General features: G+C 57.7%; 52 protein-coding genes, 2 tRNA genes and 1 other RNA gene (2 of these 55 running past the window's edge). 22 read left to right on the forward strand and 33 right to left on the reverse strand.

The window, feature by feature from the left end:
• From infB to rlmE, 11 genes are all read right to left on the reverse strand, one after another.
• Positions 1–20 carry the 5' portion of a translation initiation factor IF-2 gene (gene infB, locus ACM6I0_RS30990; protein ID WP_285430768.1) on the reverse strand. The gene continues 2509 nt to the left of window position 1, outside the view, so 20 of the gene's 2529 nt are visible here — the first part of the coding sequence; it begins with the start codon at positions 18–20; the stop codon falls past the left edge of the window.
• Between the two features lie 27 nt (positions 21–47).
• Entirely contained in the window at positions 48–1529 is a 1482-nt protein-coding gene (nusA, locus tag ACM6I0_RS30995; protein ID WP_007900474.1) for a transcription termination factor NusA, read from the reverse strand.
• A gap of 47 nt (positions 1530–1576) precedes the next feature.
• Positions 1577–2035, reverse strand: coding sequence for a ribosome maturation factor RimP (rimP, locus tag ACM6I0_RS31000; RefSeq protein ID WP_010463487.1), 459 nt, complete (start codon positions 2033–2035; stop codon positions 1577–1579).
• A gap of 138 nt (positions 2036–2173) precedes the next feature.
• Positions 2174–2250: transfer RNA gene (locus ACM6I0_RS31005), tRNA-Met, on the reverse strand.
• A gap of 96 nt (positions 2251–2346) precedes the next feature.
• Positions 2347–2432 (reverse strand) — tRNA-Leu (locus tag ACM6I0_RS31010).
• A 22-nt stretch (positions 2433–2454) separates the two neighbouring features.
• Positions 2455–2841, reverse strand: a complete 387-nt coding sequence (secG, locus tag ACM6I0_RS31015) for a preprotein translocase subunit SecG (protein ID WP_090175639.1) — start codon at positions 2839–2841, stop codon at positions 2455–2457.
• A 4-nt stretch (positions 2842–2845) separates the two neighbouring features.
• A complete protein-coding gene (gene tpiA, locus ACM6I0_RS31020; protein ID WP_285430767.1) occupies positions 2846–3601 on the reverse strand; it encodes a triose-phosphate isomerase in 756 nt (251 codons plus the stop codon).
• A 66-nt stretch (positions 3602–3667) separates the two neighbouring features.
• Positions 3668–5005 carry a phosphoglucosamine mutase gene (glmM, locus tag ACM6I0_RS31025; RefSeq protein WP_285430765.1) on the reverse strand — a complete coding sequence of 446 codons (1338 nt, stop codon included), beginning with the start codon at positions 5003–5005 and terminating at the stop codon, positions 3668–3670.
• A 16-nt stretch (positions 5006–5021) separates the two neighbouring features.
• Positions 5022–5873, reverse strand: coding sequence for a dihydropteroate synthase (gene folP / locus ACM6I0_RS31030; RefSeq protein WP_414924059.1), 852 nt, complete (start codon positions 5871–5873; stop codon positions 5022–5024).
• Positions 5874–5881: 8 nt separating this feature from the next.
• Positions 5882–7792: an ATP-dependent zinc metalloprotease FtsH gene (gene ftsH, locus ACM6I0_RS31035; RefSeq protein WP_017336469.1), complete on the reverse strand. Its 1911-nt coding sequence runs from the start codon at positions 7790–7792 to the stop codon at positions 5882–5884.
• Positions 7793–8010: 218 nt separating this feature from the next.
• A complete protein-coding gene (gene rlmE, locus ACM6I0_RS31040) occupies positions 8011–8640 on the reverse strand; it encodes a 23S rRNA (uridine(2552)-2'-O)-methyltransferase RlmE (protein WP_208670033.1) in 630 nt (209 codons plus the stop codon).
• 105 nt (positions 8641–8745) lie between these two features.
• On the opposite strand from rlmE, the gene ACM6I0_RS31045 reads away from it, so the two are divergent.
• Positions 8746–9054 (forward strand): YhbY family RNA-binding protein, encoded by a 309-nt coding sequence (locus ACM6I0_RS31045; RefSeq protein ID WP_007942889.1) that lies wholly within the window; start codon positions 8746–8748, stop codon positions 9052–9054.
• A gap of 9 nt (positions 9055–9063) precedes the next feature.
• Here the strand turns inward: ACM6I0_RS31045 and ACM6I0_RS31050 are convergent, their stop codons facing one another.
• The 8 genes from ACM6I0_RS31050 to grpE form a co-directional block, all read right to left on the reverse strand.
• A complete protein-coding gene (locus ACM6I0_RS31050) occupies positions 9064–9468 on the reverse strand; it encodes an MFS transporter (RefSeq protein WP_285430762.1) in 405 nt (134 codons plus the stop codon).
• 28 nt (positions 9469–9496) lie between these two features.
• The gene (gene greA, locus ACM6I0_RS31055) at positions 9497–9973 is read right to left on the reverse strand and encodes a transcription elongation factor GreA (protein ID WP_033058235.1); all 477 of its coding nucleotides are present in this window, start codon (positions 9971–9973) and stop codon (positions 9497–9499) included.
• Between the two features lie 2 nt (positions 9974–9975).
• Complete coding sequence (carB, locus tag ACM6I0_RS31060) at positions 9976–13197, reverse strand: carbamoyl-phosphate synthase large subunit (protein ID WP_090175657.1); 3222 nt, start codon at positions 13195–13197, stop codon at positions 9976–9978.
• 120 nt (positions 13198–13317) lie between these two features.
• Positions 13318–14454 (reverse strand): glutamine-hydrolyzing carbamoyl-phosphate synthase small subunit, encoded by a 1137-nt coding sequence (carA, locus tag ACM6I0_RS31065; RefSeq protein ID WP_090175660.1) that lies wholly within the window; start codon positions 14452–14454, stop codon positions 13318–13320.
• Between the two features lie 259 nt (positions 14455–14713).
• Entirely contained in the window at positions 14714–15520 is an 807-nt protein-coding gene (dapB, locus tag ACM6I0_RS31070) for a 4-hydroxy-tetrahydrodipicolinate reductase (RefSeq protein ID WP_090175663.1), read from the reverse strand.
• A gap of 9 nt (positions 15521–15529) precedes the next feature.
• Positions 15530–16654, reverse strand: coding sequence for a molecular chaperone DnaJ (gene dnaJ, locus ACM6I0_RS31075; protein ID WP_090175666.1), 1125 nt, complete (start codon positions 16652–16654; stop codon positions 15530–15532).
• A gap of 297 nt (positions 16655–16951) precedes the next feature.
• Positions 16952–18868: a molecular chaperone DnaK gene (dnaK, locus tag ACM6I0_RS31080; RefSeq protein ID WP_285430760.1), complete on the reverse strand. Its 1917-nt coding sequence runs from the start codon at positions 18866–18868 to the stop codon at positions 16952–16954.
• A 102-nt stretch (positions 18869–18970) separates the two neighbouring features.
• Positions 18971–19537, reverse strand: coding sequence for a nucleotide exchange factor GrpE (gene grpE / locus ACM6I0_RS31085; protein WP_285430759.1), 567 nt, complete (start codon positions 19535–19537; stop codon positions 18971–18973).
• Between the two features lie 240 nt (positions 19538–19777).
• Between grpE and recN the strand changes: the two genes are divergently transcribed.
• Positions 19778–21451: a DNA repair protein RecN gene (gene recN, locus ACM6I0_RS31090; RefSeq protein WP_150658734.1), complete on the forward strand. Its 1674-nt coding sequence runs from the start codon at positions 19778–19780 to the stop codon at positions 21449–21451.
• 75 nt (positions 21452–21526) lie between these two features.
• Here the strand turns inward: recN and fur are convergent, their stop codons facing one another.
• Positions 21527–21931 (reverse strand): ferric iron uptake transcriptional regulator, encoded by a 405-nt coding sequence (gene fur, locus ACM6I0_RS31095; RefSeq protein ID WP_003197684.1) that lies wholly within the window; start codon positions 21929–21931, stop codon positions 21527–21529.
• Between the two features lie 97 nt (positions 21932–22028).
• Between fur and ACM6I0_RS31100 the strand changes: the two genes are divergently transcribed.
• On the forward strand, positions 22029–22556 hold the full coding sequence (locus ACM6I0_RS31100; protein WP_285430756.1) for an outer membrane protein assembly factor BamE: 528 nt from the start codon (positions 22029–22031) through the stop codon (positions 22554–22556).
• A gap of 60 nt (positions 22557–22616) precedes the next feature.
• Here ACM6I0_RS31100 and ACM6I0_RS31105 read toward each other — a convergent pair whose 3' ends face one another.
• The 3 genes from ACM6I0_RS31105 to ACM6I0_RS31115 are packed head-to-tail and all read right to left on the reverse strand — an operon-like array spanning position 22617 to position 24769.
• Positions 22617–22931: an RnfH family protein gene (locus ACM6I0_RS31105; RefSeq protein WP_414924060.1), complete on the reverse strand. Its 315-nt coding sequence runs from the start codon at positions 22929–22931 to the stop codon at positions 22617–22619.
• Positions 22924–23358, reverse strand: a complete 435-nt coding sequence (locus tag ACM6I0_RS31110; RefSeq protein ID WP_285430752.1) for a type II toxin-antitoxin system RatA family toxin — start codon at positions 23356–23358, stop codon at positions 22924–22926. The genes ACM6I0_RS31105 and ACM6I0_RS31110 overlap by 8 nt, the downstream gene beginning before the upstream one ends.
• 7 nt (positions 23359–23365) lie before the next feature.
• The gene (locus tag ACM6I0_RS31115) at positions 23366–24769 is read right to left on the reverse strand and encodes a sodium-dependent transporter (RefSeq protein WP_285430751.1); all 1404 of its coding nucleotides are present in this window, start codon (positions 24767–24769) and stop codon (positions 23366–23368) included.
• A gap of 118 nt (positions 24770–24887) precedes the next feature.
• Here ACM6I0_RS31115 and smpB point away from each other — a divergent pair, with 118 nt between their 5' ends.
• Positions 24888–25370 carry an SsrA-binding protein SmpB gene (gene smpB / locus ACM6I0_RS31120; RefSeq protein ID WP_007900551.1) on the forward strand — a complete coding sequence of 161 codons (483 nt, stop codon included), beginning with the start codon at positions 24888–24890 and terminating at the stop codon, positions 25368–25370.
• Between the two features lie 151 nt (positions 25371–25521).
• Here smpB and ACM6I0_RS31125 read toward each other — a convergent pair whose 3' ends face one another.
• Complete coding sequence (locus tag ACM6I0_RS31125) at positions 25522–26289, reverse strand: GntR family transcriptional regulator (RefSeq protein WP_010463546.1); 768 nt, start codon at positions 26287–26289, stop codon at positions 25522–25524.
• A gap of 262 nt (positions 26290–26551) precedes the next feature.
• Between ACM6I0_RS31125 and ACM6I0_RS31130 the strand changes: the two genes are divergently transcribed.
• The 8 genes from ACM6I0_RS31130 (at position 26552) to ssrA (ending at position 35658) form a co-directional block, all read left to right on the forward strand.
• Positions 26552–28246: a lactate permease LctP family transporter gene (locus tag ACM6I0_RS31130; protein ID WP_414924061.1), complete on the forward strand. Its 1695-nt coding sequence runs from the start codon at positions 26552–26554 to the stop codon at positions 28244–28246.
• A 151-nt stretch (positions 28247–28397) separates the two neighbouring features.
• Positions 28398–29222: a (Fe-S)-binding protein gene (locus ACM6I0_RS31135; protein WP_090175688.1), complete on the forward strand. Its 825-nt coding sequence runs from the start codon at positions 28398–28400 to the stop codon at positions 29220–29222.
• Complete coding sequence (locus ACM6I0_RS31140) at positions 29219–30673, forward strand: LutB/LldF family L-lactate oxidation iron-sulfur protein (RefSeq protein ID WP_285430745.1); 1455 nt, start codon at positions 29219–29221, stop codon at positions 30671–30673. The genes ACM6I0_RS31135 and ACM6I0_RS31140 overlap by 4 nt, the downstream gene beginning before the upstream one ends.
• Positions 30673–31344, forward strand: a complete 672-nt coding sequence (locus ACM6I0_RS31145; protein WP_285430743.1) for a LutC/YkgG family protein — start codon at positions 30673–30675, stop codon at positions 31342–31344. The genes ACM6I0_RS31140 and ACM6I0_RS31145 overlap by 1 nt, the downstream gene beginning before the upstream one ends.
• Entirely contained in the window at positions 31341–34160 is a 2820-nt protein-coding gene (locus ACM6I0_RS31150; RefSeq protein WP_414924062.1) for an FAD-binding and (Fe-S)-binding domain-containing protein, read from the forward strand. The genes ACM6I0_RS31145 and ACM6I0_RS31150 overlap by 4 nt, the downstream gene beginning before the upstream one ends.
• A 117-nt stretch (positions 34161–34277) precedes the next feature.
• On the forward strand, positions 34278–34550 hold the full coding sequence (locus tag ACM6I0_RS31155) for a hypothetical protein (RefSeq protein WP_285430740.1): 273 nt from the start codon (positions 34278–34280) through the stop codon (positions 34548–34550).
• 348 nt (positions 34551–34898) lie between these two features.
• On the forward strand, positions 34899–35165 hold the full coding sequence (locus tag ACM6I0_RS31160) for a hypothetical protein (RefSeq protein WP_414924063.1): 267 nt from the start codon (positions 34899–34901) through the stop codon (positions 35163–35165).
• 95 nt (positions 35166–35260) lie between these two features.
• Positions 35261–35658, forward strand: a transfer-messenger RNA (tmRNA) gene (gene ssrA, locus ACM6I0_RS31165).
• 284 nt (positions 35659–35942) lie between these two features.
• Here ssrA and ACM6I0_RS31170 read toward each other — a convergent pair.
• Complete coding sequence (locus ACM6I0_RS31170) at positions 35943–37499, reverse strand: methyl-accepting chemotaxis protein (protein ID WP_414924064.1); 1557 nt, start codon at positions 37497–37499, stop codon at positions 35943–35945.
• A gap of 796 nt (positions 37500–38295) precedes the next feature.
• On the opposite strand from ACM6I0_RS31170, the gene ACM6I0_RS31175 reads away from it, so the two are divergent.
• The 7 genes from ACM6I0_RS31175 to ACM6I0_RS31205 all read left to right on the forward strand — a co-directional run bounded on the left by ACM6I0_RS31175 (position 38296) and on the right by ACM6I0_RS31205 (position 45079).
• On the forward strand, positions 38296–39321 hold the full coding sequence (locus tag ACM6I0_RS31175) for a hypothetical protein (protein ID WP_414924065.1): 1026 nt from the start codon (positions 38296–38298) through the stop codon (positions 39319–39321).
• 523 nt (positions 39322–39844) lie between these two features.
• Positions 39845–40876: a phosphate ABC transporter substrate-binding protein PstS gene (pstS, locus tag ACM6I0_RS31180; RefSeq protein ID WP_285430738.1), complete on the forward strand. Its 1032-nt coding sequence runs from the start codon at positions 39845–39847 to the stop codon at positions 40874–40876.
• A gap of 73 nt (positions 40877–40949) precedes the next feature.
• Positions 40950–41915: a phosphate ABC transporter permease subunit PstC gene (gene pstC / locus ACM6I0_RS31185; RefSeq protein WP_285430737.1), complete on the forward strand. Its 966-nt coding sequence runs from the start codon at positions 40950–40952 to the stop codon at positions 41913–41915.
• Positions 41915–42808, forward strand: coding sequence for a phosphate ABC transporter permease PstA (gene pstA / locus ACM6I0_RS31190; RefSeq protein ID WP_285430736.1), 894 nt, complete (start codon positions 41915–41917; stop codon positions 42806–42808). The genes pstC and pstA overlap by 1 nt, the downstream gene beginning before the upstream one ends.
• 2 nt (positions 42809–42810) lie before the next feature.
• Positions 42811–43644 (forward strand): phosphate ABC transporter ATP-binding protein PstB, encoded by an 834-nt coding sequence (gene pstB, locus ACM6I0_RS31195; RefSeq protein ID WP_405046064.1) that lies wholly within the window; start codon positions 42811–42813, stop codon positions 43642–43644.
• A gap of 101 nt (positions 43645–43745) precedes the next feature.
• The gene (locus tag ACM6I0_RS31200) at positions 43746–44444 is read left to right on the forward strand and encodes a hypothetical protein (protein ID WP_414924066.1); all 699 of its coding nucleotides are present in this window, start codon (positions 43746–43748) and stop codon (positions 44442–44444) included.
• Positions 44444–45079: a hypothetical protein gene (locus ACM6I0_RS31205; protein ID WP_285430733.1), complete on the forward strand. Its 636-nt coding sequence runs from the start codon at positions 44444–44446 to the stop codon at positions 45077–45079. The genes ACM6I0_RS31200 and ACM6I0_RS31205 overlap by 1 nt, the downstream gene beginning before the upstream one ends.
• 96 nt (positions 45080–45175) lie before the next feature.
• Here ACM6I0_RS31205 and ACM6I0_RS31210 read toward each other — a convergent pair whose 3' ends face one another.
• A complete protein-coding gene (locus ACM6I0_RS31210; RefSeq protein WP_414924067.1) occupies positions 45176–46420 on the reverse strand; it encodes a saccharopine dehydrogenase family protein in 1245 nt (414 codons plus the stop codon).
• A gap of 29 nt (positions 46421–46449) precedes the next feature.
• Entirely contained in the window at positions 46450–47547 is a 1098-nt protein-coding gene (nspC, locus tag ACM6I0_RS31215) for a carboxynorspermidine decarboxylase (protein WP_414924068.1), read from the reverse strand.
• Between the two features lie 355 nt (positions 47548–47902).
• Between nspC and ppk2 the strand changes: the two genes are divergently transcribed.
• The 3 genes from ppk2 (at position 47903) to ACM6I0_RS31230 (ending at position 50554) form a co-directional block, all read left to right on the forward strand.
• The gene (gene ppk2 / locus ACM6I0_RS31220) at positions 47903–48820 is read left to right on the forward strand and encodes a polyphosphate kinase 2 (protein ID WP_414924069.1); all 918 of its coding nucleotides are present in this window, start codon (positions 47903–47905) and stop codon (positions 48818–48820) included.
• Positions 48821–49072: 252 nt separating this feature from the next.
• Entirely contained in the window at positions 49073–49783 is a 711-nt protein-coding gene (locus ACM6I0_RS31225; protein ID WP_414924070.1) for a PIG-L family deacetylase, read from the forward strand.
• 393 nt (positions 49784–50176) lie between these two features.
• Positions 50177–50554 carry a DUF6124 family protein gene (locus ACM6I0_RS31230; protein WP_414924071.1) on the forward strand — a complete coding sequence of 126 codons (378 nt, stop codon included), beginning with the start codon at positions 50177–50179 and terminating at the stop codon, positions 50552–50554.
• A gap of 1098 nt (positions 50555–51652) precedes the next feature.
• On the opposite strand, the gene pelG is transcribed toward ACM6I0_RS31230, so the two are convergent.
• The 6 genes in view from pelG to ACM6I0_RS31260 are tightly spaced (at most 28 nt apart) and all read right to left on the reverse strand, a layout consistent with a single transcriptional unit that may run on beyond the window.
• The gene (pelG, locus tag ACM6I0_RS31235) at positions 51653–53023 is read right to left on the reverse strand and encodes an exopolysaccharide Pel transporter PelG (protein ID WP_285430725.1); all 1371 of its coding nucleotides are present in this window, start codon (positions 53021–53023) and stop codon (positions 51653–51655) included.
• A complete protein-coding gene (gene pelF, locus ACM6I0_RS31240) occupies positions 53024–54538 on the reverse strand; it encodes a GT4 family glycosyltransferase PelF (RefSeq protein WP_414924072.1) in 1515 nt (504 codons plus the stop codon). It abuts the gene before it with no gap.
• Positions 54535–55524, reverse strand: coding sequence for a HEAT repeat domain-containing protein (locus ACM6I0_RS31245; RefSeq protein WP_414924073.1), 990 nt, complete (start codon positions 55522–55524; stop codon positions 54535–54537). The genes pelF and ACM6I0_RS31245 overlap by 4 nt, the downstream gene beginning before the upstream one ends.
• Positions 55502–56869 (reverse strand): PelD GGDEF domain-containing protein, encoded by a 1368-nt coding sequence (locus ACM6I0_RS31250; protein ID WP_414924074.1) that lies wholly within the window; start codon positions 56867–56869, stop codon positions 55502–55504. Before ACM6I0_RS31250 ends, ACM6I0_RS31245 begins: the two co-directional genes overlap by 23 nt.
• A 5-nt stretch (positions 56870–56874) precedes the next feature.
• Positions 56875–57393: a penicillin-binding protein activator LpoB gene (locus tag ACM6I0_RS31255; RefSeq protein ID WP_090175763.1), complete on the reverse strand. Its 519-nt coding sequence runs from the start codon at positions 57391–57393 to the stop codon at positions 56875–56877.
• Positions 57394–57421: 28 nt separating this feature from the next.
• Positions 57422–57671, reverse strand: partial view of a tetratricopeptide repeat protein gene (locus ACM6I0_RS31260; protein ID WP_414924075.1) — the 3' portion only. It continues 3344 nt past the right edge of the window; only the last 250 of its 3594 coding nucleotides appear in the window; the start codon falls outside the window, past its right edge; the stop codon is at positions 57422–57424.

Here is a 57671-nt window from a genome sequence, read left to right on the forward strand (position 1 = left end):
TTCACCGTGACTTGCGTCATGCACTTCTCTCCTCAGGCCGCGCCTAATTACTCGAACCAGTGGGCTCGGGCGGCCATGATCAACTTGCCGGCACGATCATCGTCAATGCCGTCGATGTCGAGCAGATCGTCAATAGACTGCTCGGCCAGGTCTTCGCGGGTAATTACGCCGCGCACCGCCAGTTCCATCGCCAAATCCTTGTCCATACCCTCAAGCGAGAGCAGGTCTTCGGCCGGATGGGCGTCTGCCAGCTTTTCCTCAGTAGCGATGGCTTTGGTCAACAAACGATCCTTGGCGCGAGCGCGAAGCTCGTTGACGGTTTCTTCGTCAAAGCCGTCGATGTTGAGCATTTCTTCCAACGGTACGTAGGCAATCTCTTCCAGGCTGGTGAAGCCTTCATCTACCAGCACCTGTGCCAGGTCTTCATCGACTTCCAGCTCGTCAATGAAATTGCGCAGGATGTCGCCGGTTTCTGCTTGCTGCTTAGCCTGGATGTCCGATTCGGTCATCACGTTCAGGGTCCAGCCAGTCAACTGGCTAGCCAGACGCACGTTCTGACCACCACGACCGATGGCCTGAGCCAGATTGTCTGCGCCAACGGCGATGTCCATTGCATGGGCATCTTCGTCAACGATAATTGCCGCCACTTCAGCCGGCGACATTGCATTGATCACGAACTGAGCCGGGTTGTCGTCCCACAGAACGATGTCCACACGCTCACCGCCCAACTCACCCGACACTGCCTGGACGCGCGAACCGCGCATACCGATGCAAGCGCCTTGCGGGTCAATGCGTTTGTCCTTGGAGCGGACCGCGATCTTGGCGCGCGAACCCGGATCACGGGACGCAGCCATTACTTCGATCAGGCCTTCAGCAATTTCCGGCACTTCGATGCGGAACAACTCGATCAGCATTTCCGGCGCGGTACGCGACAGGATCAGCTGCGGGCCGCGGTTCTCGGTGCGGATTTCCTTGAGCAGCGCACGCAAACGCACGCCAACCCGGAAAGTTTCGCGAGAGATGATGTCTTCACGGGCCAGCAACGCTTCAGCGTTATTGCCCAAGTCGACGATCACGTTGTCGCGGGTGACTTTTTTCACGGTGCCGGAGATGATTTCCCCCAGGCGCTCGCGATAGGCATCAACGACTTGAGCGCGCTCGGCTTCGCGCACTTTCTGCACGATGACTTGCTTGGCTGTCTGTGCAGCGATGCGGCCGAACTCGATGGATTCGATCTTTTCTTCGACTACATCACCAACTTTGGCGCCAGGATGCGTTTCGGCAACCTTGCTCGGCCAGGTTTCGATGGCCGGATCGTCCAGGTCTGCTTCTTCGACGACCGTCCAGCGACGGAAAGTCTCGTAAGCGCCGGTGTGGCGATTGATTTCCACACGCAGATCGACTTCGTCCTCAAAACGCTTTTTGGTAGCAGTGGCCAGAGCCAGCTCCAGCGCTTCAAAAATTACGTTTGCCGGTACGCCCTTTTCATTGGATACCGACTCAACAACCAGCAGTACTTCTTTGCTCATCGTACGCCTCGCCTTTCGCAAGCCATTGGATCCGCGGGATCCGCGTCTCAGTCAAAACTGGGAATAATGTTGGCCTTGTCGATCATATCGATCGGCAACAGGAACTCATGGTCTTCTACCTGCACCACGACGTCCTGCTCTTCTACACCGCGCAGAAGGCCCTGAAAGTTGCGTCGTCCTTCAAAGGGCGAGCGCAGCTTGATCTTCACTTGTTCACCGGCAAATTTTGCAAACTGCTCAATAGTGAACAGCGGGCGTTCCATGCCAGGCGAGGAAACTTCAAGGGTGTATTCAACGGCGATTGGATCTTCAACATCCAGGACACCGCTGATCTGACGGCTGACGATGGCACAATCGTCCACCAGCACGCCGCCTTCCTTATCAATATAAACGCGCAACATTGAGTGGCGACCTTGAGCCGAAAACTCAATACCCCAGCATTCATAGCCTAGGGCCACGACCACCGGGGCCAACAAGGCCTGCAACTCTTCTAGCTTGCTCGACACCTGAACCCCCTCGTGCATGTATGTGCATGCTATGCAAAATAAAAAAATGGGCGAAACGCCCATCCTTGAAACGCCGTCGAACAGCGGCGTAGAAAGTATCCAGCTAACAAAAAGCCCCTTAAAAGGGGCTCCTTAAACTGGTTGCGGGGGCCGGATTTGAACCGACGACCTTCGGGTTATGAGCCCGACGAGCTACCAGACTGCTCCACCCCGCGACAAAGCTGGGGCGGAAGTATACGACCGATCCCTGACAGGGTCAATGTAACCTTCCACCTACAAGAAAGCCCGCAACAGCGGGCTCTCCTGATAATTGGTACCGAGAAGGGGACTCGAACCCCTACACCCTATGGGCACAACCACCTCAAGGTTGCGTGTCTACCAATTCCACCACCTCGGCAATACTACGTTTGAAACTCTTCTTACTTCTGCTCTTGAGCTGGAGGCACGTCAGTCGCTGGAGTAGCCGACTTTTGCTCTTGAAGCACCGGGACATCATCAGAAGCCGGTTGTTGTTGCTTTGGAACTTCCAACACTGCTGGGTTTGGCAAACCTACTTGAGTCAGCTGGTGAGCCTTCTCTTTAGCAAAGTAACCTAACCCCAAGCTGGTTATGAAGAAACCGGCGGCAAGTATAGCAGTAAACTTACTAAGAAAGGTAGAGGAACCTTGGCTTCCGAACACAGTATTTGAAGCACCTGCACCGAAAGACGCGCCAGCGTCCGCACCTTTACCCTGCTGAAGCAATACCAGAGCAACTACGCCCAATGCACCCAGCAGATGAAAAACGACTACGACTGTTTCCAGCATTTTTTCAGTTTCCCGCGGCGCGACAAATCGCACCGAACTCATCTGCATTCAGGGAAGCTCCACCAATGAGCCCCCCATCGATATCCGGCATGCCGAACAGTTCGACCGCATTGGCCGCCTTCACGCTGCCGCCGTATAGAAGTCGCACACCTTGTGCGATTTCAGAATTCTCTGCCGCCAACTGAGCGCGAATGGCTGCGTGCACATCCTGCGCCTGTTGCGGCGAAGCAGTCAGCCCGGTGCCAATGGCCCAGACCGGCTCGTAAGCAATTACTGCATTGGCAAAGGCACCAACACCCAGCTCCTCTATGATACTGCCAAGCTGACGCCCGACAACCTCAAGAGTTTTCCCGGCTTCACGCTGCTCAAGGGTTTCCCCTATGCACAACACCGGAATCAAGCCACATGCCTGTGCCGCTGCGAACTTGCGATTCAGCATGCCGTCCTGCTCGCCCATAATCTGGCGGCGCTCGGAATGCCCGACAAGTACCAGGGAACACCCTGCATCCACCAACTGACTCGGCGCAACTTCACCGGTCAACGCACCTTGCATGGATTCCACCGCAGAGTTCTGCGCGCCAACCAAAATCGACTGACCTTTCAAACCATCAATCACTTGATTGATATGCAAGCAAGGCGGGAATACCGCTACATCAACACCGCTCGGCAAGGCCAGATGACGAAGGCCATTGATCAGCTCAGCGACGCTGGCGCGGGTACCGTGCATCTTCCAGTTACCAGCTACCATAGGGCGACGCATGCTGTACCTCGTCGGTCAAAGTGGGCGCAGATGTTACCCAACACAATCATGGCTGGCAAGCCGAATTCAGGCAGAAACTTCAGTAACCAGTTTTGCCAGCTCTTCGGCGTAACCACGAACCTGTGTTTCGTCCTCGCCTTCGACCATCACCCGCACCAATGGCTCTGTCCCGGACTTGCGCAACAGTACGCGTCCGCGACCGGCCATCGCCTGGGTAACACGATCGCTGGCTTCCTTGACCGCCGGATGGTCGAGCGGGCTCGCACCCCCACCGAACCGGACATTGATCAGCACTTGAGGGCACTTGCGCAACGCCTGACGAGACTGCGCGAGACCTTCAGCACGAGACTTCAGCGCCATCAGCACCTGCAATGCAGCGATGATCGCATCACCCGTCGTGGTGTGATTGAAGCAGACGATATGACCCGAGTTCTCACCGCCGACCAGCCAGTTACGCTCCAGCAACTCAGCGATCACATAACGGTCGCCAACGTTGGCGCGCACAAAAGGAATCGACAGGTCAGCCAGCGCAAGCTCCAGCCCCAGGTTACTCATCAACGTGCCGACGACGCCACCTTGCAGCTTGTTACGCTCATGCAGATCGCGGGCAATGATGTACAGCAACTCATCACCATCAACAACGGCACCCGTGTGATCGACCATCAAGACGCGATCACCATCGCCGTCGAAGGCGATACCCAGATCGGCATGCTCGGCCAATACGGCAGCCTGCAATTGGCCCATATGGGTCGAACCGCAATTGTCATTGATGTTCAGGCCGTTAGGCTGAGCGGACAGCACAATGACTTCTGCACCCAATTCACGGAACACGCTCGGCGCAACCTTGTAGGTCGCACCGTGGGCGCAGTCGACCACGATTTTCAGGCCAGCGAAGCTGGTGCCGGTCGGGACGCTGCTTTTGCAGAATTCGATGTAGCGGCCAGAGGCATCGTTGATGCGCGACACTTTACCGATCTTGCTCGACTCAACCACGGTCATCGGGGTATCGAGCAACTCTTCAATCATCAACTCGAGTTCATCCGGCAGCTTGGTGCCTTTGCCCGAGAAGAACTTGATACCGTTGTCATCATGAGGATTGTGCGAGGCACTGATCACGATACCGGCTTCAGCATGGAAGGTACGCGTCAGGTACGCGATCGCCGGAGTCGGCATCGGGCCCAGCAACATGACATCTGCACCTGCCGACGTCAGGCCGGCCTCGAGCGCGGACTCAAACATGTAACCGGAAATCCGGGTGTCCTTGCCGACCAGCACCTTGCAGGCGCCCATCTTGCGGAACGCCATGCCCGCAGCCCAGCCGAGCTTGAGCATGAAGTCAGGAGTAATCGGGTACTCGCCGACCCGACCACGGATACCGTCGGTGCCAAAATATTTTTTGCTCATAAGTGCTCCATCATTCTTATTCGGCTGATTCCACTGCGGCGATCATCCGGACCACGTCCACTGTTTCGGCTACATCATGGACGCGCAATATACGCGCACCCTTGGCCGAAGCCAGCGCCGCGAGCGCCAGACCACCAAACAGGCGTTCTCCAACCGGGCGATTCAAGGCCAGGCCTATCATGCTCTTTCGCGAAACCCCGACCAACAGGGGCCGCCCCAAGGCATGCAAGGCTTCCATATGTTTGAACAAGCTTAGATTGTGCTGCAACGTTTTCGCGAACCCGAAGCCTGGATCAAGAATAATCCGCTCGGCCGGAATGCCCACCGCCGCGCATTGGGCCATGCGCCCAGCGAGAAATTCGCCGACCTCACGTGTGACATCCTGGTAGTACGGATCGTTCTGCATATCGCCAGGCTCACCAAGCATATGCATCAGGCAGACAGGCAGCCCGGTGGCGGCGGCGGCATCCAGGGCACCGTCTCGACGCAGCGACCGCACGTCATTGATCAAGCCCGCGCCCAACCGCGCCGTTTCGCGCATGACCGCTGGCGTGGACGTATCGACCGAAATAATCACGTCCAGCTCACGACTGATGAGCTCAACGACAGGCGCTACGCGCTCCAGCTCCTCAAGCGGCGAAACGGCCCTTGCACCAGGCCTTGTCGATTCTCCACCCACGTCAATCAACGTCGCGCCGGCCGCCACCATTGCTTCGGCATGGCGCAAGGCCGTATCGAGCTGACTGTATCGGCCGCCATCGGAAAAGGAATCGGGGGTGACATTGAGAATGCCCATGACATGCGTCTGGGACAAATCAAGAACCCGGTTGCCGCAAGGCAACCGGGTCGAGGACTGAACAGAAGTCATTTCAAACCTTATACGTCAGCAGCCGGGCCGCCAATCGGTGTTTCCGGACGCGGGTCCTGCACTGCCGGAGGTGTGCCGGAAGTACCGGTTCCACCCGACCAGTCACGAGGTTCGCGCGGCGTACGACCAGCCATGATGTCGTCGATTTGATCGGCATCGATCGTTTCGTACTTCATCAGGGCATCGGCCATCGCGTCGAGCTTGTCGCGGTTGTCCGTAAGGATTTGCTTGGCCGTGCCGTAGCACTGGTCAATGATGCTGCGCACTTCGGAGTCGATCAGCTTGGCCGTTTCACCGGAGAAGCTTGCACTCTGACCACCGCCGCCACGACCGAGGAACACTTCACCCTCTTCTTCGGCGTACATCAATGGACCGAGTTTTTCCGACAGGCCCCACTTGGTGACCATGTTCCGCGCAATCTGGCTGGCTCGCATGATGTCGTTGGACGCGCCAGTGGTCACACCGTCGAAGCCCAAGGTCATTTCTTCAGCGATACGGCCACCGTACAGCGAGCAGATCTGGCTGATCAGCGCACGCTTGGACAGGCTGTAACGATCCTCTTCCGGCAGGAACATCGTTACACCCAGCGCACGACCGCGCGGGATGATCGAGACTTTGTAAACCGGATCGTGCTCAGGCACGACACGACCCACAATGGCATGGCCTGCTTCGTGATAGGCGGTGTTCTGTTTTTCTTTCTCGGACATGACCATGGATTTGCGCTCGGCGCCCATCATGATCTTGTCCTTGGCCAGCTCGAATTCTTTCATTTCAACGATGCGCTTGCCGGTACGGGCAGCGAACAACGATGCCTCGTTTACCAGGTTAGCCAGGTCAGCACCGGAGAAGCCAGGCGTACCACGTGCGATCACAGCCGGAGCGACGTCGTCACCCATTGGCACTTTGCGCATGTGAACCTTGAGAATCTGCTCACGACCACGAATATCCGGCAGACCGACCACGACCTGACGGTCGAAACGGCCAGGACGCAGCAACGCAGGGTCCAGTACGTCCGGACGGTTGGTTGCGGCGATGACGATGATGCCGTCATTCATTTCAAAGCCGTCCATCTCTACCAGCAACTGGTTGAGAGTCTGCTCGCGCTCGTCGTGACCACCACCCATGCCAGCACCACGATGGCGACCAACGGCATCGATTTCATCGATGAAGATGATGCACGGCGCGTGTTTCTTGGCTTGTTCGAACATGTCGCGAACACGGCTGGCACCCACACCGACGAACATTTCGACGAAATCGGAACCGGAAATGGTGAAGAAAGGCACTTTGGCTTCGCCGGCAATCGCCTTGGCGAGCAGGGTTTTACCCGTACCTGGAGGGCCAACCATCAGAACGCCGCGCGGAATGCGACCGCCCAGACGCTGGAACTTGCCCGGATCACGCAGGAACTCAACCAGCTCGCCGACTTCTTCCTTGGCTTCGTCGCAACCAGCAACGTCAGCCAGGGTGGTCTTCACCTGATCTTCGGAGAGCAGGCGCGCCTTGCTCTTGCCGAAGCTCATCGGCCCGCCCTTGCCACCGGCACCGCCCTGCATCTGCCTCATGAAGAACATGAAGACGGCGATGATCACCAGGATCGGGAAGCTCGCGACCAGGAGTTGAGTCCAGATGCTTTGCTGTTCAGGCTGCTTGCCTTCGACCACGACATGGTTATCCACGAGGTCGCCGATCAAGCCGTTATCCTGGATAGCAGGGCGAATGGTCTTGAAGCTGTCGCCGTCGTTGCGTTTACCGGTAATCACATAGCCATCAACGGCTACGCGCTCGACCTTGCCATCCTTGACCTGCTGGATGAAGTCGGAATAGTTGAGGGTCTGCGGCTCGTTAGGGCTGGAGAAGTTGTTCATCACCGTCACCAGGACAGCCGCGATGATCAACCACAGGATCAGATTCTTTGCCATATCGTTCAATTAACTACCCTCTGAAGCAAGCTCCGCTAATGGCGCGTGCTTCGCATGATATTCACCGGCCTAACTTACTACATTACCTACGGCTCTGGCAGGCGCCGTCTGTAACCCTTTGTGAAACACTTTCTACACAATATTCGTTAAAGCTCACGGGGCGAAATACGAAAAACCTATCGCCCCGCCAAAAAACCTCGTTTTACTCACTACGCCCGTTACTCACTACGCCCGCGGTAACCCCAGGCCAGCATGTATTGCTCGCGGGAACTGCCACGAGAAGAGTCTGGCTTGATCATCTGGATCTTGTCGAATTTCCGACGAGCATCCTTCAGGTACACATCAAACCCTTCGCCCTGAAAAATCTTGATCACGAAATTACCACCCGGCTTGAGTATCCGTTCCGCCAAATCAAGCGCCAGCTCGCAAAGAAACATGGCTTTTGGCATATCCACTTCAGGCGTACCACTCATATTGGGGGCCATATCGGAAATCACAAGGTCCACCTGCGAATTACCGACGGCTTCAAGGATCTGCGCGAGCACTTTGTCCTCGGTGAAGTCACCCTGGATGAAAGTCACGTCTGGAATGCTGTCCATTTCCAGAATGTCCGAGGCGATCAAACGCCCCTCACCACCGATCAGACGGCTAGTCACCTGCGACCACCCCCCAGGCGCCGCACCCAGGTCGACAACGGTCATGCCGGGACGGATCAGTTTGTATTTCTCCTGGACCTCCAGAAGCTTGTAACTCGCACGCGAGCGGTAGCCATCCTTCTGCGCCTGCTTTACATAGGGATCATTGACATGTCTTTGCAACCACTTAAGGCTTGTCTTGGAACGGGCCACGGGCCACCTCGAAAATAAAACGGGTCGTGATTAACTGGGCGGTCCCGGACTCGCTCGGGTAAACTGGCCGCCGCTTTTTACAAGATCAGACGCAGGGGTCAGATTATGCCGCTCACTCAAGAGCAGAAGAAACAGTACAAATCCATTGGCCACCATCTGAAACCAGTTTTGATTGTGGCTGACAACGGTTTGACTGAAGGTGTGTTAGCCGAACTTGAACGCGCGCTGGCGGATCACGAGCTGATCAAAATCAAGCTCAACATCCTCGATCGCGAATCGCGCCTGGCGTCCATTGCAGAACTCTGCAAGGTCGGCAAAGCGGATCTGGTTCAGGTCATCGGCAAGATGGCACTGATTTACCGCAAGAACTTCAGCGTCAACAAGCAGCTGTCGAACGTCCATCGCTTCAAATGATGGCAAGGGTCAAGGGTGTGCTTCGCGCACCCTGCCACTCCATCCAGGCACCGGTTGCAACACCAGCACGAGCCCGGAAAAACCCAGAGCAAGATAGCTGAACACCTGCCAACGCATGGCGTCCGGCCAGCCAATATGCACTGCGACGAACATCGCACACGCAAACAGCGCCATCAGCAGCAGTTGCCCGCGAATATCGCACCATAGACTGACAAGGCCCTCGGCCTGAACCAGCACCAAAGCCTGAAAAACCAAGCACGCTGCGGCGAACTCCACCACCAGCGCATTCAGCATGCCTGCAATTTCGTCGATCAGCAGCGGTGCCAGGCCAATCTGGCCCAGCACCGGCAGCAGACCGATGTGTAACAGCCACAGGCCGCCGACCCACAACATCTGAGCCAGTTGCCAAAGCATGGCGCCTGCACGGAGCGGGCGCCTGCGTTCAGATGTGGCGGACTTCGACAATCTCGTACTCGATAACGCCACCAGGCGTTTTCACGGCAACGACATCACCCTCTTCCTTGGCAATCAAGGCGCGGGCCAATGGCGAACCTACCGAAATCTTGCCCAGTTTGAAGTCAGCCTCATCCTCACCCACGATGTGGTAAGTGACGCTTTCATCAGTCTCGACATTGGCGATTTCTACGGTGGTGCCGAAAATCACTTTGCCAGTGTGAGGAATGGTCGTGACATCAATGATCACTGCATTCTGCATGCGACCTTCGATGTCACGGATCCGCGCCTCGACCATACCCTGCTGCTCGCGGGCAGCATGGTATTCGGCGTTTTCCTTCAAATCACCCAGCTCGCGGGCCGTACCGATGTCCTGGCTAAGCTTCGGACGGACGACCTTGGTCAGGTGAGCGTGCTCTTCTTCCAGGGCTTTGGCGCCCTGAACGGTCATTGGGTACTTGGTTATGCTCATGCCTTCAATCCTGCGTGTAGATCCTGCAAGCGGCGCACAGTCTTCTCGGGACCGAACTTCAGCGCTTCACAGATAGCTTCGCCAGCAGCAATGGTAGTGGTGCAGTAAATCTTGTGCTGCAAGGCATTACGACGAATGGAGTACGAATCAGCGATCGACTGACGGCCTTCGGTGGTGTTGATGATCAAGGTGACTTCGTCATTCTTGATCATGTCCACCACGTGTGGACGACCTTCGGTCACCTTGTTCACACGACGCACTTTCAGGCCTGCGGCTTCGATCAGCTTGGCAGTCCCGGCAGTGGCAACCACTTCGAAGCCCAAGTTGATCAGATCACGGGCCACGCCTGCAACCAGTGGCTTATCGTCGTCACGCACGCTGATGAACGCGGTACCGCCGGTCGGCAGCACTTCGCTGGCGCCCATTTGAGCTTTGGCAAACGCCTCACCGAAGGTATCGCCCACGCCCATCACTTCACCGGTGGATTTCATCTCTGGGCCCAGGATCGGGTCCACACCAGGGAATTTGGCGAATGGGAACACCGCCTCTTTCACGCTGTAGAAGTTCGGGATGATTTCTTTGGTGAAACCGATTTCCTTCAGGGTTTTACCGGCCATGACGCGTGCCGCGATCATCGCCAGGGAAACACCGATGCACTTGGAGACGAACGGCACGGTACGGGAAGCGCGCGGGTTGACTTCGATGACGTAGATGTCTTCGCCTTGCAGCGCCAACTGTACGTTCATCAGGCCGACCACGCCCAGTTCCAGGGCCATTTTCTTGACCTGTTCGCGCATCTCGTCCTGGATGTGGGCAGGCAGCGAATACGGCGGCAGGGAGCACGCGGAGTCACCGGAGTGAACGCCGGCTTGCTCGATGTGCTGCATGATCGCGCCGATCACCACGTCGGTGCCGTCGCAGACCGCATCCACGTCCATTTCGATGGCGCAGTTGAGGAAGTGATCGAGCAGCACCGGGCTGTCGTTGGACACTTTCACCGCGTCACGCAGGTAGCGCTTGAGCTCTTCTTCTTCGTAGACGATTTCCATTGCGCGGCCGCCCAGAACATAGGACGGACGAACCACCAGCGGGTAACCGATCTTGGCGGCGGCACGAATCGCTTCGTCTTCGCTGCGCACGGTGGCGTTTGGCGGCTGACGCAGGTTCAGACGCTCAACCATCTGCTGGAAGCGCTCACGGTCTTCGGCACGGTCGATGGCGTCAGGGCTGGTACCGATGATCGGTACGCCGGCTTCTTCCAGGGCACGCGCCAGTTTCAGCGGGGTTTGGCCGCCGTACTGGACGATCACGCCTTTAGGCTTCTCGACCCGGCAGATTTCCAGCACGTCTTCCAGGGTTACTGGTTCGAAGTACAGGCGATCGGAGGTGTCGTAGTCGGTGGAAACGGTTTCCGGGTTGCAGTTGACCATGATGGTCTCGTAACCGTCTTCGCGCAGCGCCAATGCCGCGTGTACGCAGCAATAGTCGAACTCGATACCCTGGCCGATACGGTTAGGACCGCCGCCGAGGATCATGATCTTGTCGCGGCCCGACGGCGCTGCTTCGCACTCTTCCTCGTAAGTCGAGTACATGTAGGCGGTGTCGGTAGCGAACTCGGCCGCGCAGGTGTCAACGCGCTTGTAGACCGGGAAGATTTCCAGCTTGTGACGATGACGGCGCAGAGCCTTCTCGGTCACGCCCAGCAGCTTGGCCAGACGCATGTCGGAGAAGCCTTTGCGCTTGAGGCGGAACATCAAGTCGCGGTCGATGCTGGCCAGACCCAGGGTCTTGACCTTCTCTTCTTCCTTGATCAGATCTTCGATCTGCACCAGGAACCACGGGTCGATCATGTTCATGCCGAAGATGTCTTCGACCGACAGGCCGGCGCGGAAGGCGTCAGCCACGTACCAGATACGCTCGGCGCCCGGCACGGTCAGTTCGCGCTTGAGGATGCTCATGCTTTCCGGGTTGCTCAAGTCGAGCTTCTCGTCCAGACCGCAAACGCCCACTTCCAGACCGCGCAAAGCTTTCTGCAGGGATTCCTGGAAGGTCCGGCCGATGGCCATGACTTCACCAACCGACTTCATTTGAGTGGTCAGGCGTGCATCGGCTTTCGGGAATTTTTCAAAGGCGAAACGTGGCAGCTTGGTCACGACGTAGTCGATGGACGGCTCGAAGGACGCAGGAGTAGCGCCGCCGGTGATTTCGTTCTGCAATTCGTCCAGGGTGTAGCCGATCGCCAACTTGGCAGCGATACGCGCAATCGGGAAACCAGTGGCTTTCGACGCCAGGGCCGAGGAACGGGATACCCGCGGGTTCATCTCGATGACCACCATGCGGCCAGTGTCCGGGCAGATGCCGAACTGGACGTTGGAGCCGCCGGTTTCCACGCCGATTTCACGCAGTACCGCCAGGGAGGCGTTACGCATGATCTGGTATTCCTTGTCCGTCAGGGTCTGCGCAGGAGCAACAGTGATCGAGTCACCGGTGTGCACGCCCATCGGGTCAAAGTTTTCGATGGAGCAGACGATGATGCAGTTGTCCTTTTTATCGCGGACAACCTCCATCTCGTATTCTTTCCAGCCAATCAGGGATTCGTCGATCAGAAGCTCTTTGGTCGGCGACAAGTCGAGACCACGGGCGCAGATTTCTTCGAACTCTTCACGGTTGTAAGCGATACCGCCACCGGTGCCGCCCATGGTGAAGGACGGACGGATGATGCACGGGAAACCGAGCTTCTCGAGGACCGCGTTGGCCTCTTCCATGCTGTGGGCGATACCCGAACGCGGGCAGTCCAGGCCGATGGATTTCATCGCCTTGTCGAAGCGCGAACGGTCTTCAGCCTTGTCGATGGTGTCAGCGTTGGCGCCGATCATCTCTACGCCGAACTTCTCCAGAACGCCTTCGCGCTCCAGGTCCAGTGCGCAGTTCAGGGCGGTCTGGCCGCCCATGGTCGGCAGCAGCGCGTCCGGACGCTCTTTCTCGATGATCTTGGCAACGGTCTGCCATTTGATCGGCTCAATGTACGTGGCGTCAGCCATGTCCGGGTCGGTCATGATGGTCGCCGGGTTGGAGTTCACCAGGATGACGCGGTAGCCCTCCTCGCGCAGGGCTTTACAGGCCTGGGCGCCGGAATAGTCGAATTCGCAAGCCTGGCCGATCACGATCGGGCCAGCGCCGAGAATCAGGATGCTTTTAATGTCTGTACGTTTTGGCATGGGTTTGTCACTCAAATCCGCAGGTCAGTCGGCAAGCCGTCTTGTTCAATCTTTGAAGCCTTGAGGGGGGCCGCCGGTTTTCGGGACCGCCCCTCAAGCTTTGCTCATCAAGGCCAGCGATTAGCGTCGCTTGGCCATTTCGTTGATGAAGCGATCAAACAGTGGCGCTACGTCGTTCGGGCCAGGGCTGGCTTCAGGGTGACCCTGGAAGCTGAAGGCGCTCTTGTCGGTACGCTCGATCCCTTGCAGGGTGCCGTCGAACAGCGATTTGTGGATCGCGCGAACGTTGGCTGGCAGGGTCGTTTCGTCTACCGCAAAACCGTGGTTCTGGCTGGTGATCATCACGACGCCGGTGTCCAGGTCCTGGACCGGGTGGTTGGCACCGTGGTGGCCGTGACCCATTTTCAGGGTCTTGGCGCCGGAGGCCAGAGCCAGCAGTTGGTGACCGAGGCAGATGCCGAACACCGGAATCTCGGTTTCCAGCACATCCTTGATCGCCTGGATTGCGTAGTCGCAAGGCTCCGGATCACCAGGACCGTTGGACAAGAACACGCCGTCCGGCTTCATCGCCAGAACGTCGGCGGCTGGCGTCTGAGCCGGCACCACGGTCACGCGGCAACCGCGCTCGACCAGCATGCGCAGAATGTTCAGCTTGACGCCGTAGTCGTACGCAACCACGTGGTATGGCAGCTCGGAAGCTTCGATGGTCGCGTGGCTGTCGGTCTTCAGATCCCAGACAGTCGAGCGCCACTCGTATTTTTCTTTGGTGCTGACGACTTTCGCCAGGTCCATGCCCTTCAGGCCAGGGAAGCCCTGAGCTGCGGCGATGGCTGCTTCTTCGGAGATGTTGTCACCGGCCATGATGCAGCCGTTCTGTGCGCCTTTCTCACGCAGGATGCGCGTCAGGCGGCGGGTGTCGATACCGGCGATAGCCACAACATTGTTGGCTTTCAGGTAGTCGGACAGGGACATCGTGTTACGCCAGTTGCTCGCAACCAGTGGCAGGTCACGGATGACCAGGCCAGCAGACCAGACACGATCGGACTCGGCATCTTCCGGCGTGGTGCCGGTGTTGCCGATGTGCGGGTAAGTCAGGGTAACGATTTGTTGGGCGTAGGAAGGATCGGTAAGGATTTCCTGATAGCCGGTCATGGCGGTGTTGAACACCACCTCACCAACGGTTTGACCGTCGGCTCCAATGGCTTCGCCGCGAAAAATGCTGCCATCAGCAAGGGCGAGTATGGCTGGCTTAGTCAAGAAGACCTCCCGTAAATAAAGCCTGAAAGGGCGATCGCAGGTTGTAAAAAAGCGGAGTGACGTATGGACACGTCACCCCGCTTCTTCACCGAATAATTCTGCGCGCTTTTAGTGGACACACTAAAGCTGTAGCTTACAGAAAAAGGCTTTTTTGGTCTACCGCCAATGAGCCCTAAAGGCCGGAGAATGCGACAGGACGTCGCTTGGCGGGATAAAACCGGGCTCAAACGCTGGGTTTGAACCCGATTTCGGGCGCATCTTAACGCAGGTCGAGCACGTCTTGCATGTCATAAAGACCCGGCTCACGACCGTCCAGCCACAACGCAGCACGCACCGCGCCCTTGGCAAAGGTCATGCGACTGGATGCCTTGTGGGTGATCTCGAGACGCTCGCCTTCACAGGCAAACAGCACCGTATGATCGCCAACAACATCACCGCCGCGCACCGTGGCAAAACCGATGGTCTCGCGCTCACGCGCACCGGTGTGGCCTTCACGCCCGTAGACCGCGACCTTCTGCAGATCACGATCCAGGGCGCTAGCAATCACTTCCCCCATGCGCAAGGCCGTGCCTGACGGCGCATCGATCTTGTGCCGGTGATGAGCCTCGATGATTTCGATATCCGCATCATCGCCCAACACACGAGCAGCCATGTCGAGCAGCTTCAGCGACAGGTTTACACCGACGCTGAAATTGGCCGCGAACACGATCGGAATATCCTTGCCAGCATCGACCAGCAACTGCTTTTGTGCAGCGTCCAGACCGGTCGTGCCGATCACCATGGCCTTGCCCGCCTTGCGGCAGAACGCCAGGTTTTTCAGCATGACTTCCGGGAGCGTGAAGTCGATCAACACATCGAACTCTTCAGCCACGGATTCCACATGACCGGACAGCGGCACGCCGATCCGCCCCAACGAGGCCAGCTCACCGGCATCCACACCAATCAGCGTGCTGCCAGGGCGCACGATGGCTGCCGTCAGACCGGTCAGCGGCGCCCGCTGCTGCACCGCCTCGACCAGAATCTTGCCCATGCGGCCCGCCGCACCCATCACAGCAATACGTCGCATGCTCACCCCTTACAAATCGCCGAAGAAGCGCTTCACGCCTTCAAACCAACCGGTGGTTTTCGGCGAATGGCTGTTGTCGTCCGCCAGCGAACTGCGGAACTCTTCCAGCAACTCGCGCTGACGACGACCCAGGTTGACCGGGGTTTCGACCGCCACACGGCACATCAAGTCGCCAGCACCGCCGCCACGCACAGGCGCAACGCCTTTGCCGCGAACACGGAACTGCTTGCCGGTCTGAGTCCCCTCAGGGATTTTCAGTTTGACGCGACCATCAAGGGTCGGAATCTCCAGCTCGCCGCCCAACGCCGCATCAACAAAGCTGATCGGCACTTCGCAGAACAGGTGCTTGCCATCACGCTGGAAGATCGCGTGCTCGCGCACATTGATCACCACGTACAGGTCGCCAGTCGGGCCACCCTGCGCACCCGCCTCGCCTTCGCCCGACAGACGAATGCGATCACCGGTATCGACACCCGCCGGCACTTTAACCGAGAGGGTTTTGTATTCTTCGACACGGCCTTCGCCGTTGCACGAGTTGCACGGATCGGAAATGATCTTGCCTTGGCCGTGGCAACGCGGACAGGTTTGCTGCACCGAGAAGAAGCCTTGCTGCATGCGCACCTGACCAATGCCGCCGCAGGTCGGGCAAGTGACAGGCGAGGAGCCTTTCTTGGCGCCCGAGCCGTCGCACGGCTTGCAGTTGACCAGTGTCGGAACGCGGATATTCACGGTCGTGCCGCGCACCGCCTCTTCCAGATTCAGCTCCAGGGTGTAACGCAAGTCGCTGCCGCGCTGGGCGCCGCCACGGGCACCGCCGCGACCACCACCGAAGAAGTCACTGAAGACATCGCCAAAGATGTCGGAGAAGTTCTGACCGCCAAACCCGGCACCGCCGCCACCCATGCTTGGGTCGACACCGGCATGACCGTATTGGTCGTATGCCGCGCGCTTGCTCGAATCGGACAGCACTTCATAGGCCTCGTTGGCCTCTTTGAACATATCTTCCGACGCTTTGTCATCGGGATTACGGTCCGGGTGGTGCTTCATTGCCAGGCGACGGTAGGCCTTTTTCAGGTCTGCTTCGCTTGAGCCACGCTCAACACCCAATACTTCGTAATAGTCACGCTTTGCCATAAGTCTTTGCACTCTTAAGGACGTTCGGCAAACCCCTCCTGAGCCTCGCCAAACTCGTTGAGCCCCAATACAGGCCCGGACCCAACTCACGTCAATTCAACGATCCTGGTCTTTGATTCAATGCGGCACTTTCGGTTCGAGAAGCAGGAGCATTCCCGACCCTACCGCCAGCATCCGAACGTTGTCGCACGCTGTAAAAATTCGCTAACTCCAGACACGCCAACGCGGGAGCAAGCTCCCGCGCGGCGACATCCTACCAGTCACCGCCAGAAGGCAGTCAACCGGGCGACCAACAACTTACTTGTGGTCTTTTACTTCTTCGAACTCGGCATCAACGACGTCGTCGGCTTTTTGAGCTTTTTCGTCGTGCGGTGCAGCGCCTTCAGCAGGCTGGGCCTGTTCGGCATACATCTTCTGCGCCACTGGAGCGGAGACTTTCGACAGCTCTTCAACCTTGGCGTCGATGGCAGCCTTGTCGTCGCCTTTAATAGCGGCTTCCAGGGCAACCACTGCCGCCTCGATTGCAGTCTTCTCTTCAGCGCTCACTTTATCGCCAGCGTCAGCGACCATTTTGCGTGTCGAGTGAACCAGCGCATCACCCTGGTTGCGAGCGCTTGCCAGCTCTTCGAACTGACGATCCGCATCGACGTTGGCTTCAGCATCGCGAATCATTTGCTGAATTTCTTCCTCGGACAGACCGGAGTTGGCCTTGATCACGATCGACTGGGTCTTGCCGGTAGCCTTGTCTTTGGCGCCTACGTGCAGGATGCCGTTGGCATCGATGTCGAAGGTCACTTCAATTTGTGGCACACCGCGTGGCGCTGGTGGAATCTCGGCCAGGTCGAACTTGCCCAGGGACTTGTTCTGAGCAGCTTGCTTACGCTCGCCTTGCAGCACGTGAATGGTCACAGCGCCCTGGTTGTCGTCGGCAGTCGAGAACACTTGCGATTTCTTGGTAGGAATCGTGGTGTTTTTCTCGATCAGCGCGGTCATCACGCCACCCATGGTTTCGATACCCAGGGTCAGCGGGCTGACGTCGAGCAACAGAACGTCTTTCACGTCGCCGGCCAATACCGCGCCCTGGATAGCAGCACCCATGGCAACCGCTTCGTCCGGGTTCACGTCTTTACGTGCGTCTTTACCGAAGAATTCGGTCACCAGCTTCTGAACCAGTGGCATACGGGTCTGACCGCCTACCAGGATCACGTCGTTGATGGCGCCAACGTCGATACCGGAGTCTTTCAGAGCGATACGGCAAGGTTCGATGGTGCGTTGAACCAGGTCTTCTACCAGCGCTTCGAGCTTGGCGCGGGAGATTTTCACGTTCAAGTGCTTAGGACCGGTGGCGTCTGCAGTGATGTACGGCAGGTTCACGTCGGTCGACATGCTCGAGGACAGTTCGATCTTGGCTTTTTCAGCGGCTTCTTTCAGGCGCTGCATGGCCAGCGGGTCACCTTTGAGGTTCATGCCGCTTTCTTTCTTGAATTCGTCAACGAGGTAGTCGATCAGACGAATGTCAAAGTCTTCACCGCCCAGGAACGTATCGCCGTTGGTGGCCAATACTTCGAACTGGTGCTCGCCATCGACTTCAGCGATCTCGATTACGGAAACGTCGAAAGTACCGCCGCCCAAGTCGTAAACGATCACGGTGTGATCGCCTTTCGCCTTGTCCATACCGTAAGCCAGGGCAGCTGCGGTTGGTTCGTTGATGATACGTTTTACGTCCAGGCCCGCGATGCGGCCGGCGTCTTTGGTGGCTTGACGCTGGCTGTCGTTGAAGTAGGCCGGAACGGTGATCACCGCTTCGGTCACTGGCTCGCCGAGGTAGTCTTCGGCGGTCTTCTTCATTTTCTTCAGAATTTCAGCCGAGATTTGCGGCGGCGACATTTTCTGGCCGTTTACTTCAACCCAGGCGTCACCGTTGTCGGCCTTGGCGATTTTGTACGGGACCATCTTGATGTCTTTCTGTACGACTTCTTCGTCGAACTTACGACCGATCAGACGCTTCACCGCATACAGGGTGTTGTGCGGATTGGTCACAGCCTGACGCTTGGCCGACTGGCCCACGAGGATTTCGCCATCGTTGGCGTACGCAATGATCGACGGCGTGGTGCGCGCGCCTTCAGCGTTTTCAATAACTTTGGCTACGCCGTTTTCCAGCACGGAGACGCAGGAGTTGGTAGTCCCCAGGTCGATACCGATAATTTTGCCCATGTTCACTCTCCCGAAACTTTGGATTTGGTTGCCGCAGCAGTGGTGGCTAACTGCGGTAGCACTTAAACGCTTGACTTCTAAATGGGGGCCTTGCGGCTAATTTCAAGCCTGCTCGTCAATAGAAGGCGAAACTGGCGCAGGCGCCTTGCTCACCACGACCATGGCCGGGCGCAGCAGACGACCGTTGAGCTGGTAGCCTTTCTGGAAGACCTTGAGCACGCTGTTCGGCTCGACGTCGGCGCTTTCCTGCATGGCCATTGCCTGATGCTGAACGGCATTGAACGGTTCGCCATGCGGATCGATCGCTTCCAGGTGATAACGTTTCAGGGTGTCCTGGAACATTTTCAGCGTCAGCTCGATCCCTTCACGCATTGGACGGATGCTTTCGTCGTCCGGGCTGGACAACTCCAGGCCACGCTCCAGGCTGTCAACGATCGGCAACAGGTCACCGGCGAATTTTTCCAGGGCGAATTTGTGAGCCTTTTCTACATCTTGCTCGGCGCGACGGCGGACGTTCTGCAGATCAGCCGCTACACGCAAAGCCTGATCATGAGCACCCGCCAATTGCTCTTCGAGCACTTGTACACGAGCCGCCAGTTCATCACCCGAATCCTGGGCAGCCTGATCGGCGTCTAGATTTTGCGTATCCACTGTCTGTTCGTCAGCCATAGAATTCTCCTTTCAATATCGTCCGTGAGCTCAACTCACGCTTCTGTCCCGGTATATGGGGCCGCAAAAATGAGCTTCAAGGGGTGACTTGTGATTAACCCTACAAAAAACGCTGCATTGTGATTACCCGACGCGCTAAGCATTTCGTCAGACCGAGCAAATCGAGCTAAGAGGGGGCATTGTCAGCCACAAATAAAACACTGTATAAATAACCAGACCTAAAGCCTGGGAGCGGCCTTTATGCTGGTGCACCTGTCCGTACATAACTACGCCATCGTTGAACATCTCGATCTCGAACTCGATCGCGGGATGAGCGTGATCACCGGTGAAACCGGCGCCGGCAAGTCGATCATGCTCGACGCTCTGGGCCTGACGCTGGGCGACCGTGCCGACAGCGGCGTGGTTCGTCCCGGTGCCGACAAGGCCGACATCCTGGCAACCTTTGACCTGGTCGACATCCCCGAAGCCAGCGCCTGGCTGGCCGAACGCGACCTCGAAAGCGACGGCCCGTGCATCCTGCGCCGGGTGATCACCGCCGAAGGACGCTCGCGTGGCTACATCAACGGCACGCCCTGCCCACTCGGCGATTTAAAAGCCCTGGGCGAATTGCTGATAGACATCCACAGCCAGCACGAACACCAATCACTACTCAAGACCGACACTCACCGCCGCCTGCTGGACGAGTACGCCGGCGCCACCGACCTTGCCCGCCAGGTTCATCTGGCTGCTCAACGCTGGCGCCAGACCCGCCAGGAACTGGAGCGCCTCTCCAATTCCGGCGACGAACAACGCGCTCGCCATCAATTGCTCAGCTATCAACTCGAAGAGCTGGAGAATCTTGGCCTCGGTGAAAACGAGCTGGAGCAGCTGGAACAGGAACACAAGAACCTCACCAACGCGGAAACCCTGCTGGGCATCTGCCGGCAAGTGGTCGAACAATGCAGCGAAAGTGATTCCGGGAACGTCCTGAACGCGCTGACCGCCAGCCTCAATCGCCTGTCGAGCGTCAACAACTCGATCGGCGCACTGGGTGAAGCCAGCAGCCTGCTGACCAGCGCACAGATTCAGGTAGAAGAAGCCGTGGGCGAGCTGAACCGCTTTCTTGATAACTTCGACGCCGATCCTGCCCGCCTTCAATACCTCGAAGAACGTCTCGACGCGATCTACACCATGGCGCGCAAGCATCGCATCCAGCCGACCGAGGTCGCGGAGATGCAGCAGCGCTTGCTGGATGAAATCGAAACCCTGAACGCCAATGACGAGTCCATCGAACGCCTGAGCGATGAGCTGGCGTCCTATGCCCGCCATTATCAGGAGAAGGCCCGGGAACTGAGCGACTTGCGTCACCAGGCGTCGAACAGCCTGGCCAGCGCCGTCGAGCAGGAAATCCAGCGACTGGGTATGCCCGGCGGACGTTTCACCATCGAGCTTCGCCCCAATGGCAGTGATGAACTGTTGCCCAACGGGCTTGAGCAAGTGGAACTGCTCGTCAGCGCGAACCCCGGCCAACCATTAAAAGCCTTGGCCAAAGTAGCTTCGGGCGGCGAGCTGTCGAGGATCAGCCTCGCGATTCAAGTCATCACCGCTCAGACCTCGCGCGTACCCACGCTGGTGTTCGACGAAGTGGACGTCGGCATCGGCGGCCCGACTGCTGAAATCGTTGGCCAGTTGCTGCGCCGACTCGGGGAGCGCGGACAAGTGTTGACCGTGACTCACTTGCCGCAAGTGGCTGCTCAGGGCCATCAACATCTATTCGTGCACAAGGTGCGCGGCGAAGATGCCACCCACACGGCGGTTTCCAAGTTGAGCAAAAATGATCGCGTTGAAGAAGTAGCGCGAATGCTGGGGGGCATCGACCTGACCAAGGAATCCCTGGCCCACGCGAAAAAAATGGTCGTTACCGCAAAAATTTAAGAACGGCAGAAAGCACGAAGGCGACCCTGGGGTCGCCTTCGCTCGTTTCGCGAACGTGAAATTCGCGCGACTTGCTTACTTTTTCTTACGTACGTACAGCACCAGATTGTGATCAACCATCTCGAAGCCATACTTGTCGACGATTGCTTTCTGCAGGCGCTCGATTTCTTCGTCGAAGAATTCAATCACTTCGCTGGTTTCGACGTTGACCATATGGTCGTGATGCTTGCCGTCATCCAGCTCGAAGACCGCATGGCCTCCGTCGAAGTTGTGCCGCACCACAAGGCCAGCTGCCTCGAACTGAGTCAATACACGGTAAACCGTGGCCAGACCGACGTCCTCACCAGCCTCCATCAGCGCCTTGTAAACATCCTCGGCACTCATGTGGCGTTGCTCGGCGGAATCGAGCATTTGCAGAATCTTGACCCTTGGCAGGGTCACTTTGAGACCGGCTTTGCGTAGTTCGCTATTTTCAACCATGGTCAGCTTTCTCGCGATGCTGCTTCGCAGCTTCTCTTAATGCGGGTATGATCGGCGTTTACGTTGTCCCAGCCAAGATAGTGGAAGTCGCCCACCGATGCAAAACACCAAGCTCTTGCTAACCAGTTTCACCTTTGTGGGACTGCTCGCACTCGCCGGTTGTTCATTCCCCGGGGTTTACAAAATCGACATCCAGCAGGGCAATGTCGTCACGCAGGACATGATAAACCAGTTACGCCCGGGAATGACCCGCAAGCAAGTACGGTTTATCATGGGCAACCCTCTGCTGACTGACACGTTCCATGCCGATCGCTGGGATTACCTGTACAGCCTGCAGCCCGGTGGCGGTGAACGCCAACAGGAACGCATTAGCGTTATCTTCAACCCAAATGACCAACTTGTCAGCCTCTCAGGCGATTTCATGCCGGGCGTGAGCCGCGACGAGGCCATTCTCGGCAAGGACAGCACCACTAACGTGGCCGCTCCTGTAGAAAACGTCGAGAAGCCGAAACCGGAAAAACCGGTCAAGCCAGGTTCGTTGCTGGATCAGATTCAGAAGGACGTCGACGGTGTAGAAACCGTTCCAGTCCCGACGCCAGAACCCCTGGACACCGCGCCACAATAATTTGCGACGCAATAAAAAACCCGGAAATTCCGGGTTTTTTATTGTCCAGCGTTCAGTGATTTACTGATTCCGGGCTTTAGCTTCAGCTGCCTTGGCGGCGCGCAACCGGCGAACTTCCTTCGGATCAGCCAACAAGGGCCGGTAGATCTCGATGCGATCCCCGGCCTGAACTGGCCGAGCCTGCGGATCAGCGATCACTTTGCCGAAGATTCCCAACGGGCAATCGGCCAGGTTCAACTCTGGAAACGCCTCCCCGATACCTGATTTCAGCAAGGCCGCGCGCACTGTCGTTCCGACAGGCACCGCCACCGAGAGAAGCGCCTGTCGATCAACGGCGGCATAGACCACCTCGACATCAACCATCGAATCAACCATGCATTTGTTTGGCGCGCTGGCAGAACGCGTCCACCAGCGTATTCGCGGCTTGATTGAACAGCGGCCCCAACGTCGCGCGCACGATCGGTCCGGCGTAATCGAACGACAGGTCCAGGCTGATCTTGCAGGCCTTTTCGCCCAAGGGCTTGAACACCCAGATACCGTGCAACTGGGTGAAAGGACCTTCTTCGAGGTTCATCTCGATGGAATGGCCGGGCACCAACGTGTTTCGGGTAACGAAATGCTGACTCAAGCCCCCCTTGGCCACGCCTACGCTGGCGCGCATGTGTTCGGGGCTGCTTTCCAGCACTTCGGCGGCCGAGCACCACGGCAGAAATTCCGGGTAACGCGCTACGTCGTTAACCAGGTCATAAAGCGCTTGCGCCGGATAGGGCAGCAGCGCCGAGCGTTGAATGTGTGTCGTCATGTCAGCGTCACTTCCACAGCTGTGCGGCAAACACTACGAGAATGCCGATGGGCGCCACATAGCGCATCAAGAACAAGGACAGGGCGAACAACGCCGGGCTGCGGATCGACAATTCGTCGCGTACCGCTTCACGCCCCATCACCCAGCCTGCAAACACCACGAAACACAAACCACCGAGTGGCAACATGATCCGCGAGGTGAAGAAATCGATCACGCCAAAGAAGTCCAGGCCGCCGGCCGCTCCCCATTGATAGAGGTGGAACATTCCCCCTTCGTTCACGAAAAACTTGGCTTCCTTCCAGATATTGAAGGAAAACACCGTACCCAGGCCGACAAACCAGCAGGTAAATGCCAGCCAAAAGGTTACCCAGGCTCGACTCACCTTCGTGCGTTCAACCAGGTAGGCCACCATCGGTTCAAGCAGGGAAATCGCCGAACTCCAGGCCGCCACTGCGACCAGCACGAAGAACACTACGCCCATTAACTGGCCGAACGCTACGTTACCGAACGCAAATGGCAGGCTGACGAACATCAGGCCAGGGCCTTCACTAGGGTTCAGGCCGGCGGCAAACACAATCGGAAACAATGCCAGGCCAGCCACCAGAGAAACAAAAGTGTCGAGCAGCGCCACGCCGACCACGGTACCGGAGATCGACGAATGCTTGGGCATATAGGCCCCGTAGATCATGATCGAACCGACGCCCACGCTCAGCGAGAAGAAGGCGTGCCCCATGGCGGGCAACAAGCCGTCGAGCACTTTTTCCGGGTGAAAGTCGAACATGAAATGCACGCCTTCCATGAAATGACCCGTGGTCATGCTGTAGCCCAGCAACACCAGGATCATGACAAAGAGCAGCGGCATCATGATCCGCAGACTGCGCTCAAGCCCCGCAACCACGCCTTTGGCGATGACGACCGCCGACAGCAACATGAACATCGTGTGCCAAAGTGTCAGGCGCCAAGGGTCAGCGATCACCCCGCCAAAGTACGCGCCGACCTGATCAGGCGTAACCCCCTGGAAGTCGCCGCGGCCCATGTCGATGATGTAATCCAGCGACCAGCCGCCCACCACGCTATAGAAAGACAGGATCAGCAACGCCGTGACCATCCCGGCGAACGCGCCCCAGGACCACTTACCCGAATGCCCGGCTTCCTGCGCCAGAACCTTCAAGGCGTTGGCCGGACTCTGCCGCGCGCGACGGCCGATCAGGGTTTCGGCGAGCATGACCGGCACACCGATCAGCGCGATACAGGCCAGGAACATGAGCACGAAGGCACCGCCGCCGTAGACGCCAACCATGTACGGGAATTTCCAGATACTACCCAGGCCCACGGCCGAACCGGTCGCGGCGAGTATGAAGACCCAGCGGCTAGCCCAACTGCCGTGGACAGAAACCTTGTCTGTCGACATCGTTATCACGCCCAAGCGTTCAAAAAAGAGGCCGCATTGTCCGGGATTCAATCAACCTGCTCAAGCACGTAGCGATACCGTAGCCGACTCGCGTGCAACTCCCTATAATGCCGCCCCTATGGCTAAACAGAAGAAACACCCAACAGGGACCATCGCGCAAAACAAAAAGGCGCGACACGATTACTTCATCGAGCATAAGTTCGAGGCTGGTCTGGTCCTGGCCGGCTGGGAAGTAAAGAGTCTGCGGGCAAGCAAGCTGCAACTGGTCGACAGTTACGTGCTGCTCAAGGATGGCGAAGCCTGGTTGCTCGGCAGTCACATCACGCCGTTGATGACCGCCAGCACCCACGTCATCGCCGACCCGACCCGCACCCGAAAATTGCTGCTCAACCGCCGCGAGCTGGAAAAGCTGGCCGCCGCCGTGCAGCAAAAAGGTTATGCCTGCGTGTGCCTGTCCTGGTACTGGAGCAAGCACATGGTCAAGTGCGAGATCGCACTGGGCAAGGGCAAGAAGGAATACGACAAGCGTGATACCGAACGCGAGCGCGACGCCGGTCGTGAATTGCAGCGTGCGGTGCGCAACAAGGGCAAGGAAGATTAATTCTTTCGCCTTGAGACCGCTTTCGTCGGATACCTGATCGTTCCCACGCTCTGCGTGGGCATGCATCCCGTGACGCTCCGCGTCACACAGCGGACGCAGAGCGTCCATTGCTGCATTCCCACGCAGAGCGTGGGAACGATCATTCCACTGACTACATCCCTTTGCGCCGCTCCGCCCGAGCCATGCGCTGTACTTCCTGACGCACCTCTTCCAGCACTTCCTGCACATACAGGATGTGTCGACTGGAGACTTCCCGCGCCTGCTCCGCCCTTCCTTCAATAATCGCCAGGTACAACTCCCGGTGCTGTGTGATCAGCATGTCGCGGGTTTCCGTGCGCTGCTTGTACATGCCACCGATGTTGGTCACCACGTTGCGCTTGAGCAGATCGAACAGCCCGCGAATGGTGTGCAACAGCACCGCGTTATGGCTGGCTTCAGCAATGGCCAGGTGAAATTTTGCGTCTGCCGCGCCCTCCTCCGCCCGGCTCACCTCGTCGTGCCGCGTGTAGCAGTCCTGCAACTCGTTGAAGGCCGCGGTCAGTCGCTCGCGATCCACATCGGTGGCGCGCAGTGCCGCGTAATAGGCGCAAGACGCTTCCAGCGTATGGCGAAACTCCAGAAGATCGCGCTGAGCTTCGGGATTGCTTTCCAGCAGGTGCAACAGCGGATCGCTGAAAGTCGACCCCAGCGATTCCACCACATAATTGCCGCCACCCTGGCGACTGACCAGCAAGCCCTTGGCCGCCAGTTTCTGAATCGCCTCGCGCAACGAAGGACGTGACACGCCGAACTGCTCGGCCAACGCGCGTTCGGCCGGCAAGCGCTCACCGGACTTCAACGTGCCTTCGAGAATCATCCCCTCGAGCTGCTCGACAATATCGTCAGACAAACGGCGCTGACGAATCTGATCAAACCCCATAACTCATTTCTCCACGGTCCCGACGGCTCGCCGGGCTCTCTATTCTGGCCTATCGGCGCTGTGCCAGCACCTACCAGACAGCGTTTGTTAAGACAGATCAAGCACACGTCCATGGGCTTATTCGACAAAAGTTTTAGGGCGGCAAATTGACACACCGCCTACAACGCTTTTACCCTAGCCAACAGCGATTGTAAATTGGTATTACCAATTATCCAAGAACGCTGACCAGTGCCTGACCAACAACAATTAGGGGCCACCCCATATGCAAACCTGGCAACAGCTCTATACCCCGCTCGGCAGCCTCGGCGTCTCTGCGCTCGCGGCCGTTATTCCCATCGTGTTTTTCTTTTTGGCATTGGCCGTGTTCCGGCTCAAAGGGCACGTGGCGGGCAGCATCACGCTGGCCTTGTCCATCGCCGTCGCCATCTTCGCTTTCCAGATGCCGGTCGATATGGCCTTCGCTGCCGCAGGCTATGGCTTTGCCTACGGACTTTGGCCCATTGCGTGGATCATCGTCGCGGCGGTGTTCCTCTACAAACTGACGGTCAAGAGTGGCCAGTTCGAAGTGATCCGCAGCTCCGTGCTGTCGATCACCGATGACCAGCGCTTGCAGGTTCTGTTGATCGGCTTCTGCTTCGGTGCGTTCCTGGAAGGGGCCGCCGGCTTCGGTGCTCCGGTCGCGATTACCGCCGCCCTGCTGGTAGGGCTGGGCTTCAACCCGCTGTACGCCGCCGGCCTGTGCCTGATCGCCAACACCGCGCCAGTGGCTTTCGGTGCCTTGGGCATTCCGATCATCGTCGCCGGGCAAGTGACCGGCATCGACGCGTTCAAGATCGGCGCCATGACCGGCCGCCAACTGCCGCTGTTGTCGTTGTTCGTGCCGTTCTGGCTGGTGTTCATGATGGACGGCATGCGTGGCGTGCGGGAAACCTGGCCGGCCGCGCTGGTGGCGGGCCTGAGCTTTGCCATCACCCAATACTTCACGTCGAACTTCATCGGCCCCGAGTTACCGGACATCACCTCGGCGCTGGTCAGCCTGATTTCCCTGACGCTGTTCCTGAAAATCTGGCAGCCAAAACGCGCCGCAGGCCAACACATCGCCGGTGCCGTCTCGGCTTCCGTGGTAACTGCCAGCGCCGGCGGTTTCGGCCAGCCACGCACCACCGTGGCTTCGCCTTTCAGCCTCGGCGAAATTTTCAAAGCCTGGTCGCCGTTCCTGATCCTCACTGTCCTGGTCACTATCTGGACCCTCAAACCGTTCAAGGCAATGTTTGCCGCCGGCGGCTCGATGTACAGCTGGGTGTTCAACTTCGCCATCCCGCACCTGGACCAAATGGTGATCAAGGTTGCGCCGATCGTGACGGCACCGACCGCTATCCCGGCGGTGTTCAAACTCGATCCGATTTCCGCGACCGGCACGGCGATTTTCTTCTCCGCGCTGATCTCGATGCTGGTGCTGAAGATCAATATCAAAACTGGTCTGACCACTTTGAGAGAGACCTTCTACGAGCTGCGCTGGCCGATTCTGTCGATCGGCATGGTGTTGGCATTTGCCTTCGTCACCAACTACTCAGGCATGTCGTCGACCATGGCCCTGGTACTGGCCGGCACCGGCGCCGCGTTCCCGTTCTTCTCGCCGTTCCTCGGCTGGCTGGGCGTGTTCCTGACCGGTTCCGATACCTCGTCCAACGCGCTGTTCAGTTCGTTGCAAGCGACCACCGCACACCAGATCGGTGTCAACGATGTGCTGCTGGTGGCGGCCAACACCAGTGGTGGCGTGACCGGCAAGATGATCTCGCCGCAATCGATCGCCGTGGCCTGCGCCGCGACCGGTCTGGTGGGCAAGGAATCGGACCTGTTCCGCTTCACCCTCAAGCACAGCCTGTTCTTTGCGACCATCGTCGGCTTGATCACCCTGGCTCAGGCCTACTGGTTCACCGGCATGCTGGTGCACTAAAACCTGCACGGCAAAACGCAAAAACCGACGCCGGACCACGATTCCGGCGTCAGCAATTCACCACCCGGTCTGTAAGGCTGCTGAAAGCTTGCCTCTCTATATTCAGCAGCCTCAGCGGACGGATAACCGGGCCCACCCGGAGACACGCCTGATGAGCGAGCTTTTTTACAACGCCGTGCCGAACGCGACCCGTGTCGCCCCCCCACTGCCCGAGCCTCGGCAATACCCCAGCGAAAAACCGTCCCGGGTCTACTTGTTCGGGACTTGCGTGGTGGATTTGTTCTACCCAGAAGCCGGGATGGACGCGATCCACTTGCTGGAGCGCGAAGGCATTCGTGTCGAGTACCCGCAAGGGCAAAGCTGCTGCGGACAACCGGCCTACACCTCCGGTTACACCGAGCAGGCACGTACCGTGGCGCGCTCGCAACTGGCGTTGTTCGCCGGGGATTATCCGGTGGTGGTGCCTTCAGGTTCTTGTGCCGGGATGTTGCGCGAACACTACGCCGACTTGTTCAAGGACGAGCCGCAGACGTTGAAACAGGTTCAGGCGCTGGCCGCCCGGACTTACGAGTTGGCCGAGTTCCTGTTGTTTGTCTGCAAGGTGCAGCTCAAGGACAGCGGTAAACCGGTAAAAGTGGCGTTGCACACGTCGTGCTCGGCACGCCGTGAAATGAACACCCACCTGCACGGTCGCGAGTTGTTGGCGCAATTGAGCAACGTGGAGCGGGTCAATCACGATCACGAAAGCGAATGTTGTGGCTTCGGCGGGACGTTCAGCGTCCGTATGCCAGACATTTCCGGCGCGATGGTGGCTGACAAGACCCGGTCGTTGAAGGAGTCCGGCGCGCACAAGGTACTGAGTGCCGATTGTGGTTGCCTGATGAACATCAACGGCTCGCTGGAGAAACAGCAGGAAGCGTTGCGCGGCCAACACTTGGCCAGTTTCCTCTGGCAGCGAACCGGAGGTGCTCAATGAACGCCTCTGCGATTATTCCTACGGTTGCCGTGGAAGAAGATTTTCGCGTCCGGGCTCACAAGGCTTTGGACGACAAGCAATTGCGAAACAACTTTCGCACTGCGATGGATTCTCTGATGACCAAACGGGCAGCGTCCTTCAGCGATGCCCACGAAAGAGAACATTTACGCGCGCTGGGCAATGCTGTCCGAGCCCGCGCGCTATCCAAGTTGCCCGACCTGCTCGAGCAGCTTGAACAGAACCTGACCCGCAACGGTGTGACAGTGCACTGGGCGGAAACGGTGGACGAAGCCAATGGCATCGTCCTCTCGATCATCCGCGCTCACGAGGGGCGGCAAGTGATCAAGGGCAAATCGATGGTCAGCGAAGAGATGGAAATGAATCACTTCCTCGCTGAACAGGGCATTGAATGCCTGGAATCGGACATGGGCGAGTACATCGTCCAGCTCGACCACGAGAAGCCTTCACACATTATTATGCCGGCGATCCACAAGAACGCCGGTCAGGTCGCGTCCTTGTTCCACGACAAACTTGGCGTGGAATACACCAAGGACGTTGACCAACTCATTCAGATCGGTCGCAAAGTCTTGCGACAGAAATTCTTCGAAGCGGACATCGGCGTCTCCGGCGTCAACTTCGCCGTGGCCGAAACCGGCACCCTGCTGCTGGTGGAAAACGAAGGCAACGGCCGCATGACCACCACGGTGCCACCGGTGCACATCGCCGTCACCGGCATCGAAAAAGTCGTTGAAAACTTGCGCGATGTGGTGCCGCTGTTGTCGTTGCTGACCCGCTCGGCCCTTGGCCAGCCGATCACCACCTACGTCAACATGATCTCCGGCCCGCGCAAGGAACATGAACTCGACGGCCCGCAAGAAGTGCATCTGGTCCTGCTCGACAACGGTCGCAGCCAGGCTTTCGCCGACAGCGAACTGCGCCAGACACTGAACTGCATCCGCTGCGGCGCGTGTATGAATCATTGCCCGGTCTACACTCGAATCGGTGGCCACGCCTACGGTGAGGTTTACCCGGGACCTATCGGAAAAATCATCACCCCGCACATGGTCGGCCTGGCGAAAGTCCCGGACCATCCGAGCGCGTCGTCGCTGTGTGGCGCTTGCGGCGAAGTCTGCCCGGTAAAAATTCCTATCCCTGCATTGCTGCGGCGCCTACGGGAAGAAAACGTCAAATCCCCTGACAGCCCGCATCAAGTCATGCGCGGCCAGGGCAGCAAGTATTCACGCAAGGAACGCTTTATCTGGAACGCCTGGGCCACACTCAACAGCTCACCAACGCTGTATCGTTTGTTCGGCTTCTTTGCCACGCGCCTGCGTGCGCTTGCGCCGAGCAACGTTGGCCCGTGGACGCAAAACCACAGCGCACCGAAACCCGCCGCCCGCTCACTGCATGACATGGCCCGCGAGCATTTGGCCAAACAGGGAGATCGTTGATGAGCGCCAAGCAAAATATCCTCGCCAAGTTGCGCAACAGTCTGACCGGCACCACGCCGGTGCCCGACGATTTCGACGTCGAACTGGTGACAGCGCCTTACACCTACACCGCCGAGCAACGCATCCCGCAACTGCGCAAACTGATGGAAGCGGTGCACACCGAAATCCACCTGACGTCCGCCGAAGATTGGCCTGCGTTGCTTGCTCAGTTGTTGCGGGATCGTCAGTTGCCGAGCCTGTTGATCGCACCGACTACACCTCACGGCCAACGTGTCACTCAGCACTGGGAGAAAAATCCGGGACTGCCGTCACTCAAGTCCTACAACCGCCCGGTTGAAGAATGGAAAGCCGAACTGTTCAACGACACCCCGGCCAGTCTGACCACCACCCTCGGCGCCATCGCCGCCACGGGTAGCCTGATTCTCTGGCCGACACGCGAAGAACCACGCCTGATGAGCCTGGTGCCGCCGGTGCATTTCGCCCTGCTCAAGGCCAGTGAAATCCGCGATAACTTCTATCAGGTGCAGCAGGAATTCGAATGGGCCCAAGGCATGCCGACCAATGCGTTGCTGGTGTCTGGCCCGTCGAAAACCGCGGATATCGAACAAGTCCTGGCCTATGGCGCACATGGTCCCAAAGACCTGGTGGTTTTGATTCTGGAGGACCAATGAGTCTACCGGCGGCTTTCCTGCGAGATGCGCAGCAACTGATCCCTGAGGCGCGGCGTTTCGACGACCCACTGTCGACATTGGCCTTCGGCACCGACGCCAGTTTCTATCGGCTGATTCCGAAACTGGTGATCCGCGTCGAGTCCGAAGACGAAGTCGTGGCGTTGTTGAAACTGGCGCAGCGCGACCGCGTCCCAGTGACCTTCCGCGCCGCCGGCACCAGCCTGTCTGGCCAGGCCATCAGCGATTCGGTGTTGATCGTACTGGGGGATAACTGGAACGGGCGTGAGATTCGCGGCCAAGGCATGCAAATCCGCCTGCAACCGGGCGTGATTGGCGCGCAGGCCAACGCATGGCTGGCGCCGTTTGGCCGCAAGATCGGCCCGGACCCGGCGTCGATCAACGCCTGCAAAATCGGCGGCATCGTCGCCAACAACGCCAGCGGCATGTGCTGCGGCACGGCGCAAAACACTTACCACACGCTGGCCGGTATTCGTCTGGTGCTGGCCGATGGCAGCCGTCTCGATACCGAAGATGCGGCGAGTGTTGCCGCGTTTCGCCAGAGTCACTCCGCCCTGTTGGAACGCTTGGCGACATTGGGCCGCGAGACCCGCGCCAATGCCGAACTGGCTGCGAGAATCCGCCACAAATATCGTCTGAAAAATACCACCGGGCTGTCGCTTAATGCGCTGGTGGATTTCGACGAGCCTGTGGATATCTTGAGCCACTTGCTGGTCGGCTCCGAAGGCACGCTTGGTTTCATCAGCGCAGTGACCTACGACACGGTCATCGACCATCCGAACAAAGCCTCGGCACTGATCGTGTTCCCGGATGTGGAAACCTGCTGCAACGCCGTCACCGTGCTGAAAAGCCAACCCGTGTCCGCTGTGGAGCTGCTCGACCGTCGCAGCCTGCGCTCGGTGCAGGACAAACCCGGCATGCCGGCTTTCGTACAACAGCTATCGAACAATGCCTGCGCGCTGCTGATTGAATCCCGCGCGGCGTCGTCCACTTTGCTGCAGGAACAACTGGCGCAGATCATGGCGTCGTTGGCGGCTTTCCCTGTGGAAAAACAGGTCGACTTCACTGAAGACCCGGTCGAGAACGCCCGGCTCTGGGCGATCCGCAAAGACACCTTCCCCGCCGTCGGCGCGGTGCGTAAAACCGGCACCACGGTGATCATCGAAGACGTGACCTTCCCGGTCGAACAACTGGCGACCGGCGTGAACCGCCTGATCGAGTTATTCGATAAACATCACTACGACGAAGCGATCCTTTTCGGACACGCGCTGGAAGGTAATCTGCACTTCGTCTTCACCCAAGGCTTCAACAACCCGGAAGAAGTCGCACGCTACCAAGCGTTCATGGACGACGTGGCGCAGTTGGTGGCGGTGGAGTTCGGTGGTTCGCTGAAGGCCGAACACGGCACCGGGCGCAACATGGCGCCGTTCGTTGAGCTGGAATGGGGCAGCGACGCCTATCAACTGATGTGGCAGCTCAAACGCCTGCTCGACCCCAACGGCATACTCAACCCGGACGTGGTGCTCAGCGAAGATCCGCAGATCCATCTCAAGCACCTGAAACCGCTGCCGGCCGCCGACGAGATTGTGGATAAGTGCATCGAGTGTGGCTTCTGCGAGCCGGTCTGCCCATCGAAAGGCCTGACCCTGAGCCCGCGCCAGCGCATTGTGATCTGGCGGGATATCCAAGCGAAGAAACGTGCAGGCGTCGACACCTCCGAGCTTGAAGCCGCCTACGAATACCAGGGCATCGACACCTGCGCCGCCACCGGCCTGTGTGCGCAACGCTGCCCTGTAGGCATCAACACCGGCGAGCTGGTGAAAAAGCTCCGCGCCCGTAACGCGACGCATACGAAAACCGCCAACTGGCTTGAGGGAAATTTCGCCACCGCACTGCAAGGTGCACGCTTCACTCTGCACGTGGCCAACGGCGCGCGGATGCTGCTGGGCGCACCACGTCTGGCGAAGCTGTCGGCGACGTTGACCAAGTTGTCCAAGGGCCAGGTACCGCAATGGACCAACGCGATGCCACAACCGGAAAAAGCCATTCGCTTCAGCCCGATCGTGTCGGATGAGCGTCCTCGGGTGGTCTATCTCGCCGCCTGCGTCTCGCGGGTCATGGGCCCGGCGGCGGGTGATAAAGAGCAGATGTCGCTGTACGACAAAACCCGTGGGCTGCTGGAGAAGGCCGGCTATCAAGTCGTCTTCCCGGACAATCAAGACAGCCTCTGCTGCGGTCAGCCGTTTGCCTCAAAGGGTTATGCCGAACAGGCCGAACACAAACGCCAGGAACTGATCGGCGCGTTGCTGCATGCCAGTCGCGGCGGGCTCGATCCGATCTACTGCGACACCAGTCCGTGTACGTTACGGCTGGTTCAGGACCTGGGTGATGTGCGCCTGGACCTGTACGACCCGGTGCGTTTCATCCGTACGCATTTGATGGATCGACTCGATTTCACGCCGCAGGAAGCGCCGATTGCGGTGCACGTCACATGCAGTACCCAGCACCTTGGCGAGAGCCAGGCGTTGATCGATCTGGCACGTAAATGCAGCAAAAACGTGGTCATTCCCGAAGGCATTCATTGCTGCGGTTTTGCAGGGGATAAAGGCTTCACGACGCCGGAACTGAACGCACATTCGTTGCGTACGCTCAAGGATGCGGTGCAGCAGTGTAGCGAGGGGATTTCGACCAGTCGCACCTGTGAGATCGGTCTGACGCAACACGGCGGAATTGACTACCACGGGCTAGTCTATCTGGTGGATCGGGTAACGCAGGCGAGGGTCATGCAAGAAAGATAGAACCCTGATGCGCTGCCGCAGTCCACACAATAAGCCCGGACGACCGGGCTTTACCTAAACTCGGCAGCCCGTCCTGATGGCCAGCGATGCCTGGACCCTCAGTTCAAGGAGATACACATGAAACGTTCTGTACTGTTAGGTCTGTTCGTTACTGTCTCACTGATGGCGTCCACTTCGTTTGCCGCTGAAGACCAATGTGCGGTCAACTTGAAAACCATCGAAAATGCCAGGACACAGATTCCTGAGGAAATCTCTGACCAGGTAGAGGACTCCGTAAAACAAGCCCAAGCGGACCACGCAAAAGGCACCAAGGAAGGTACTGACGATTGCATCGCCGAGACCAACGACACCATCAAGATGATCAAGGACGCGAACAAAGGCGGGAAGTGACGCAGCACTATCCAGTACGAAGCAAAACAAAACCCGCCAATTGCGGGTTTTGTTGCATCTGGGATTTGGTCAGGCGTGCACCGCCCGCATCGTCATGAAAACTTACCCCATGCTTGAGTCCCAGAGCCCATAGGAGCGAAGCTCCGGAAGAGGCTACCAATGAAAAGAGGCGATATCCCCTCTGCTTCTATCAAACAATTTTTTCATAGCCATTCTGCTAAAAACGAATTACTGCGCCCCGCCGTAGTCTTTTATGTAGGCCCCATCAATCGTGATTAATTTTTCCAACCTCGGCCAAGCCGCTCGCTCACACAGCAGCACCGAGACCATCAGGTAAAGGAGATATCCATGAAACGTACCGCACTCGCTGGCCTGTTGATTTCTGCTGCAATGTTGGCCTCTCCCGTATTTGCTGCGGACAACAGCCTTTGCACGAGCAAGGTGCAGGAGCTCGAAAATAAGGTCAGCTCACTGCCGCCGACCTCCACAAACACCACAATGGAGGTCAAAAGGCTGCTGGCCAGTGCCAAAGCGTCACAAGCCTCCAATGACGACAAAAAATGCGTCACCGAGGCCACCCAGGGACTGTCACTCGCCAACCAGGTCACCCCGTAACGTGTGATGGACAACCTTCGGGTTGGCCTTCTGAGCCGCGTTGGCGTACACTGTGCGTGCTTGTTGCTCATTTTGATTCACAGAGCAACAGGCTCGGGGCCGTTTAGGATTCGACGCCGGTTGCGAAACTTTAGGTGCATGCCGAGTTGGTAACAGAACTCGTAAATCCACTGTTGCAACTACTTATAGTTGCCAATGACGAAACCTACGGCCAGGAATTCTCTCTCGCTGCGTAAGCAGCTTTAGATCCTGAGCTTCTGGTACCTTCGGGTCCAGCAATCACCAGGGGATGTCTGTAAACCCAAAGTGATTGTCATATAGAACAGAATCGCCGTGCAGTACGTTGTGGACGAAGCGGCTAAAACTTACACAACTCGCCCAAAGCACCCTGCCCTTCGGGTCGCTGAGGGTTAACTTAATAGAAACGGCTACGCATGTAGTACCGACAGCGGAGTACTGGCGGACGGGGGTTCAAATCCCCCCGGCTCCACCAAATACGAAGCAAAACAAAACCCGCCAAGTGCGGGTTTTGTTGCATCTGGGGGTTGGGAATTTTGGCTCGACCATGCCCTGCGAAATGCGCAATCTCTCGGGACAGCGTAAAGCTGTGGGCGCGAGGCTTGCACGCGAAGAGGCGTGTTTAGCTGACAAAAAATCGACTGACACACCGTGTGCGCTGATACACCGGTTCTATCACGCCTCTTCCTACAGTGCCGGGGAAAAGCCAAACGTAATTTTTAAATAAATGCGTCCCCTTTTCTTCACTTTAGAGCAGCCTTACAGTCGAAAGCGCTTAACCAACCCGTCAAGCTCATGACCTAAGCGTGCCAATTCAATGCTTGAGGCGGCTGTCTCATCACTAGCGCCAGCGGTTTGTTCAGAGATATCACGCACGTTCAGCACGCTACGGTTGATCTCTTCAGCCACGGCACTCTGCTGTTCAGCGGCTGAGGCAATCTGCTGATTCATCAACTGGATTGTAGAAACCGTGCGGGTAATATTTTCGAGAGATGTACCGGCGCGACGAGTTAACTCAACACTACTATCAGTCAGCGTACGACTGCTCTCCATAATGGCGGATACCTCTCGAGTGCCGTTTTGCAAGCTGGAGATTAGCTTTTCAATTTCTTCGGTGGATTGCTGAGTACGCTTCGCCAGGCTACGAACTTCATCGGCAACTACCGCAAAACCTCGCCCAGCTTCGCCAGCTCGCGCTGCCTCAATGGCGGCATTGAGAGCCAGTAGGTTGGTTTGTTGGGCGACGGCCTTAATGACATCGAGCACACCACCGATTTTGTTGCTTTCCTCTCTGAGATTGCTCATAGCCACAGTGGAGTTGCCGACTTCGATAGCTAGGCGTTCGATTTGAGCTGCGGCCTCACCAACAACTTGGTCACCTTCGCGGGCCTGCTGATCTGCGGCAGCAGCAGCGTCAGATGCCTCCTCAGCATTACGCGCTACCTCTTGCACGGTGGAGGTCATTTCGTTCATTGCAGTAGCAACCTGGTCGGTTTCGACTTTTTGGCTGTTCACACCAGCACTTGTCTGCTCAGTGACGGCTGACAACTCTTCAGCAGCGCTAGCGATCTGGATGACGCTAGCGCCGATACCGCCAATCAATTCACGCAGGCTGGTGGTCATTTGTTGCAGGCCTCTCTGCAATTGCCCTAGCTCATCGCGACGATTGACCTCCAGATCCTGACTCAAATCGCCGGAGGCAATACGATCGACGTCCGTCAGGACATGCTGCAACGGTGTAACGATTTGCCGAGTAATGACCCAGGCCGCGAGGACGCCGAACAGTAACGCCAGCGCCGCGATACTAGCAAGCAGGGTTTTAGCAAAAGACGAGTCGGCATTGCGCTTGGCGGATTGTGACGCTATCAACTGCTTGGTGGCACTGAGCAGGATGTCGCCTTGCGCACTCATTCGGGCGAATACCGGAGCCAAATCGGTTCCCGCCTGGCTTAAGGAGCCAAAGGCATCGCGGTACACCTTGACTGCGGCTATCTGCTGGTCAATCAGCGCCAAATCGCTGGGCGAGGCCAGGTTGGCACGCGCAGTGTTCAAGTGTTCAGTGAGCTTCTCAAGCGTCTGGAGGATTAACTGGGAGCCATCGCCCTTGGGGTTGAGCTCTACCTGCAAACGATGAACTCGCAAGTCCTTGGTCATCTCGGCGACACGAGCAATACTCTCTATCTTGACGCCCCGCTCATCAAGACTGTTGATTGCTATCCAGCCAGTGAGAGCGAGTAGAGAAGTTAGCGCCAGTACCAAGCCAAAGCCAGTACCTAGTTTCGTGCCTACACGGATATTCCTGATCCAATCAAACATACATGCTCCATGCAGTAGATTACGTTTACTAGCGGGCGAATCTCAGAACCTTATCGGCCGGCTCGTCACTATGTTGAGCAGTAACGTGTTACGCAATGTCTCTCGAGGCTCGCCCTCATGAATGAGACAAAAACATGCCAAATTAATGTCGAATGCCCCAGTTGCGAAAACATCTCATGAATGACCAATGATAGCTGTTCCAGCTTCAGGTTTTGTCAGGCTCCAGCGTGTCGAAAACGACACTCTGTATAGGAATCGACACGGTCCGCCGAGTGCGTGCGAACGCCCTCCGGGCGCCTTGTTTCATGCGCCGGTCGATGGCTATTGTAGTGGTCTAATGAAACCGGCCCACCAAATACGAAGTAAAACAAAACCCGCCAAGTGGGGGTTTTGTTGCATCTGGAGATTGGGAGTTTTGGCTCGACCATGCCCTGCGAAATGCGCAATCTCTCGGGGCAGCGTAAATCTGTGGGCGCGAGGCTTGCACGCGAAGAGGCTTGTTTAGCTGACAAAAATCGACTGACGGACCGTGTGCGGTGATACACCAATTCCATCACGTCCGTATCCATGCCTTAGAAGTCCTCCAAGGTTGCCAGCGTGACATCAAAGCTGACTGCCTCGTCCTATGGTGCAGGGGAAAAGCCCAATGCGACTGTTAAATAAATGCGTTCCCTTTCTTCGCTAACCCCTCAGCCTCGAAAAGAACGAATGAGGCGTTAAGTCATTCAAGGGAGTGGTATGGCCTATCCACACCGTAGGCTATAAGTACTTACTCGCCCTTCACAGTAGGCACTCCATGTCCAAACACCCTTTGACTCCGATGATGGTCCAGTACCTAGTGGGGTTGTGCTGCCTCAAAAACGACCCCGAGGCGGTGGATGTGACAATCGGAGATATGGTTTTCGATCCTGCTTCTGAGACATCCCGGGACGTTGACATAACCGTCACTATGCAGGGGCCGGACGATACAACCTATGCGTTCAAGGCATACGAGGTTAAGCGCGAAGGAACCCCACTGGACGTGTCCCAAGTCGAACAGCTTTGCTTGAAATTTATGGATATGACTTCTATCACTCATCCCGCGATAGTTTCTTCGTCAGGATATACAGCACCTGCACGCAAAAAAGCAGAAAGGCATGGGATTAAGCTTTACGAGTTCAAGCCATGGACACGACCACTTGAAGAACAATTTCCAAAATTAACGATGAGGGGGCCTGCTAGTGAGTGCTTTTTGGTGCGAACGCCCCTTCTCTGCTGGCCTCAGCATCAGCTGAACATCCTTGCGGAACAAGCTCCTGGCCCATTCGCTATCCAACTGACTGATGAAATCTTTAATGCCACAGGAAGTGCACATCTCAAATTCGCTAGCTTTGAGCAATACCAAAACGATCTTCTGCTTCGGTCGACCCAATTGCTCCTACCAATGGTACCGAACGCATCAACGGTGGAAGGCTTCCAGACAACCGAATCGGGACTCGAGGTCGGCCCAGAATGGCCACACAGTCATACTCTTGAAGTGTCTAATGACGAAGTATTCATAAAAGTCGACTCTGTTCTGTGCCGCATAGATCGCGTGACCATAACCGGTTTTTTACAGTGGCAACGGAGTACAGGTCAGAACCTTTTTTACATAATTGAAGGTGTACCGGACGGCGAAGCTTTCGCTGGCGCGGTCATATCCAGTTCGGATAGCAGTAGCGAGCTGACTGCGTTGTTTCTTTCACCATCAACGAGGGATATCGATATACGGCAAATTCAGCTGGCGAAGAAGCATCAGAACACCATCCGAAATTTAAAACTGGAGCTGTCTAAGCGCGGCTGATTGTTGTGCGCCTTCAACTGCAGGCTTCGTGTATCCCTACGTGTATCCCAAAAAAAGGCATCCTAGTAGCACCAATATTCATTGGACCGTACCATGCTCGTTCAAATGACCCAGCCCAATCATCTAAAGACGTCCACTGACGTCTTTTTTTGTACCTGAAATCCAGAAAATATCGGAATTAAAGGACTATTTAGGGGATTTCCAGGTTTTTTGAGTTCAACGCAATTTGGCATTCCCGACGATATTCCCGCTACCCAAGGTTTATCTTTGAAACACCAAATAGTGTCATGAAGCACATTTCATATGCGCTCCCACCCGCCTCTCCGAGCACCAGCTCAAGGCGATCAAACCGAAAGACAGCATTACATCCTCACCGATAGATTCGATGACCCTGCCCCCCGCCCTGCCAACCCACACCCACAACCAAAATCCCACCTCACCCCCCCTAACCGCCCAACCATCATAAAAACTTCACAAACTTGCTTCAAAGTTCGGGAGCCCGTTATCACAAGGAGTTCCTTTAATGAAAAGTTTGATCAAGTCTGCTGCGCTCGCCGTTACAGTTTCTCTTTGTGCCTCCTCAGTGTCTTTTGCTAATGACAGCGTCCGCCTGACAGGTTCTGGTGCCAGTTTCCCCGCACCGATCTACCTCACCTGGTTCAAGGATTTCAGCAAGAAAGCCACTGGCGTCACCGTGGATTATCAATCCAAGGGCAGCGGTGCGGGTGTGCAGGACTTCCTGAACAAAACCGTAGATTTCGCGGCCAGTGACTCGGCCATGAAAGACGAAGACATCGCCAAGGTTGCAGAGGGCGCGCAGTTGCTGCCGATGACCGCGGGTGAAATCGTGCTGGCTTACAACCTGCCGGGCAGTCCCAAAGGGCTTAAATTGCCGCGCGACGTTTACTCCAATGTGTTCCTGGGCAAGATCACTCGCTGGAACGATCCAAAGATCGTCGCGGCCAACCCGGAGCTGAAACTGCCTGACATGCCGATCACGGTTGTCGTGCGTGCGGACTCCAGCGGTACTACCGCGGTATTTACCAAGCACATTGCGGCAATCAATCCTGAGTTCAAAAAGGAGCTGGGTGAAGGCAACACAGTCAACTGGCCGGCCAGCGACAAGTTCATCAAATCGCCCAAGAATGACGGTGTAACAGCCACCGTACGCCAGACCCCAGGTGCGATTGGCTACATCGAATACGGTTTCGCCAAGCTGGCTAAGGTCGACTTTGCCCAGTTGCAGAACAAGGCCGGCGCTTACGTTGTACCGAACGCGGAAAGCGGAGCTGAGGCTCTGGCTGCGGTGAAGATGCCGGAAAGCCTGGTGGCCTGGCTGCCCGATCCAGACGGTGCCAAGTCCTACCCGATCACGTCCTACACCTGGATGATTTTCCGCAAGCAGAACGAGAGCCCGGCCAAGGCCAAGGCTATGCGCGAAATGGTCGAATACAGCCTGACTGAAGGCCAGAAAATCGCCGATTCGATGGGTTACATCCCCCTGCCGCAATCGGTCGTCGAGCAGGTTCGTAAAGCTTCCTCCAACATCCAGTGACGCTCGCGAGGTTCCTTCGGCGTGCGCTATCAGCCTCGCCGAAGGGATTTCCCCCACGCTCCGGAATTAGCCCATGAACAAGCCATTTGTCGTACCGGTTAATCCGGACTCTGCATGCCAGCCCCCTTCTGCGAAGGATTTCCTGCTTGATCGCACCTTCCGCGCGCTTGCGCGGATAGGCGTGGTTCTCGTTCTGGCGCTGGTGTTTGCCTTGGTATTCGAGGTGGGACGCAAGGCACTTCCAGGCATTGAGAAGCACGGCCTGGACGTCCTTTTGGGCACCGTCTGGGATGTGAACCAAGGCAAGTACGGCATTCTGCCGGCCATTTGGGGCACGCTCTACAGCGCCCTGATCGCGTTGGTGATCGCAGGCTTTTTCGGCGTCAGCATGGCGATTTTCCTGACCCAGGATTTCCTGCCTGCCCAGCTTGCCGCCATTTTTCGCACCATTGTCGAGTTGCTCGCGGCGATTCCCAGCGTCGTTTACGGTCTGTGGGGGATCTACGTGGTGATTCCGGCCATTCGGCCCCTCACGGACTGGTTGAACAGCGAACTTGGCTGGATACCTTTTTTCGGCACGACCTTGAGCGGACCAGGCCTGTTACCCGCCGCCTTGGTACTTGCCATCATGATCCTGCCGACGATTGCCGCCGTTTCTCAGGATGCCCTCACGGGCGTACCGATGAAAACCAAGCAAGCCGCCTACGGCATGGGGACCACCCACTGGGAAGCGATTCTCAAGGTGATGGTGCCATCCGCTGCCACCGGCATTTTCGGCTCACTGGTACTGGGCCTGGGTCGGGCCTTGGGTGAAACGATGGCCCTGGCGATGTTGGTCGGCAACTCGAACAATATTTCTCTTTCTCTGTTTGCACCGGCCAACACGCTGGCAGCTTTGCTGGCGCTGAATTTTCCCGAAGCCGGGCCGACCGAGGTTGAGGTGTTGATGTATGCCGCACTGGTCCTGATGTTGATCACCCTGATAGTGAACGTCATCGGTTCCATGATCATGGTCTATGCCCAGCGGGGTACTAAATGATGAATAACCTCAGTTCTCCTGTAGCCGCGCTGCCAAGTCTGCAGCGCAAATTTGAAGGCCGCGCCCTGCGCAGCCTGGTGTTGACCACTCTGGTCTGGGCGGGCGCCCTGCTGGCCAGCGTGCCCCTGATTTCCGTGCTCTACATGCTGATTACGCGCGGAGGTGCCCGTCTGCGCCTTGAGGTGTTTACCGAACTTCCGCCGACCGGGTTCGAGACCGGCGGCGGCTTCGGCAACGCGATGGCAGGCACCTTTGTCATGGTCGGTATCGCAGCCGCAATCGCGGTTCCGGTCGGCATCATGGCGGCCGTCTTCCTGGCTGAACTGGGACCGGACAGCAAGCTGGCCAACGCCGCGCGCTTCGCCGCCAAGATGCTCACGGGGCTGCCTTCGATTCTGGCCGGGGTTTTCGCCTACGCCCTGGTGGTGATGACCACCGGTACGTACTCGGCACCGGCGGGCGGCGTGGCACTGGCAGTGCTGATGCTGCCTATCGTCGTGCTTACCGCTGAAGAGTCGATGCGGATGGTGCCCAAGATCATGAAGGATGCGGCCTACGGCATGGGCTGCACCCGCTCGCAGGTCATCTGGAAAATCGTATTGCCTACCGGCATGCCGGCGATGCTGACCGGCGTGATGCTGGCGGTGGCGCGCGCAGCCGGCGAAACCGCGCCATTGCTGTTTACCGCCCTGTTCAGCAACTACTGGATCTACCACGACGGCAGCCTGGCGGTCATGAACCCGACCGCATCGCTTGCCGTACTGATTTATAACTTCTCCGGCATGCCGTTCGACAATCAGCTTGAGCTCGCATGGGCGGCCTCGCTCGTGTTGGTGATGATCGTGCTGATTGTGAATATCGTCAGCCGTATTTTCGGCAAGCCGAAGTTTTGAGAATGGGAGCAAATACAGTGAACGTATTATCTGCGCAAAAAGCTGCCCCGTTCGAGGCCCAGGCATCTGTGGTCATGGACTGCAAGCTCGACAAGATTTTCTACGGCAATTTCATGGCGGTCCGTGACAGCCATGTGCCGATCGAGAAGAACAAGATCACCGGATTCATCGGTCCTTCCGGCTGCGGCAAGAGCACTGTGCTACGCAGCCTCAATCGGATGAACGATCTGGTAAAGGGCTTTCGTTTCGAGGGCCATGTGCATTTCCTCGGGCAAGACGTGTATGGCAAGGGCGTCGATCCAGTGGTCGTGCGTCGCTATATCGGGATGGTGTTCCAACAGCCGAACCCGTTCTCGATGAGCATTTTCGATAACGTGGCTTTCGGCCTGCGCCTCAATCGCTACCAGGGCGATCTGGGTGACCGCGTCAAGCACGCACTGCAGGGCGCCGCGTTGTGGGATGAAGTCAAGGACAAGCTCAAGGTCAGCGGCCTGTCCCTCTCGGGGGGCCAGCAGCAACGACTCTGTATCGCCCGCGCTATCGCCACCGAACCGGAAGTCCTGTTGCTGGATGAGCCGTGCTCGGCACTCGACCCGATTGCCACGCGCCGTGTCGAGGAATTGATGGTCGAGTTGAAGAAGGACTACACCATCGCTCTGGTCACCCACAATATGCAGCAGGCGATCCGTGTCGCTGACACGACGGCATTTTTCTCGGTGGATATTTCGCAGGGCACGCGTACCGGCTATCTGGTTGAGATGGGCCCCACCGCGCAGATATTCGACAACCCCCGCGAGCAAATGACCAGCGATTACATCAGCGGCAAATTCAGCTAGTCGACAACCATCCGCTCAGGACCGAATGCCGCCAAGGGCCCATCGACATTGGCGTGCATTCGGTCGCTTCACCTTCTCACTCATCTTCTTCAGGATTGCCAATGTTCGCAAAGCGTCGTCTTGATTTGCCCGCGATTGAACGTGCGCTGCGTGAGGTGCAAAGTCGATTTGCCGAGCTCAGCACGCAATTCACCGAGCAGCGAGATCCCTTGACGGACGAAGTGCTGCAGAACGTGCTTGAAGGCTATGCCCTGATTGACGACTACGTTGCACGTGATGTCGACCTGTTTGATCTTCAGCAGTTGAATCTGATGCTGGAGATCAATGCCACGGTGCTGTGCGGCCGAGACCCGGCTCGCCGGCTGGAATTCGCTCAACACCTTGCCGCCACTGAGGAGCACTTCTTCAACAACGTGGAAGGTGGAATCAAAGACTTGTTCAACTGGTACTCTGCGCATCGCAGCGAATCAGTCTGGAAGCGTGCCGCCGGTGTGTATGTGCGCATCCTCAGCAAGCCGCAATTGTTCATTGAAGGCAACAACCGTAGCGGCTCGCTTATCGTCAGCTATCTGCTGATGCGCGCAGGTCTGCCGCCGTTCGTGCTGACACTGAAAAACGCCGAGGGCTACTTCAACCCGTCCTCGGTCATACGCAACTCCGCCAAACATGGCGTCAAGGCGTTGTACGAATTGCCCAAGATCAAAAAAAAATATGCAGCTTTCCTCGAAGAACAGGCGCCTGATCCCATGAAGTTTTTTCTCAAAGACAAACGCTTGCCCGTCCATCAGGGAGGCCGTTGATGGATTGGTATCCAATGCTCGCCAAATGCCGAACGTCCGCCAGCCGGGTATGGCACGCCATCCAGCGTGCCATCCCGATGCCCGCGTTCAGGCGTGCACGCATACGGATTTCGTTTGATATCGATGACACGCTGGCCTGCCAACTCCACCACTGCGCAGTCGAGAAAAGCCGGCTGCCAGCCTGTGTTCACCGTTGGCTGGGTGAGCCGTTGCGGATCGGAACACGCTCCCTGACCCGCGAGTTACGTCGCCAGGGCTGCAGCATCTGGGTCTACACATCGTCGGGGCGCACGCCGTCCTACATCCGGCGCTGGTTATTGCTCTACGGGATCCGCGTCGACGGCGTGGTCAACAGTGTGCGGCATAACCGTGCCCTGACGGTGCATGGGCTGTCGAACGCGCCCTCGAAGTTTCCGCCGGCATTCGATATCGACTTGCATGTCGATGATTCCGAAGGCGTAAGGATTGAAGGTCATGACCACGGTTTTCGCGTGGTTGTCGTGCACCCGGAAGATGAGCGCTGGGCGCAGAAAGTCCTGGATGCAGTCACTGACGTCCAGGCGCGGCTAGCCCGGCAGCAACCGCACAGACACAAGGAGCCCGCGCAACAACGCTCGGAAGTTTTCTCCTCCTGATGTTCACCATCCACAAATCACGTACAAACAAAAACGCCGCTCATTGAGCGGCGTTTTTTGGTGCTGGCAATCAAGCTCAGCGGCAGGTTACGAGCCTCAGACGTTGCCGTTCCAGGGACGATCTCCATTCTCGTCCTTGATGCGGGTTGGAAGGCCCATCACGTCCAGTGCCTTGAGGAACGGCTCAGCCGACAGCTCCTCGACGTTGACCATGCGTTGCACGTCCCACTCGCCGCGGGCGACCAGCAGCGCTGCGGCCACGGGCGGCACGCCAGCTGTATAGGAAATGCCCTGGCTGTCGGTTTCTGCGTACGCTTCTTCGTGGTCGGCCACGTTGTAGATGAAGACTTCACGCGGCTGGCCATCCTTGGTGCCCTTGACCAGATCACCGATGCAGGTCTTGCCGGTGTAGCCCGGCGCCAGCGAGCCTGGATCAGGGAGCACGGCTTTGACCAACTTCAGCGGCACGACCTCCAGGCCTTCAGCCGTCTTGACCGGTTGCTCGGAGAGCAGGCCGAGGCTTTTCAGTACGGTGAACACATTGATGTAATGCTCGCCGAAGCTCATCCAGAAACGCACGTTGGGCACGCCGAGGTTTTTCGACAGGGAGTGCACTTCATCGTGGCCGGTCAGGTACAGGTTCTGCGACCCTACGACCGGCAGGTCGTCGGTGCGTTTCACTTCGAACATGGCGTTGCTGGTCCACTGGCTGTTCTGCCAGCTCCACACCTGTCCGGTGAACTCGCGGAAATTGATTTCCGGGTCGAAATTGGTAGCGAAATACTTGCCGTGCGAACCGGCATTGACGTCGAGAATGTCGATCGAATCAATGCTGTCGAAATATTCTTGCTTCGCCAAAGCTGCATAGGCATTGACCACGCCGGGGTCGAAGCCCACGCCAAGAATGGCGGTGATGTTTTTCTGCTGGCATTCCTCGAGGTGATTCCACTCGTAGTTGCCGTACCACGGTGGTGTCTCGCAGACCTTGCCCGGCTCTTCGTGAATAGCGGTGTCCAGGTAGGCTGCGCCGGTATCGATGCAGGCGCGCAGCACCGACATGTTGAGGAAGGCGGAACCGACGTTGATGACAATCTGCGATCCGGTTTCGAGGATCAGTGCCTTGGTCGCCTCGACATCCAGAGCGTTCAGCGCGAAGGCCTTGATGTCGGCGGGTACTTTGAGGCTACCCTTGGCCTTGACGCTTTCGATGATGGCCTGGCACTTGGAGATGTTGCGCGACGCGATAGCAATACGACCGAGTTCGTCGTTGTGCTGCGCGCACTTGTGGGCCACCACCTTAGCGACACCTCCTGCGCCAATGATAAGAACGTTCTTTTTCAATTGCGGTATCTCTCCTTTATATGTCCGCTTTACGAAAGGCTGGACAGGTAGTCTTCAAAACCAAATTCGCGAACCACTTCGACTGTACCGTCGAGTTGTTTCACCACGATGGATGGCATTTTCAGGCCGTTAAACCAGTTCTTCTTGACCATGGTGTAGCCCGCTGTATCGATGAATGAAAGCCGATCACCGATGGCCAGCGGACGATCAAATTGATACTCACCGAAGATGTCTCCGGCCAGGCACGACTTGCCGCACACCATGTAGGTGTGATCACCCTCGCTTGGTGCGAGCTTGGCGTTGAGGCGATAAATCAGCAGGTCAAGCAGATGCGCTTCGATGGAGCTGTCCACCACCGCCAGGTGCTTGCCGTTGTACAGCGTGTCGAGCACGGTCACTTCCAGCGAGGCGCTGTTGGTGATCGCCGCTTCGCCCGGCTCCAGGTAGACCTGCACGCCGTATTTTTGCGAGAACGCCTTGAGCCGCGCGCAGAACGCGTCCAGCGCATAGCCTTCACCGGTGAAGTGAATGCCGCCGCCCAGGCTGACCCAGTTGACCTTGTGCAGCAGCTCACCGAAGCGTTCTTCGATCGTGCAGAGCATCTTGTCGAACAGGTCGAAGTCGCTGTTCTCGCAGTTGTTGTGGAACATGAAGCCGGAGATCTGGTCGATGACGCCTTCGATCTTCACCGGGTCCCACTCGCCCAGACGGCTGAACGGACGCGCCGGGTCGGCCAGCAGATAATCAGAGCTGCTTACTTGCGGGTTGACGCGCAGGCCGCGGACTTTGCCTTCGGAACGCTCGGCAAAGCGTTGCAGTTGGCTGATGGAGTTGAAGATGATCTTGTCGCTGTTATCGAGCATCTCCTCGATCTCGTCGTCAGCCCAGGCCACGCTGTAGGCGTGGGTCTCGCCTTCGAACTTCTGCCGACCAAGCTTGAGTTCATAGAGCGACGACGACGTGGTGCCGTCCATGTATTGCTGCATCAAGTCGAACACCGACCAGGTGGCGAAGCACTTGAGCGCCAACAGGGCCTTGGCCCCAGACTGTTCGCGGACATACGCAATCGTCTGCATGTTCTTCAGCAGCTTTTGTTTGTCGATGAGGTAGTACGGCGTTTTGATCATTTCGAGGCCTCCGGCAAGGCCAGTCAAAAAAGGATGCGCATTGTGCCTTCACTGACTGCATATCGAAAGAGCAGAAGTAACGCCCGCAGAGTCAATACACTCACCTGAGGCTAGCGTTAAGGGCGTCACTTACTCGCTACGCCGCGTAATACACGGATAGGGTATTGAACAGTCTGTACCAGATCCGTCGTTTTTACAGTAGCGTCCATCTGATAATTATCGCCAATGTTGCAGCGATCATCCTGCATAGTCGGTTAATCAACCTGTAAACCGGATGAAACAATAACGCTCGTCACCGCCTCGTCACAAATTATGAATAGCATTTGCGCGGCCACCCACGACGTGAGTTCTCACCATGCCTTCAACCCAGGACACCTTGATACAGCGCATCCACCGCGAGCTGCTCGATCACAGTGACGAAGAGCTGGAACTGGAATTATCCGAAGACGGACATGACCTGAATGCGCTGTTTGATGAACACGCCGAGGACGGAAGCGAGAAGGAAGCCCGACGACTCTATTTCAGCGAACTGTTCCGCCTGCAAGGCGAACTGGTGAAGTTGCAAAGCTGGGTGGTCAAGACCGGCCATAAAGTGGTGATCCTGTTCGAAGGGCGCGATGCAGCCGGCAAAGGTGGTGTCATCAAACGCATCACCCAACGACTGAATCCGCGGGTATGCCGTGTCGCGGCCCTACCTGCGCCCAATGATCGCGAACGCACTCAATGGTACTTCCAGCGCTACGTCTCGCACCTGCCGGCAGCGGGTGAAATCGTGCTATTCGACCGCAGCTGGTACAACCGCGCTGGGGTCGAAAAGGTCATGGGGTTTTGCAATGACGATCAGTACGAAGAGTTTTTCCGCACGGTGCCAGAGTTTGAGCGGATGCTCGCCCGTTCCGGTATTCAGCTGATCAAATACTGGTTCTCCATTTCCGACCAGGAACAGAACCTGCGCTTTCTAAGCCGCATCCACGACCCGCTCAAACAGTGGAAACTCAGCCCCATGGATCTGGAGTCCCGTCGACGCTGGGAGGCTTATACCAAGGCCAAGGAAATCATGCTCGAACGCACCCACATCGCCGAAGCGCCATGGTGGGTGGTGCAAGCCGACGACAAGAAAAAAGCCCGACTCAACTGCATCCATCATCTGCTCGGGCAAATGCCCTACGAAGAGGTGGAGTTACCGGTAATCGAACTGCCGAAACGCGTGCGTCAGGAAGACTACTCCCGCATTCCGACGCCACCGGAACTCATCGTGCCTCAGCTCTATTAAGACGAATAAAATTCGACCTACCCGGCCCACCCGATACCCAGCAACAAAACCCGCCTAGTGTGGGTTTTGTTGTATCTGGGCTACCCGATATTACTGAAACCCGAAGTTGTCAGCCGCTAATAATACGCACTCTTAAAAGCATGATTTTTTTCAGAAACCGAAGCGTTTTCGACGCTCCCTTGCGCGCCTGATATTCAAACTTGGCTATACCTGAGCAGAGGCACCGATTTTACTGTCGGGAGACGGAATTCAATGCGTTTGCCAATCCCGCAACACATCACCGTAATCTCCCCACATTTAGATGATGCCGTCTTCAGTTGCGGCTGCCTTTTGGCTGAAAGTCGAGATGCTCTTGTCATTACAGTATTCGCTGGCGTGCCTGATCCTGAAATAGCGACCCCGGCATGGGACAGAGCTACAGGTTTTAGTAGTGGGTATCAGGCCGTGCTTGCGCGACGTGATGAAGATGCGGAGTCGATGCGCAGACTTGGCGCGAAAGGCACATGGCTCAACTTCTGGGACGGCCAGTACGGTCGAGGCTATCAAACGACTGACCTCGTATTGGCGTTAAAAACAATCCTTGAGCAACGGGGCGGAACCGTTCTCATGCCCCTGGGCCTTTCCCACCCCGACCATCTGCTGACGAGCAATGCTTGCCTGGCGGTTCGCGAAGCATTTCTGCTTGCGCAACAGCACGAAGAGGATGGAGCCACTGACCGCCCAATGAACTGGTTCGTCTATGAGGAGGCGATCTATCGGCAACTTCCGGGCCTGGTCCTGACTCGGCTCGCGGCCTGGAGGCAGGCTGGACTAAAAATGAGTGCCGTTCAATTTCCGACCTCAAGCGCAAAAAAGAAGGCCCACGCTGTAGGCGCCTATCGGAGTCAACTGCCGCTGTTCGGAGTCGCCAAACGCGCCGACATAGGCTCTCCTGAACGCTATTGGCGGCTTGATGCCGAGTAGCCGTTGCAGGGTGCCCACGTCGGTATCTGATGCTGTTTGAATTGTCTTTTAAACAAAAAATCTCGCACTGATCCTACAGACGCTCCGGTTTTCGGAGATGTTTCCGACAAGTCGCGGCGGTTGTTGGGTAGGAAGCGGAGTGGATAGGCTTTGTCGGTCGCTGCGCATCAGCGACCGGGCCTGGAAACCCGAGGAATAGAGCTAATCAGTAGTCCACATGACATACTGCGGCGTTTTTTTCAGCCCGCAGTTCTACGTTATGGCGGCTGTGTGCGGGAGACCTTCGGGTCTGCCAAGGGTTAGCTCCTACCTCGGTTTTCCAGCCCTCACACAGCTGCCACCCACTCGCTTGGAAACGAAAGTGGCAGCTCCAATTTTTTTAGGAGCTTTACCATGATCAAAGAAACACCAAACCCGCCTGTCGCGGACGACGTCTCCCCCTACGAATCCGCCGGTTCCAAAAAATTCAACGACGCCGCCGAACGCGCGCTGGATCACTACCTCAATCCCGCCGCGCTCAAATCCCCGGCAACCCGCAAACCAAGCACCATGTTCCTGGTTGCGCCAGATATCAAAGACGAAGACCTGCTAGCCCACACCTGTGAGTCGCTGGCCCAGGCCAGTGTCATGGCCAGTGACTTCGCCGGCTATCTGGAAGGCCCACATCGACACACGGCAATGGCGATTCAGCAAATCGTCATGCTGGCCGAACTGGCCGTTAACCGAATGCTCGATAACGTCGAATTGCCAAAACCCGCGCCACACTGCTAATCCCTGTGGGAGCGGGCTTGCTCGCGAAGGCGGCCTGACAGTCACCTTATTTATTGACTGAACTACCGCTATCGCGAGCAAGCTCACTCCCACACTGGATCGTCGCCGGACACAGCTTTGGTATTCACCGCCGATCACCTGTGGGAGCCAGCCTGCTGGCGATGGCGGCCTGACAGTCACCTTATTTATTGACTGAACTACAGCTATCGCGAGCAGGCTCACTCCCACACTGGATCATCGCTGGAAACAGCTTTGGTATTCACCGCCGATCACCTGTGGGAGCCAGCCTGCTGGCGATGGCGGCCTGACAGTCACCTTATTTATTGACTGAACTACAGCTATCGCGAGCAAGCCCGCTCCCACACTGGATCGTTGTCGGACACAGATTTTGTATTCACCGGCGATCACCGGTGGGAGCGGGCTTGCTCGCGAAGGCGGTGCATCAGGCAACATTTACATCGACTGACCCACCGCTATCGCGAGCAAGCTCGCTCCCACACTGGATCGATGTCGGACACAGATTTTGTATTCACTGGCGATCACCGGTGGGAGCGAGCTTGCTCGCGATAGCGGTGGGTCAGAAAACATTTATATCGACTGCCCCTTCACTATCGCGAGCAGGCTCACTCCTACACTGGATCGTTGCCGGACACAGCTTTTGTATTCACCGGCGATCACCTGTGGGAGCGAGCCTGCTCGCGATGGCGGTCTGACAGTCACCTTATTTATTGACTGAACTACCGCTTTCGCGAGCAGGCTCACTCCTACACTGGATCGTTGCCGGACACAGCTTTTGTATTCACTGGCGATCACCTGTGGGAGCGAGCCTGCTCGCGATGGCGGTCTGACAGTCACCTTATCTATTGAATGAACTACAGCTTTCGCGAGCAAGCCCGCTCCCACACTGAATCGCTGTCGGACCCAGATTTTGTATTCACCGGCGATCACCGGTGGGAGCGGGCTTGCTCGCGAAGGCGGCCTGACAGTCACCTTATTTATTGACTGAACTACCGCTATCGCGAGCAGGCCACAGTCAAACAAAAAAAAAGGCACTGGACGATTTATCGCCAGTGCCTTTTTTCGTGCCTGAAAAAACTGTCAGCGCGACAACATAAACGTGTCGTACTCCAGATCCTCCAGCGCCGTTGAAAGCCGGTGTAAACCCAGCAATACACAAATCAGCAACGACAGCGTAAACCCGTACCCGAAGAAGCTTGGGCCCAGGTACATGCTGAACAGCGTCAACATCGCGTTCAACACCGCGAACAGCACACACAGTTCCAGCACCACGGTGCGTTTGTCGAGGTAGAAGAACACGTTGAGCAAGGCCATGAACACCACCTGGATGCTCACACCGATCAGGTCGATGTAGAACAGCGGCAGGTAGTAACTGGAGATGCCCAGCCAGTCCAGAAGGCGAGGTGCGAACAGGAACAACAGCACCGCCGTCAGCCCTTGCACCTTGCAAATTTCCAGCAAGCCCTGACGGATCGACAGGGTCATTTCGGTTTTCAGCTGGCCGATGTGCTGCAGGGTTTCGCCTTCGCGGATGGCCCGGAACAGACGGTCATACCATTCGGCAAAATCGGTCTCGATGCGCACCAGGAACACCGCCATGCCGGGGATGATTGCCAGGTACGCGAGGAAGATCGGCAGGTCGTAAAGGATCGAAGCGCGCAGCGGGCCGACAATTTCATTGGAGGTGCCTGGGTTGAACCAGAACATGAATTTGTCGATCCAGATACCCAGGTTGTAGAAGAAACCGGTGGCCAGCAGGCTGAGGAAAACGTTGCGCCGGTCGAGGAAATCGAAGGCGATCAGTTTTTCGGCGCGGTACTCGCGCAGGATGTCGTAGAGGAACAGGAACAGCAGCGTGCTGTGCCCGATCAACAACGCCAGCAGCAAGCCCGGCATCTGCAGGAAGCTCAGGACGTAGGCGCTCGCGACCATCAGCGTGTAACCCACCAGCATCACCAGCAGGATGCGGTTATAGGCCTTCATCCCCGAGAGGAAGATGATCACCAGCCACAAGTTGCACAGCACCACGAAGTTGGCCAGCACCAGCACGCGGTAGATCAGCGGCTGATCGAACAACAGGCCCAGCACGATGATTCCCAGCACGCCGGCACCCAGGGTAACCATCAACAACACGCCCAACAGGTTGGGCAGGATCTGGTCGTACTTGTGCTCGAACAAGCGGTCGGAAACGAAGCGGGTGAAGAACAACTGCAAGCCGCCCGTCAGGATCAACGAGGTGGCCATCAGGTACGTCACCGTCACCAGGAATTGCCCGACCAACGCATTGGGCAGCAGCAAGCCGATGCTGATGATGCCCACCAGCATCACGCTGATGATCGACAACACCCACGGGCCGGAGCTGATCAGCCCGGCGTAGACATAGGCGTGCAACGTTGCGGTGTAGGAATCGCGCGAAAGGATTTTTCGCAGTTCAAAGCCAATACCGGCCATTTAGCTGTTCTCCATGGCGGCTTGATACAGGTCGCGGTAACGCTGCAGCATCAAGGCTTCGGTGTAATAACGGGTAACCCGCAACAAGCCGCTGGCCTGGGCGGCCTGCCAGCGTGACGGGCTGCGCAACAGTTCAAGGATTGCGGCGCTGGTGGCTTGTGGGTCGGCAATCGCCACCACTTTGCCGGCGTGCCCCAGGTCACGGTCTTCGGCGCTGCCGCCTTCGATCAACTCACGGCACGAACCGACGTCGCTGCTGACCACCGGCGTACCGGCGGCCCAGGCTTCAAGGATCACCAGCGGCTGCGCTTCACTGATCGAGGTCAGCACCATCAGCCCGAGTTTGGGCAGGATTTCCTGGATGCGCTGGAAGCCAAGGAAATGCACCTTGCCCTCCAGACCCAGACTGGCCATCAGGCTGCGGCATTCGCTCACGTATTCCGGGTCCTCTTCTTCCGGGCCGACGATCCAGCCTTCGGCATTCGGCATGGCGCTGATCACGCCGCGCATCGCCCGCAGAAAGGTTTTGACGTCCTTGATCGGCACCACACGGCCAATCAGGCCGACCACCGGCGCAATGCCAGGGGCGCGCGATTCCAGCGCCGCGGTCCACACCGGCAGGTCGATGCCGTTGGGAATGACTTGGGTGCGGGCGGGGATGGCGCCGTCCTTGATTTGCCGCTGACGGTTGCCGTCGTAGAGCGCGATGATGTTGTCGGCGCTGTTGTACGTCAGTTGGCCGATGCGTTCGAAGAAACGCACCCACAAGGTTCGGATGTAACCCGAGCCGGCATCGAGGCTGCGGTTCAGCGCCTGGCCGGAACTCTCGGCGATCCAGCTGGCCTGGGCCAGGTCGATCTTGCGTTCTTTGGTGTAGATCCCGTGCTCGCTGAGCAAATAAGTGCAGTTCCAGCGTTGCTTGAGGATGCAGCCGAGGAAGCCCGCGTACCCGGTGGAAATCGAGTGCAGCACCCGCGCTTTCGGCATCCGTTGCGCGGCTTCGGCGAGCATCAGCAACGGCGACTGCATCGCGCGCAGGGTCCAGAAATAATTGACGAACGAGGGGTCGGCGCAATGCTGGCGATAGCCTTCGCTCAACGACTCCCAACTGGCGCGGCTGCGCAGCACGTCGTCGAGGGTCATGCGGCCCTGGGCGATGCAATCGAGCAAGCGTTCGCCCAGCGCCGGGTCTGGCGCGTCCGGGTGATGCAGGAAGCGATACAAGTCCTGCAATTGCTGCGAGTCAGCCTCACGCGGATCGCCCAGCGTGTTGGTCGGATGAGTCGCATCTTCGAGGAACACTTCTTCGATGTGCAGCACGTTGGCCGGCACTTCGTAGCGACGGGACGGATACGCCTGGCGCTGGCCGCCGATGAACATCACCGAGAAGGTCAGTTCCGGCAGGCCGAGAATCATCTGGTGAATCCAGCTGGAAACACCGCCACGCACGTAAGGCCAGGTGCCTTCGAGCAGCAGACAGATGTCGGCAACCGGTGCCTGTTCCTTGTGCATCATGTCCAGCTCCTGACCAATGCGGCGAACGGTGGCCGCTGACGGGTTTCCTCGGGAAGGCGTGCGAGCAAGCCGGGAATTTCGTGGTAACGACCGGACTCGAACGCCAGCTCGGCACGAAACGGCAGCACTTGTGCCGCGCCCATTCCGTTTTCCTGGGCCAGACTCAACAGCACTTCGGCGCGCTCTACGTCACCGCGCTCCAGCGCAATGCGTCCGGCCAGCAAGAACAGCTCGCCGCCCTCACCCGCTGCCAGTCCAAGCTCGGCATGTTCGCTGGCCTGGGCGAGTACGTGGTCAAGCACGCTGCCTTGCGCCAGCCCCAGATACGCCAACTCCCAGTACCAGCGCGCCAGCCTGCCGTGCAGCGCACCCGCCGCTTTGGCAGTGGCGTCGGGCAGTTCGCCGAGGGCGATCTGAATGTGCAGGTTGATGTCGCTTTCCTGTTTGTCGAGCATCGAATAAGCCAGCAGCCGCACATCGTCGCTCGGGTCAGCCAGGGCCAGTTTGAGAATCGGCACGGCTTCTTTGCCAGGCATGCGACGGGTCGCCAACAGGGCGGCCAGACGCTGATCCGGATCGGGCGCATGACGCAGCACGTCCTGCAAACCGCCATCGGCAAAAATCGGCGAGTGCAGTTGCAACTGAGCCCGGTACGGCAGTTTCGGGATGCCCACCGCTTGCCACGCTTGCTTGTCGCGTTTGCGCGGCAGGTACAGCGCCGGGAAGATCGCCGCCACCACGCCGACCGCGCCGAGCACCGGCACGAAGAACGCCAGGCTGAAGATAAACAGCGGACTCCACGGCAGCGGCGAACGGTAGCGTGCCGGCAGCAACAGCCACACAGCCGCGCACAACATCACGCACGCCAAGCCATGGCTGAGGGTGAACACCAGCAATTGTTGTAACTCGGGCGCCGCGAGCCACAAACTGGCCCAACTGCCCGCCTCTAACAACAAGGCTCCGCTAAACAGCCACTTGCTGATCATTCAAGCCACACTCGTTGAACAGGAAATTACGCAGCCCGTTGCGTTCACAGCCAGGCTCCAGGTTGAACGGCAGCACACGGACGCCAAGGTTTTCCAGGCTGCTTTCAATACCAAAGTGTTCGTGCAGCATCAGGTTCATGCGCGCCAGATAGCCTTCGGTGCCTTGCGGACTGGTCAACGGCAGCAGCACCAGCAACAGCTGATGATCGCGGTTGTTGCGCAGTGGCAATTGCAGATCGAGGCCACGCTGGCTGCGTTCGAACAGACGCGTCAGCTCTTCGTTGGGACGGGTCATTTCAAAGGCGAAAAGACCGGCCGCCAATTTGTGCTGCTCGACATCGACCAGCGAACGCTTGAGTTGCAACGTGAACTGCTGCGCATCGGCGTCAGCCAGTTGCAGCACGTGCGGGTCGCGGCGCAGCAGGTCGGCGATGTGCCCGGCGAGCAACGCCAACAGGCTCAACGTACGGTCCTGGAAGGCGAAGAACGGCATCTGCCGAACCGCCAGGATCGCCAGCAGACGACCTTCGGCATCGATCAGCGGAATGCAGGCCTGCAACGACGAGAACTGTGCCGAGCTGCCGGCATCAATCAGTTCCTGACGCACGCTGACCAGTTCACCGCGCTCAAGGCACAGCTTGACCAGACCGTCTTCGGTGCCCAAAGGCCCCATGACGCCAATCGTCGCCAGTGCCTCAGGCAATACGTTTTCTTCGCGCTCGTCCACGCGATACAACCCGGCCACGCGCAGCGCGCCGTATTGGCCCAGCATGGCGACGATCGGATCGGCCAGTGCGGCCAGTGCATCGCCTTCGTCCGGCATCACCCGCAGCTTCTCGCGCAAACCCAGCAAGGAGCTGCGCAAGCTTTGATCGCTGCCTGCCACGCGCTGCTCAAGCAGATCGTGGGAGACACGCAAAATCTGGTGCGCGCGGGTGAATTCATCGAGACGATACTGGCGGTAATCGTTGGCCATCTGCAGGCGCTGCAAGCGCCGTTCCCACAGATCGCGAACCTCGCCCACCAGCATGCCGCTGACCAGTACGCCGACAATGAAGGACGGATCAAGCTGTGCGTAGGCTTCGTGCCCGATGTAGCGCAGCGCGAACAACGCCATCACCAGCAGGCTGGCGCTGAGCAAGCCGCGCACAAATCCATAACGCACGCCTAACAGCAGCGGCGCCAGCACCGGCCAAGGGAAACCGCTGTGCATTTGCAGCGGGTCTTGCGGGGTCAGCCACAAGCCCAGGCCGATGGCCGCGCCCGTCACCAAAAGCGTTTCCAGCCAAGACACCGGGCCGCTGGCACGCGGCGCGAGGCTGTAATCCATGTGAGGAGAATTCATTGCATTCACTCGAACCGAAGGGCGCCAACAAGTTTGTCGAGCACCGTTTGCGCGGTGCCGGCGAGGCTTTCACGGGACCAGCCCGCACGTGCGCCACTTTTGCTCCAGAGCACACGACCGCTGCTGGCTTCGAGCACGCGCAGGCTGATGCCCACCGCCGGTTCGCCATCCAGGCCGTTCTTGTATTGCCACTCTTCGACGCTGCCAGCGACGACATAATCAAGCTTCTGGTCGCGCGCCCAATCGAGCGCACCGGCCAGACGCTCGTTGTCGTCCATCAGTGCTTGTTCGCCTTGAGTGCTGACCGGGTAAACCCGTGGTTGCAGACCGTGGCTGCTGAGTACGCTGAGCAGGATCTGCTCGGCGCGCTCGCCAGCTTGCGGAGTTTGCGAATAGTTGATCATCGGCACGGTGCCCCACTTCGCATTACGCGCAAGATTAGGGCTGGTGTCGCCAGTGAAGCTGGCGCAACCGGCGACAAACAGGACTGCCAGAGCCAGGCTCAGATTACGAATCGCTTGCATCAGTTTTTCTCCTGTAAACATTTCATGATCAGCGTCCGAATCGCACGCCGTAGCTCACACCCAGTGTTCCGCCCGCCTGACCGTTCCCGCCTTGAGGCGCGGATTGGTAGCCGACGGTAAGGGCCAATTCGTCACCGCCCAACACTTCGACGCCGAGCCCGGTATTGATGCCGTAGTTGAAGGTTTGATCCAGCCATTGCCAGCCTGCCGTCACGTCCACCAGCCAGGTGTATTGCGGGCGAGTGCGCACCAGTGCGCCCGGCAACCCGCGACGCCAT

The organism is Pseudomonas sp. IT-P294, assembly GCF_949767865.1.
Lineage (GTDB): Bacteria > Pseudomonadota > Gammaproteobacteria > Pseudomonadales > Pseudomonadaceae > Aquipseudomonas.

What these genes read in the sequence shown, in the direction of transcription:
- nusA (WP_007900474.1), bottom strand. Translation starts at nt 1,529, where the DNA reads ATGAGCAAAGAAGTACTGCTGGTTGTTGAGTCGGTATCCAATGAAAAG.
- secG (WP_090175639.1), bottom strand. Translation starts at nt 2,841, where the DNA reads ATGCTGGAAACAGTCGTAGTCGTTTTTCATCTGCTGGGTGCATTGGGC.
- tpiA (WP_285430767.1), bottom strand. Translation starts at nt 3,601, where the DNA reads ATGCGTCGCCCTATGGTAGCTGGTAACTGGAAGATGCACGGTACCCGC.
- glmM (WP_285430765.1), bottom strand. Translation starts at nt 5,005, where the DNA reads ATGAGCAAAAAATATTTTGGCACCGACGGTATCCGTGGTCGGGTCGGC.
- folP (WP_414924059.1), bottom strand. Translation starts at nt 5,873, where the DNA reads ATGACTTCTGTTCAGTCCTCGACCCGGTTGCCTTGCGGCAACCGGGTT.
- ftsH (WP_017336469.1), bottom strand. Translation starts at nt 7,792, where the DNA reads ATGGCAAAGAATCTGATCCTGTGGTTGATCATCGCGGCTGTCCTGGTG.
- ACM6I0_RS31045 (WP_007942889.1), top strand. Translation starts at nt 8,746, where the DNA reads ATGCCGCTCACTCAAGAGCAGAAGAAACAGTACAAATCCATTGGCCAC.
- ACM6I0_RS31050 (WP_285430762.1), bottom strand. Translation starts at nt 9,468, where the DNA reads ATGCTTTGGCAACTGGCTCAGATGTTGTGGGTCGGCGGCCTGTGGCTG.
- carB (WP_090175657.1), bottom strand. Translation starts at nt 13,197, where the DNA reads ATGCCAAAACGTACAGACATTAAAAGCATCCTGATTCTCGGCGCTGGC.
- dapB (WP_090175663.1), bottom strand. Translation starts at nt 15,520, where the DNA reads ATGCGACGTATTGCTGTGATGGGTGCGGCGGGCCGCATGGGCAAGATT.
- dnaJ (WP_090175666.1), bottom strand. Translation starts at nt 16,654, where the DNA reads ATGGCAAAGCGTGACTATTACGAAGTATTGGGTGTTGAGCGTGGCTCA.
- dnaK (WP_285430760.1), bottom strand. Translation starts at nt 18,868, where the DNA reads ATGGGCAAAATTATCGGTATCGACCTGGGGACTACCAACTCCTGCGTC.
- grpE (WP_285430759.1), bottom strand. Translation starts at nt 19,537, where the DNA reads ATGGCTGACGAACAGACAGTGGATACGCAAAATCTAGACGCCGATCAG.
- recN (WP_150658734.1), top strand. Translation starts at nt 19,778, where the DNA reads ATGCTGGTGCACCTGTCCGTACATAACTACGCCATCGTTGAACATCTC.
- fur (WP_003197684.1), bottom strand. Translation starts at nt 21,931, where the DNA reads ATGGTTGAAAATAGCGAACTACGCAAAGCCGGTCTCAAAGTGACCCTG.
- ACM6I0_RS31100 (WP_285430756.1), top strand. Translation starts at nt 22,029, where the DNA reads ATGCAAAACACCAAGCTCTTGCTAACCAGTTTCACCTTTGTGGGACTG.
- ACM6I0_RS31105 (WP_414924060.1), bottom strand. Translation starts at nt 22,931, where the DNA reads ATGGTTGATTCGATGGTTGATGTCGAGGTGGTCTATGCCGCCGTTGAT.
- ACM6I0_RS31110 (WP_285430752.1), bottom strand. Translation starts at nt 23,358, where the DNA reads ATGACGACACACATTCAACGCTCGGCGCTGCTGCCCTATCCGGCGCAA.
- ACM6I0_RS31115 (WP_285430751.1), bottom strand. Translation starts at nt 24,769, where the DNA reads ATGTCGACAGACAAGGTTTCTGTCCACGGCAGTTGGGCTAGCCGCTGG.
- smpB (WP_007900551.1), top strand. Translation starts at nt 24,888, where the DNA reads ATGGCTAAACAGAAGAAACACCCAACAGGGACCATCGCGCAAAACAAA.
- ACM6I0_RS31125 (WP_010463546.1), bottom strand. Translation starts at nt 26,289, where the DNA reads ATGGGGTTTGATCAGATTCGTCAGCGCCGTTTGTCTGACGATATTGTC.
- ACM6I0_RS31130 (WP_414924061.1), top strand. Translation starts at nt 26,552, where the DNA reads ATGCAAACCTGGCAACAGCTCTATACCCCGCTCGGCAGCCTCGGCGTC.
- ACM6I0_RS31135 (WP_090175688.1), top strand. Translation starts at nt 28,398, where the DNA reads ATGAGCGAGCTTTTTTACAACGCCGTGCCGAACGCGACCCGTGTCGCC.
- ACM6I0_RS31140 (WP_285430745.1), top strand. Translation starts at nt 29,219, where the DNA reads ATGAACGCCTCTGCGATTATTCCTACGGTTGCCGTGGAAGAAGATTTT.
- ACM6I0_RS31145 (WP_285430743.1), top strand. Translation starts at nt 30,673, where the DNA reads ATGAGCGCCAAGCAAAATATCCTCGCCAAGTTGCGCAACAGTCTGACC.
- ACM6I0_RS31150 (WP_414924062.1), top strand. Translation starts at nt 31,341, where the DNA reads ATGAGTCTACCGGCGGCTTTCCTGCGAGATGCGCAGCAACTGATCCCT.
- ACM6I0_RS31155 (WP_285430740.1), top strand. Translation starts at nt 34,278, where the DNA reads ATGAAACGTTCTGTACTGTTAGGTCTGTTCGTTACTGTCTCACTGATG.
- ACM6I0_RS31160 (WP_414924063.1), top strand. Translation starts at nt 34,899, where the DNA reads ATGAAACGTACCGCACTCGCTGGCCTGTTGATTTCTGCTGCAATGTTG.
- ACM6I0_RS31170 (WP_414924064.1), bottom strand. Translation starts at nt 37,499, where the DNA reads ATGTTTGATTGGATCAGGAATATCCGTGTAGGCACGAAACTAGGTACT.
- ACM6I0_RS31175 (WP_414924065.1), top strand. Translation starts at nt 38,296, where the DNA reads ATGTCCAAACACCCTTTGACTCCGATGATGGTCCAGTACCTAGTGGGG.
- pstS (WP_285430738.1), top strand. Translation starts at nt 39,845, where the DNA reads ATGAAAAGTTTGATCAAGTCTGCTGCGCTCGCCGTTACAGTTTCTCTT.
- pstC (WP_285430737.1), top strand. Translation starts at nt 40,950, where the DNA reads ATGAACAAGCCATTTGTCGTACCGGTTAATCCGGACTCTGCATGCCAG.
- pstA (WP_285430736.1), top strand. Translation starts at nt 41,915, where the DNA reads ATGAATAACCTCAGTTCTCCTGTAGCCGCGCTGCCAAGTCTGCAGCGC.
- pstB (WP_405046064.1), top strand. Translation starts at nt 42,811, where the DNA reads ATGGGAGCAAATACAGTGAACGTATTATCTGCGCAAAAAGCTGCCCCG.
- ACM6I0_RS31200 (WP_414924066.1), top strand. Translation starts at nt 43,746, where the DNA reads ATGTTCGCAAAGCGTCGTCTTGATTTGCCCGCGATTGAACGTGCGCTG.
- ACM6I0_RS31205 (WP_285430733.1), top strand. Translation starts at nt 44,444, where the DNA reads ATGGATTGGTATCCAATGCTCGCCAAATGCCGAACGTCCGCCAGCCGG.
- nspC (WP_414924068.1), bottom strand. Translation starts at nt 47,547, where the DNA reads ATGATCAAAACGCCGTACTACCTCATCGACAAACAAAAGCTGCTGAAG.
- ppk2 (WP_414924069.1), top strand. Translation starts at nt 47,903, where the DNA reads ATGCCTTCAACCCAGGACACCTTGATACAGCGCATCCACCGCGAGCTG.
- ACM6I0_RS31225 (WP_414924070.1), top strand. Translation starts at nt 49,073, where the DNA reads ATGCGTTTGCCAATCCCGCAACACATCACCGTAATCTCCCCACATTTA.
- ACM6I0_RS31230 (WP_414924071.1), top strand. Translation starts at nt 50,177, where the DNA reads ATGATCAAAGAAACACCAAACCCGCCTGTCGCGGACGACGTCTCCCCC.
- pelG (WP_285430725.1), bottom strand. Translation starts at nt 53,023, where the DNA reads ATGGCCGGTATTGGCTTTGAACTGCGAAAAATCCTTTCGCGCGATTCC.
- pelF (WP_414924072.1), bottom strand. Translation starts at nt 54,538, where the DNA reads ATGATGCACAAGGAACAGGCACCGGTTGCCGACATCTGTCTGCTGCTC.
- ACM6I0_RS31245 (WP_414924073.1), bottom strand. Translation starts at nt 55,524, where the DNA reads ATGATCAGCAAGTGGCTGTTTAGCGGAGCCTTGTTGTTAGAGGCGGGC.
- ACM6I0_RS31250 (WP_414924074.1), bottom strand. Translation starts at nt 56,869, where the DNA reads ATGAATTCTCCTCACATGGATTACAGCCTCGCGCCGCGTGCCAGCGGC.
- ACM6I0_RS31255 (WP_090175763.1), bottom strand. Translation starts at nt 57,393, where the DNA reads ATGCAAGCGATTCGTAATCTGAGCCTGGCTCTGGCAGTCCTGTTTGTC.